The sequence below is a fragment of the Streptomyces sp. NBC_01296 genome (genome assembly GCF_035984415.1).
Lineage (GTDB): Bacteria > Actinomycetota > Actinomycetes > Streptomycetales > Streptomycetaceae > Streptomyces.
In genome coordinates this window covers 228,612-283,898 of the sequence record NZ_CP130720.1, presented here as the reverse complement: position 1 = coordinate 283,898, position 55,287 = coordinate 228,612, and the positions used below count along the sequence as shown (strand labels likewise).

The 55,287-nt window shown below is 70.2% G+C and carries 57 protein-coding genes and 8 pseudogenes (2 of these 65 running past the window's edge); 37 read left to right on the top strand and 28 right to left on the bottom strand.

Features of this window, described 5'->3' with window-relative positions:
* On the bottom strand, window positions 1–711 hold the 5' portion of the coding sequence (locus OG299_RS01380; RefSeq protein WP_327360106.1) for a 3-methyl-L-tyrosine peroxygenase-related protein. The gene continues 39 nt to the left of window position 1, outside the view; the window shows 711 of its 750 coding nt (coding positions 1–711); the start codon lies at window positions 709–711; its stop codon lies beyond the left edge, outside the window.
* Between the two features lie 350 nt (window positions 712–1,061).
* Here OG299_RS01380 and OG299_RS01375 point away from each other — a divergent pair, with 350 nt between their 5' ends.
* The 5 genes from OG299_RS01375 to OG299_RS01355 all read left to right on the top strand — a co-directional run bounded on the left by OG299_RS01375 (window position 1,062) and on the right by OG299_RS01355 (window position 2,895).
* Complete coding sequence (locus OG299_RS01375) at window positions 1,062–1,196, top strand: hypothetical protein (RefSeq protein WP_327360105.1); 135 nt, start codon at window positions 1,062–1,064, stop codon at window positions 1,194–1,196.
* Entirely contained in the window at window positions 1,197–1,400 is a 204-nt protein-coding gene (locus OG299_RS01370; protein ID WP_327360104.1) for a hypothetical protein, read from the top strand.
* 343 nt (window positions 1,401–1,743) lie between these two features.
* Entirely contained in the window at window positions 1,744–2,022 is a 279-nt protein-coding gene (locus OG299_RS01365) for a transglycosylase family protein (protein WP_327364429.1), read from the top strand.
* Between the two features lie 126 nt (window positions 2,023–2,148).
* Complete coding sequence (locus OG299_RS01360; protein ID WP_406513920.1) at window positions 2,149–2,382, top strand: hypothetical protein; 234 nt, start codon at window positions 2,149–2,151, stop codon at window positions 2,380–2,382.
* A 237-nt stretch (window positions 2,383–2,619) separates the two neighbouring features.
* The gene (locus tag OG299_RS01355; protein WP_327360103.1) at window positions 2,620–2,895 is read left to right on the top strand and encodes a DUF5133 domain-containing protein; all 276 of its coding nucleotides are present in this window, start codon (window positions 2,620–2,622) and stop codon (window positions 2,893–2,895) included.
* Between the two features lie 586 nt (window positions 2,896–3,481).
* Here OG299_RS01355 and OG299_RS01350 read toward each other — a convergent pair.
* Genes OG299_RS01350 through OG299_RS01340 form a run of 3 tightly spaced genes read right to left on the bottom strand, consistent with a single transcriptional unit; the run spans window position 3,482 to window position 8,300 of the window.
* Window positions 3,482–4,747, bottom strand: coding sequence for an MFS transporter (locus OG299_RS01350; RefSeq protein WP_327360102.1), 1,266 nt, complete (start codon window positions 4,745–4,747; stop codon window positions 3,482–3,484).
* A gap of 44 nt (window positions 4,748–4,791) precedes the next feature.
* A complete protein-coding gene (locus OG299_RS01345; protein ID WP_266637692.1) occupies window positions 4,792–6,792 on the bottom strand; it encodes a PEP/pyruvate-binding domain-containing protein in 2,001 nt (666 codons plus the stop codon).
* On the bottom strand, window positions 6,789–8,300 hold the full coding sequence (locus tag OG299_RS01340) for an ATP-grasp domain-containing protein (RefSeq protein WP_327360100.1): 1,512 nt from the start codon (window positions 8,298–8,300) through the stop codon (window positions 6,789–6,791). Before OG299_RS01340 ends, OG299_RS01345 begins: the two co-directional genes overlap by 4 nt.
* Window positions 8,301–8,496: 196 nt before the next feature.
* Here OG299_RS01340 and OG299_RS01335 point away from each other — a divergent pair.
* From OG299_RS01335 to OG299_RS01310, 6 genes and pseudogenes are all read left to right on the top strand, one after another.
* Window positions 8,497–8,999, top strand: a pseudogene (locus OG299_RS01335) (transposase); the annotation flags it as partial.
* Window positions 9,000–9,231: 232 nt separating this feature from the next.
* Entirely contained in the window at window positions 9,232–9,531 is a 300-nt protein-coding gene (locus tag OG299_RS01330) for a hypothetical protein (RefSeq protein ID WP_327360099.1), read from the top strand.
* A 36-nt stretch (window positions 9,532–9,567) separates the two neighbouring features.
* Window positions 9,568–9,861, top strand: coding sequence for a hypothetical protein (locus OG299_RS01325; RefSeq protein WP_327360098.1), 294 nt, complete (start codon window positions 9,568–9,570; stop codon window positions 9,859–9,861).
* Window positions 9,858–11,108 carry a M48 family metalloprotease gene (locus OG299_RS01320; protein ID WP_327360097.1) on the top strand — a complete coding sequence of 417 codons (1,251 nt, stop codon included), beginning with the start codon at window positions 9,858–9,860 and terminating at the stop codon, window positions 11,106–11,108. Before OG299_RS01325 ends, OG299_RS01320 begins: the two co-directional genes overlap by 4 nt.
* A 378-nt stretch (window positions 11,109–11,486) precedes the next feature.
* Window positions 11,487–11,867 (top strand): hypothetical protein, encoded by a 381-nt coding sequence (locus OG299_RS01315; RefSeq protein WP_327360096.1) that lies wholly within the window; start codon window positions 11,487–11,489, stop codon window positions 11,865–11,867.
* Window positions 11,854–13,116: a hypothetical protein gene (locus tag OG299_RS01310; RefSeq protein WP_327360095.1), complete on the top strand. Its 1,263-nt coding sequence runs from the start codon at window positions 11,854–11,856 to the stop codon at window positions 13,114–13,116. The genes OG299_RS01315 and OG299_RS01310 overlap by 14 nt, the downstream gene beginning before the upstream one ends.
* 282 nt (window positions 13,117–13,398) lie before the next feature.
* Here OG299_RS01310 and OG299_RS01305 read toward each other — a convergent pair whose 3' ends face one another.
* The gene (locus OG299_RS01305) at window positions 13,399–14,076 is read right to left on the bottom strand and encodes a DUF4232 domain-containing protein (protein ID WP_327360094.1); all 678 of its coding nucleotides are present in this window, start codon (window positions 14,074–14,076) and stop codon (window positions 13,399–13,401) included.
* 231 nt (window positions 14,077–14,307) lie between these two features.
* On the opposite strand from OG299_RS01305, the gene OG299_RS01300 reads away from it, so the two are divergent.
* Together OG299_RS01300 and dmpI are read left to right on the top strand one after the other, a co-directional pair.
* Entirely contained in the window at window positions 14,308–15,198 is an 891-nt protein-coding gene (locus tag OG299_RS01300; RefSeq protein WP_327360093.1) for a LysR family transcriptional regulator, read from the top strand.
* 115 nt (window positions 15,199–15,313) lie between these two features.
* Entirely contained in the window at window positions 15,314–15,496 is a 183-nt protein-coding gene (dmpI, locus tag OG299_RS01295) for a 4-oxalocrotonate tautomerase DmpI (protein WP_053690240.1), read from the top strand.
* Window positions 15,497–15,634: 138 nt separating this feature from the next.
* Here the strand turns inward: dmpI and OG299_RS01290 are convergent, their stop codons facing one another.
* A complete protein-coding gene (locus OG299_RS01290; protein WP_442817574.1) occupies window positions 15,635–16,012 on the bottom strand; it encodes a DJ-1/PfpI family protein in 378 nt (125 codons plus the stop codon).
* A 25-nt stretch (window positions 16,013–16,037) separates the two neighbouring features.
* Here OG299_RS01290 and OG299_RS42590 point away from each other — a divergent pair.
* Window positions 16,038–16,714: pseudogene (locus OG299_RS42590) on the top strand (winged helix-turn-helix domain-containing protein); the annotation flags it as partial.
* Window positions 16,715–17,131: 417 nt separating this feature from the next.
* On the opposite strand, the gene OG299_RS01275 reads toward OG299_RS42590, so the two are convergent.
* The 4 genes from OG299_RS01275 to OG299_RS01260 form a co-directional block, all read right to left on the bottom strand.
* On the bottom strand, window positions 17,132–17,701 hold the full coding sequence (locus tag OG299_RS01275; protein WP_327360090.1) for a hypothetical protein: 570 nt from the start codon (window positions 17,699–17,701) through the stop codon (window positions 17,132–17,134).
* Window positions 17,702–18,038: 337 nt separating this feature from the next.
* Entirely contained in the window at window positions 18,039–18,371 is a 333-nt protein-coding gene (locus tag OG299_RS01270) for a hypothetical protein (RefSeq protein WP_327360089.1), read from the bottom strand.
* Window positions 18,368–19,177 (bottom strand): DNA/RNA non-specific endonuclease, encoded by an 810-nt coding sequence (locus tag OG299_RS01265; protein ID WP_327360088.1) that lies wholly within the window; start codon window positions 19,175–19,177, stop codon window positions 18,368–18,370. The genes OG299_RS01270 and OG299_RS01265 overlap by 4 nt, the downstream gene beginning before the upstream one ends.
* Window positions 19,178–19,461: 284 nt before the next feature.
* Window positions 19,462–19,746 carry a hypothetical protein gene (locus tag OG299_RS01260; protein WP_327360087.1) on the bottom strand — a complete coding sequence of 95 codons (285 nt, stop codon included), beginning with the start codon at window positions 19,744–19,746 and terminating at the stop codon, window positions 19,462–19,464.
* A 1-nt stretch (window position 19,747) separates the two neighbouring features.
* Here OG299_RS01260 and OG299_RS01255 point away from each other — a divergent pair, with 1 nt between their 5' ends.
* The 7 genes and pseudogenes from OG299_RS01255 (at window position 19,748) to OG299_RS01225 (ending at window position 26,972) form a co-directional block, all read left to right on the top strand.
* On the top strand, window positions 19,748–20,125 hold the full coding sequence (locus OG299_RS01255; protein ID WP_327360086.1) for a hypothetical protein: 378 nt from the start codon (window positions 19,748–19,750) through the stop codon (window positions 20,123–20,125).
* Window positions 20,126–20,509: 384 nt separating this feature from the next.
* Complete coding sequence (locus tag OG299_RS01250; RefSeq protein ID WP_327360085.1) at window positions 20,510–22,048, top strand: flavin-containing monooxygenase; 1,539 nt, start codon at window positions 20,510–20,512, stop codon at window positions 22,046–22,048.
* Window positions 22,049–22,633: 585 nt separating this feature from the next.
* On the top strand, window positions 22,634–23,767 hold the full coding sequence (locus OG299_RS01245; protein ID WP_327360084.1) for an LCP family protein: 1,134 nt from the start codon (window positions 22,634–22,636) through the stop codon (window positions 23,765–23,767).
* 66 nt (window positions 23,768–23,833) lie between these two features.
* A pseudogene (locus tag OG299_RS01240) lies at window positions 23,834–24,376 on the top strand (FAD-dependent oxidoreductase); the annotation flags it as partial.
* A gap of 307 nt (window positions 24,377–24,683) precedes the next feature.
* Window positions 24,684–25,172 (top strand): flavin reductase family protein, encoded by a 489-nt coding sequence (locus OG299_RS01235; protein WP_327360083.1) that lies wholly within the window; start codon window positions 24,684–24,686, stop codon window positions 25,170–25,172.
* A 76-nt stretch (window positions 25,173–25,248) separates the two neighbouring features.
* Complete coding sequence (locus OG299_RS01230) at window positions 25,249–26,214, top strand: LLM class F420-dependent oxidoreductase (protein ID WP_327360082.1); 966 nt, start codon at window positions 25,249–25,251, stop codon at window positions 26,212–26,214.
* A gap of 71 nt (window positions 26,215–26,285) precedes the next feature.
* Window positions 26,286–26,972 (top strand): HAD family hydrolase, encoded by a 687-nt coding sequence (locus OG299_RS01225; RefSeq protein ID WP_327360081.1) that lies wholly within the window; start codon window positions 26,286–26,288, stop codon window positions 26,970–26,972.
* A gap of 773 nt (window positions 26,973–27,745) precedes the next feature.
* Here the strand turns inward: OG299_RS01225 and OG299_RS01220 are convergent.
* The 3 genes from OG299_RS01220 to OG299_RS01210 all read right to left on the bottom strand — a co-directional run bounded on the left by OG299_RS01220 (window position 27,746) and on the right by OG299_RS01210 (window position 30,168).
* Complete coding sequence (locus tag OG299_RS01220) at window positions 27,746–28,573, bottom strand: YhjD/YihY/BrkB family envelope integrity protein (protein WP_442817469.1); 828 nt, start codon at window positions 28,571–28,573, stop codon at window positions 27,746–27,748.
* 184 nt (window positions 28,574–28,757) lie between these two features.
* Window positions 28,758–29,879, bottom strand: a complete 1,122-nt coding sequence (locus tag OG299_RS01215; protein ID WP_327360080.1) for a glutamate--cysteine ligase — start codon at window positions 29,877–29,879, stop codon at window positions 28,758–28,760.
* A gap of 115 nt (window positions 29,880–29,994) precedes the next feature.
* The gene (locus OG299_RS01210; protein ID WP_327360079.1) at window positions 29,995–30,168 is read right to left on the bottom strand and encodes a CsbD family protein; all 174 of its coding nucleotides are present in this window, start codon (window positions 30,166–30,168) and stop codon (window positions 29,995–29,997) included.
* A 275-nt stretch (window positions 30,169–30,443) separates the two neighbouring features.
* Here OG299_RS01210 and OG299_RS01205 point away from each other — a divergent pair, with 275 nt between their 5' ends.
* Both OG299_RS01205 and OG299_RS01200 read left to right on the top strand, forming a co-directional pair.
* Window positions 30,444–30,872, top strand: coding sequence for a CBS domain-containing protein (locus tag OG299_RS01205; protein ID WP_327360078.1), 429 nt, complete (start codon window positions 30,444–30,446; stop codon window positions 30,870–30,872).
* Between the two features lie 502 nt (window positions 30,873–31,374).
* Entirely contained in the window at window positions 31,375–31,785 is a 411-nt protein-coding gene (locus tag OG299_RS01200) for a DUF5133 domain-containing protein (protein WP_327360077.1), read from the top strand.
* A 36-nt stretch (window positions 31,786–31,821) separates the two neighbouring features.
* Here the strand turns inward: OG299_RS01200 and OG299_RS01195 are convergent, their stop codons facing one another.
* The 6 genes and pseudogenes from OG299_RS01195 to OG299_RS01170 form a co-directional block, all read right to left on the bottom strand.
* The gene (locus OG299_RS01195) at window positions 31,822–32,397 is read right to left on the bottom strand and encodes a hypothetical protein (protein WP_327360076.1); all 576 of its coding nucleotides are present in this window, start codon (window positions 32,395–32,397) and stop codon (window positions 31,822–31,824) included.
* Window positions 32,398–32,634: 237 nt separating this feature from the next.
* Window positions 32,635–33,881, bottom strand: a pseudogene (locus OG299_RS01190) (cytochrome P450).
* A 335-nt stretch (window positions 33,882–34,216) separates the two neighbouring features.
* Complete coding sequence (locus OG299_RS01185; protein ID WP_327360075.1) at window positions 34,217–34,585, bottom strand: PRC-barrel domain-containing protein; 369 nt, start codon at window positions 34,583–34,585, stop codon at window positions 34,217–34,219.
* 289 nt (window positions 34,586–34,874) lie between these two features.
* Window positions 34,875–35,060 carry a hydrophobic protein gene (locus OG299_RS01180; protein ID WP_327360074.1) on the bottom strand — a complete coding sequence of 62 codons (186 nt, stop codon included), beginning with the start codon at window positions 35,058–35,060 and terminating at the stop codon, window positions 34,875–34,877.
* A gap of 268 nt (window positions 35,061–35,328) precedes the next feature.
* Window positions 35,329–37,563, bottom strand: coding sequence for a catalase (locus tag OG299_RS01175; protein ID WP_327360073.1), 2,235 nt, complete (start codon window positions 37,561–37,563; stop codon window positions 35,329–35,331).
* Between the two features lie 196 nt (window positions 37,564–37,759).
* On the bottom strand, window positions 37,760–38,383 hold the full coding sequence (locus OG299_RS01170; RefSeq protein WP_327360072.1) for a flavodoxin family protein: 624 nt from the start codon (window positions 38,381–38,383) through the stop codon (window positions 37,760–37,762).
* Between the two features lie 240 nt (window positions 38,384–38,623).
* Here OG299_RS01170 and OG299_RS01165 point away from each other — a divergent pair.
* The 8 genes and pseudogenes from OG299_RS01165 to OG299_RS01130 all read left to right on the top strand — a co-directional run.
* Window positions 38,624–39,271: pseudogene (locus OG299_RS01165) on the top strand (CorA family divalent cation transporter); the annotation flags it as partial.
* A gap of 97 nt (window positions 39,272–39,368) precedes the next feature.
* A pseudogene (locus OG299_RS01160) lies at window positions 39,369–39,434 on the top strand (CorA family divalent cation transporter); the annotation flags it as partial.
* Window positions 39,435–39,602: 168 nt separating this feature from the next.
* Complete coding sequence (locus OG299_RS01155; RefSeq protein WP_327364426.1) at window positions 39,603–40,649, top strand: YihY/virulence factor BrkB family protein; 1,047 nt, start codon at window positions 39,603–39,605, stop codon at window positions 40,647–40,649.
* Window positions 40,650–40,818: 169 nt separating this feature from the next.
* Window positions 40,819–41,232 (top strand): phage holin family protein, encoded by a 414-nt coding sequence (locus tag OG299_RS01150; RefSeq protein WP_327360071.1) that lies wholly within the window; start codon window positions 40,819–40,821, stop codon window positions 41,230–41,232.
* The gene (locus tag OG299_RS01145) at window positions 41,229–41,591 is read left to right on the top strand and encodes a DUF3618 domain-containing protein (RefSeq protein WP_327360070.1); all 363 of its coding nucleotides are present in this window, start codon (window positions 41,229–41,231) and stop codon (window positions 41,589–41,591) included. Before OG299_RS01150 ends, OG299_RS01145 begins: the two co-directional genes overlap by 4 nt.
* Before the next feature lie 248 nt (window positions 41,592–41,839).
* A pseudogene (locus tag OG299_RS01140) lies at window positions 41,840–42,999 on the top strand (carboxylate-amine ligase).
* Window positions 43,000–43,095: 96 nt separating this feature from the next.
* A pseudogene (locus OG299_RS01135) lies at window positions 43,096–43,620 on the top strand (hypothetical protein); the annotation flags it as partial.
* Window positions 43,621–43,947: 327 nt separating this feature from the next.
* Window positions 43,948–44,304: an SsgA family sporulation/cell division regulator gene (locus OG299_RS01130; RefSeq protein ID WP_327360069.1), complete on the top strand. Its 357-nt coding sequence runs from the start codon at window positions 43,948–43,950 to the stop codon at window positions 44,302–44,304.
* A 382-nt stretch (window positions 44,305–44,686) separates the two neighbouring features.
* Here the strand turns inward: OG299_RS01130 and OG299_RS01125 are convergent, their stop codons facing one another.
* The 4 genes from OG299_RS01125 to OG299_RS01110 all read right to left on the bottom strand — a co-directional run bounded on the left by OG299_RS01125 (window position 44,687) and on the right by OG299_RS01110 (window position 46,662).
* Window positions 44,687–44,860 carry a CsbD family protein gene (locus OG299_RS01125; protein WP_327360068.1) on the bottom strand — a complete coding sequence of 58 codons (174 nt, stop codon included), beginning with the start codon at window positions 44,858–44,860 and terminating at the stop codon, window positions 44,687–44,689.
* A 101-nt stretch (window positions 44,861–44,961) separates the two neighbouring features.
* Window positions 44,962–45,327, bottom strand: a complete 366-nt coding sequence (locus OG299_RS01120; protein ID WP_327360067.1) for a PRC-barrel domain containing protein — start codon at window positions 45,325–45,327, stop codon at window positions 44,962–44,964.
* A 392-nt stretch (window positions 45,328–45,719) separates the two neighbouring features.
* Entirely contained in the window at window positions 45,720–46,469 is a 750-nt protein-coding gene (locus tag OG299_RS01115) for a restriction endonuclease (RefSeq protein ID WP_327360066.1), read from the bottom strand.
* Window positions 46,470–46,473: 4 nt separating this feature from the next.
* Complete coding sequence (locus OG299_RS01110; RefSeq protein ID WP_327360065.1) at window positions 46,474–46,662, bottom strand: hypothetical protein; 189 nt, start codon at window positions 46,660–46,662, stop codon at window positions 46,474–46,476.
* Between the two features lie 182 nt (window positions 46,663–46,844).
* Between OG299_RS01110 and OG299_RS01105 the strand changes: the two genes are divergently transcribed.
* The 5 genes from OG299_RS01105 to OG299_RS01085 all read left to right on the top strand — a co-directional run bounded on the left by OG299_RS01105 (window position 46,845) and on the right by OG299_RS01085 (window position 52,729).
* On the top strand, window positions 46,845–47,939 hold the full coding sequence (locus tag OG299_RS01105) for a mechanosensitive ion channel family protein (RefSeq protein WP_327360064.1): 1,095 nt from the start codon (window positions 46,845–46,847) through the stop codon (window positions 47,937–47,939).
* Between the two features lie 91 nt (window positions 47,940–48,030).
* On the top strand, window positions 48,031–49,623 hold the full coding sequence (locus tag OG299_RS01100) for an FMN-binding glutamate synthase family protein (RefSeq protein ID WP_327360063.1): 1,593 nt from the start codon (window positions 48,031–48,033) through the stop codon (window positions 49,621–49,623).
* A 35-nt stretch (window positions 49,624–49,658) separates the two neighbouring features.
* Window positions 49,659–51,386 (top strand): thiamine pyrophosphate-dependent enzyme, encoded by a 1,728-nt coding sequence (locus OG299_RS01095; protein ID WP_327360062.1) that lies wholly within the window; start codon window positions 49,659–49,661, stop codon window positions 51,384–51,386.
* 156 nt (window positions 51,387–51,542) lie between these two features.
* On the top strand, window positions 51,543–51,911 hold the full coding sequence (locus OG299_RS01090) for a PRC-barrel domain-containing protein (RefSeq protein ID WP_327360061.1): 369 nt from the start codon (window positions 51,543–51,545) through the stop codon (window positions 51,909–51,911).
* 368 nt (window positions 51,912–52,279) lie between these two features.
* Complete coding sequence (locus OG299_RS01085; RefSeq protein ID WP_327360060.1) at window positions 52,280–52,729, top strand: SRPBCC family protein; 450 nt, start codon at window positions 52,280–52,282, stop codon at window positions 52,727–52,729.
* 128 nt (window positions 52,730–52,857) lie between these two features.
* Here the strand turns inward: OG299_RS01085 and OG299_RS01080 are convergent, their stop codons facing one another.
* From OG299_RS01080 to OG299_RS01070, 4 genes are all read right to left on the bottom strand, one after another.
* Window positions 52,858–53,259, bottom strand: coding sequence for a cofilin family protein (locus OG299_RS01080; RefSeq protein ID WP_327360059.1), 402 nt, complete (start codon window positions 53,257–53,259; stop codon window positions 52,858–52,860).
* A gap of 580 nt (window positions 53,260–53,839) precedes the next feature.
* Window positions 53,840–53,953 (bottom strand): STAS domain-containing protein, encoded by a 114-nt coding sequence (locus OG299_RS42585; protein WP_442817573.1) that lies wholly within the window; start codon window positions 53,951–53,953, stop codon window positions 53,840–53,842.
* Window positions 53,950–54,147, bottom strand: a complete 198-nt coding sequence (locus OG299_RS01075; protein WP_327360058.1) for an STAS domain-containing protein — start codon at window positions 54,145–54,147, stop codon at window positions 53,950–53,952. Before OG299_RS01075 ends, OG299_RS42585 begins: the two co-directional genes overlap by 4 nt.
* A gap of 172 nt (window positions 54,148–54,319) precedes the next feature.
* Window positions 54,320–54,514 (bottom strand): hypothetical protein, encoded by a 195-nt coding sequence (locus OG299_RS01070; RefSeq protein WP_327360057.1) that lies wholly within the window; start codon window positions 54,512–54,514, stop codon window positions 54,320–54,322.
* A gap of 202 nt (window positions 54,515–54,716) precedes the next feature.
* Between OG299_RS01070 and OG299_RS01065 the strand changes: the two genes are divergently transcribed.
* Window positions 54,717–54,992, top strand: coding sequence for an isoamylase early set domain-containing protein (locus OG299_RS01065; protein ID WP_327360056.1), 276 nt, complete (start codon window positions 54,717–54,719; stop codon window positions 54,990–54,992).
* Between the two features lie 203 nt (window positions 54,993–55,195).
* Here OG299_RS01065 and OG299_RS01060 read toward each other — a convergent pair whose 3' ends face one another.
* On the bottom strand, window positions 55,196–55,287 hold the final stretch of the coding sequence (locus tag OG299_RS01060; protein WP_327360055.1) for an STAS domain-containing protein. Its footprint extends 322 nt past the window's final position; the window shows 92 of its 414 coding nt (coding positions 323–414); the start codon falls outside the window, past its right edge — the gene reads right to left on this strand; its stop codon occupies window positions 55,196–55,198.

The window sequence follows — 55,287 nt, the reverse complement described above, 5'->3', positions numbered from 1 at the left end:
TGGGACCGTACTGGCGTGGGTCATGGCCGCCGGGAAACCACGTACGTACACCGTCGCGTCCGCCAACCGCAGCATCGAGGCATCGCGGTCGCCGTCCCGCAGATGGCGGGTGGCGTCGGCCATGGCGACCGCGGCGCAGACGTTGAACAGGACATGGACCTGGTGGCCGATGAGCCAACGAGCACTCCACACACTCTCCGACGGCGCCCCCGCACCAGGCTCGGGGACGGCCACCGGCGGTACGTCGTCAGGGTCGGCGTCCGCCGCTGCGCCGATGAGGTCGAGCACTGACTGCCGCATCCCGGCCACTTCCAGGGCGAGGTCGGGACCCGACAGGGGAGCGTCACACAGGTCTTCCAATCCGCGGTGGATGACCAGGGCACCGTGCAGGGCGGCCTGTTGATCTGACAGTTCCCCCTCGCGGACCCGGAAGTAGGACTGACTGGTCGAATCCGCCGGCAGTTCCTCACCGGCCACGGCCGGGGCCAGATCCGACAACGCGGCCACCAACTCGTCGGCAACCGCAGTAGCCTGCCGCAGCGCGAGGGTCTGCTCGACAGGTCCGGTATGGGTCGCCACCCCGGCCAGCACGCGCGTGGTGCGCTTCGCCTCGTCATCGACCCGGGGGCCCAGCACCGGGACGGGCCGCCCGCCTCGGGGTTCACGGAAAACGGCGACAGCAGGATGACCGGCAACCGGTGATAAGCCCATGGTTGAAGTTCTTCGCCAAGAACACTCGATCCGAAACCCTGATCCGCAAGACGATTTCCGGTGCGGCGGTGCGGCGGTGCGGCGGTGCGGCGGTGCGGCGGTGCGGCGGTGCGGCGGTGCGGCGGTGCGGCGGTGCGGCGGTGCGGCGGTGCGGCGGTGCGGCGGAGTCGGCCGGCGAGGTCGAGCCGCTCTCGGATCCGCGACAATCGCGGGTTCAGATCTGTCCTGCCGACTCCACTCCTCGCAGGTCGGAGGCGGCAGGCATTCCACGCCCTCGGGGAGCGGGCCGGCTCCCAGCAGCGGATGTACCGGAAGGGTGATGAGGGGCGGATGTCGCCAGGAGGTGCGTCATGGGCGTGGCCGAGGGGTTCGTGCCGTTCCGGGGGTTCCGCACTTGGTACCGGGCCGTGGGCGAGCTGCCCGGGCCCGCCGGGAAGCTGCCTCTGCTGGTGATCAACGGCGGACTGGGCTGCCCCCATGACTAAATGGAGGACGTGGCGGCGCTCGCCGATGAGAGCGGGCGTCCGGTCGTCTTCTACGACCAGCTAGGGTGCGGGCGGTCCGAACATCCGGACGATCCGGCCCTGTGGCGTATGGAGACCTTCGTCGACGAGGTCGGTGCCAACGCGCTCCGCCTTGGCCACAAGGCCCGTCGATATGGCGATCTTGGTCGACGACGGCGATGGTAGTGCCGGGGCGGCGTGGAGGGTGCACTGGTTGAAGCCGGTCACCTCGTCGTGTCACGGCCGGGACAGGTTCTTTCTGCGCAGGGGTGACCTGACGAGGGACCGTAGAGCGTCCGTTCGGGGGGCGTTACTCCTTCGCCGACGGCAAGTGCCGCTGAAGGTACGCCGACCCGTGCTGTGCTGTGGCAACGGCCCGAACGTGGTCGTACACGGGCCGACCCGCTGGTCGTGGCAGGCCCGCCCCAACAGCGAAGGAGGACTGATGCCGCGCCAACGCAAGGACCGGCGAAGCCGGAGCGTGATCGGCCAACTGCTGGCCTCTGCAGTCTTGTTGACTGTGACCCTGATGAACGCCTCCGGGGCTAACGCCGCTGCGGTCCACTCCGAACCGAACCGTGACTGGGACGCCATCGCACGGTGTGAATCCGGCGGAAACTGGCGGGCGAACACCGGCAACGGCCACTACGGCGGATTGCAGTTCACCCAGTCGAGCTGGAACGCGGCAGGAGGCCGCAAGTACGCACCACGCGCGGACCTCGCCACAAAGGCGGAGCAGATCGCGACGGCGAGGAGACTCGCCGAGATCCAGGGCATGGGGGCTTGGACCTGCGCACACCGCCGCTGAAACGCACGCTGCGACGGGGGAGTGGGGCCGCCCTGCCGGGGGAGCTCCCGACCGGACGCGCCGACGGTCAGCAGTTGTTGCCGATCGCGTCCATTCTCTCGCCGAACCGTCTCTGGTGGTCGGAGCATGTTCACCGACCTGGGCCGGATGTCGGTCTTTGTCGGGCGCCCAGTTGGTGAAGGCCCGGACCTGTTGGTCTGGAACAACTGGATTGGGCGCAGCGATGAGGAGACCGTACAGGCCCGCCAGGACTGGATGGAGGGCACCCGCGACGGCGAAGTGAAGGGCTACGACGGCCCTCCGATCCCCGCTCCGCAACTTCCGCCGGTGCCGCTGAAAGCACTTGGACGGGTGCGCTGAACTACGTGTTTCCGGAGGAGGTAGATCGCTCTGAGTCAGCCGAAGAAGGACCGACACCCCGGACGCGGGAGGCGGGGCGGGAACGAGTCATGCCCATGGAACGGTCCTTCACACCCGACTCGAGACGATCTGGCGACAGCGGCGCGAAGCCCGGTGTGGCGGGGACCACCTGTTGGTGACGGTGGTTGTGAGGTGCCGCCGACCAGCAGGCCCGGGTTCGAAGGTGATCGACGGGGTATGCGACGGCCATCTGATCGATCCCCTGGCGAAAGGCAACCACCCATGTTGATGGCTCACCCGGCCGTGCTCCCCGGCCTCGTCGACCGATACTGGGCACTGTCCGTACTTGATGCCGCAGAAGGCGACTCGCCCGTGCGTAAGGAGATCGAAGATGTCGAGCGAGCCCTGTGTGTGGCCACCGGTACGACGGACGTGCACGCTGCCCTGATCGCCGCTCGTCACCACCTGCCTGGCACGGGCACCCTCGACGACTCCGTACTCGCCTCCAGCTGATCGGTTCATCCGTTGGCCGGCACTCCCGGACCTCACGGAGGCAGAGGCGGGACGATTTCCGGGTGCTTCTTGGGTGCGCAGCAGAGTCACGGCGGACGCTTTGCCGTGGGCCTACCGCAGACGGGCGCCACTCTTGGGCGATCGGCGCGCGGGCGAGGTCACCCGTTCGGATGCCAAGGGATGCCGACGCGGTGGGTGCGACAGAGGCTGGGCCCCATGTCCGCCAAGCTGGTCCTCCACCCGCCTGACCAGCAGGGCTGGCGTCGCGTCCGCTATGACGACGTCGCCATCGGAGTGGCGCACCGCCCGGCCGATATCCGCGCCTTCCTCGCCCAGCGTCGAGTTCGGCGCCACAGTCCAGGTCAGCCCCGTGCAACTGCGGGTCCTCTCCCTCATGGAGGGCGGCCGGTCCAACGGAGCCATCGCCACCGACCTGGGTCTGTCGCGCCAGGCCCTGGACTACCACGGGTGCCAGCTGCGCGTCGCACTCGACGCGGACTCGCGCCCCGGCTCTGGTGGCGCGCGCCTACACCCTCGGCATCCTCGACACCAGGGTCTGGCCGCCGCGCGCGGCCGTCCCGCCGTATCAGGGCTGACCTGCGGCCGGCCGCACCCCGCCCCGACGCAGCCGCCCCAGGACGACGCCCACGACGAGCAGCAGCAGACAGGTGCCCGCCGCCGCGTGCACGAGGAGCGCGTCGAGGCGGTCCGCCGCCAGGTAGGCACCGACGGCCAGCGCCACCAGCGCGCACACGCCGCGGTCGATGATGGACTCCACCGAGAGCAGGGTCGCCCGGTAGGGGGTCGGCGGGATGGCCGCGTTGATCAGGTTGCGTTGCACCGGGTACGCAAGGCCCACCGCGGCGGCGAACACGCACAGCCACAGGATCGTGCCCAGGCCTCCCGACAGCGTGGTGGCCGCCAGCGTGAGTGCCATGACCACGCTGAGGACGCTCACCACGGTGGTGTCGGACAGTCTGCTGCGCAACCACCCGGTTCTGGCCGCACCAACGGCCTCGGCGACCGTCATCGCCGACAGAACCGCTCCGTGGTCGGCGACGGGGAGGTCCTTTTCGAGGAGCAGCGGTTGGAAGAGGTTGACCTGGCAGATGCGGGCGAGCGTGAACACGGCCACGCCCTGCACCATCAAAGGCCCGAGGGACCGTGACGTTCCGAGCACCTTCGCGGCCTGGCGGGCCGAATCGAGGAGCCCGACGCGCTCCGCGGGCGGGTGACCGCCCCCGCGGGGCGCCGCGATCGCCGGGAGGGCCGCGGCGCAGGCCAGCGAACCGAGCGTGGAGAGCGCGGTCAGTACGTAGGGGGCCTCGTGCCGGACGTGCATCAGGACGCCGACCAGTGGCCAGCAGGCGATCTTCGCCCAGAGGCCGAGCGCGCGGGCGGTGCCCTCGGCCTGTACGTAGTGATCGTCCGCGGCGTGCTCGTGCAGGTACTCGTACAGGTAGGCGCTGGAGGCCCCGGATACCAGCGAGCGGGCGGCGGCGATGGCCAGGAAGTGCGCCATGAAGCCCACGAAGGACGGCGAGAAGACCGGGAGCAGGTTCGCCGCGGTCATCGCGGCCGCCCCGAGCTGCATGCAGCGGCGCTGTCCGATGCGGTCGGCGATGAAGCCGGTGGGTATCTCCAGCAGGCAGAACGCCACGTAGTAGACGCTCTGGATGCCGAAGATCTGGCTGTCCGACAGGCCCGCCTGCTTCTGGTACTGGTAGAAGACCGGCATCCACCACAGCAGGTTGAACAACAGCTGGAACCCGTTGTTGAGTCGGATCACGCGGAGCACCGCGGCGGGCGGACGGACGCGGCGTTTCACGCGCGTGCGCAGGGAGATGGGCATGGGCGACCTTCGGGTGGGACAGTACGCGGGGAAGTGCCGACGGGTCAGGCGCTGTACGGGCGTAGCTGGAGGATGTGGAGCGCGCCTCCCGGCCCGAGCAGCCATTCGATGTCGAGCGGCCCCGCAAAGGTGTAGTCCGTGGCGAAATGGGACTGGAGCAGGCGGCCCGCCAGCGCCAGCCGACCCAGGTGGGCTCGCGTGTCCTGCGCCAGGTCCTCGGTGGCCGCGCCGAGCGAGATCGTGCGGCCGCCGCCCTCGACCGTGTTGTACAGGTACTGCAGGGGCATCGTCCGGCCGTCGACGACATCAGCCGTGGACCCGTGCGCGCAGTTGAGGTACACGTTGCGGAAGTCGGCCCGGTTGGTGGGATTGCAGGTGACCATGACGCCTCCGAGCGGGGACGGCTCGAAGCGCTGGACGATTACTCCCATGTAGGTGTCGTCCAGAGAGATTCCGGCTTGATGGCGCAGCCGCACGCTGCGCGGGGAGAGCAACGAGGCCCACACTTGGCGGATGGCGTCCAGCAGCCCCGGCAGATCGGTGACCTTGGTGTGGGACTCGTAGATCCCGGCCGCGGAGAAGCCCGGCAGGTCCTCGGCGTTCGAGGAGGACCGCACGGCGAAGCGGCCCGTGCCCGCCAGATGCTCGACCAGCTGCGTGTCCAGGGCGCGCACCAGGTCCTCGGGCACCGGGAGGGTGCGCACCAAGTGCTGCAATTGGAGGCAGACCGTGTCCACGGCGTCCATGGAGTCCAGCTCCAGGGCCATCTTCAGCTTGCCGATGCTCTGTTGCACGGCCGACGAGGAGTCCAAAAAGCGCTGTTGGACGGAGAAGGGGACGGCTATGCCTGTCGGCGCCTGGACGTGCCGGGTCAGGAACTCGCCCGCGTGCTGGGCGAGATCGCCGTCGTCGGGCATCCCCAGCCGGGCGGCCAGGTGACCGAGCAGGTCGGCCCGGGGCGGGCGGGGCACGGAGTAGTAGCCGGTCAGCCGGCCCGATCCGTGGCGCAGTACGTGGTGGAGTTCCCCGAGGTTGGCCGCTTTGGTGCCGTAGCGGTTCCGGTCGCCGGTCCGTAAGGCGGACAGCGGCACGAGCGGTACGTCCGTCACATGCGGCGCGTCGAGGCGGACCCGCTGCGTGTGCCACGTCGGTTCGGCGAGGTCCGACGGCTCCTCGGCGCGCTCGATGACGAACCCGTCGACGGTGACCTCGTAACGGACCCAGGCACCGTCCAGCTTCTCGTCGGCGATCGTGTCGAGGACTCCGCGGACGATGGCGTTGGGGATGTCCCAACCGGCCGCCAGCATGTTGGTGTGCGACAGCGGAGTGGTGGGCTGGGCGTTGATCAAACCGGCGAGCCGCGGGATGTCGTCGGGGACCACCGGCATGGCGACGATGTCATACCAGGTCAGGTCCGCGCGGGCGGCCATGTACTCCTCGCCTGAGGCGAAGGCGCGGAGCCGGCCGGTGGCCGAGGCGAGCGTCAACGGCACGAAGGGCGCGGTCGCCAGGAGCGCGTGACCCCGTGCACGGGGCACCACGGTCTCGGGCACCGCCGCGAGGGCGTTCTCCTGCCCGTGGTTGGCCGGCTTCACCAGCAGCTCGAGCGCGGGATCGAGGTGGGCCCGTACGAAGGCGTGGAACTCGATCAACAGGTCCGCGCCCATGGTGTCGGCCTCGGTGGTCTCCAGGACCATGAACGGCTCGTCCCGCTCCGGGCCGCCCCGGGAGTGCAGCGACAGGACGCCGAGCAGGAAGCGCCGCGCCGGGTCCTGGTAGACGTCATGGTTGAAGCGGTCGAGTTCGGTGTCGAGCTGCTCGAGGGTCAGCCCCTGGATCTCGGTGGCTATGTAGTTGACGTGGAAGGAGTGCACGGCGCTGTCGAGGACGTGCCAGAGGCCCTGGTCGCGGTCCACGACCACCTTCACGTACGGGTGCCCGCCGAGCATCCCGGCCAACTGCTCGAACAGGGGGAGCGTGAGCAGGGTGTCCACGGCGGCGCCCCGGGGGGACGGCGCGGCAGTGATGGTTCCGGCGTTCGTCATGCGGTGCTCCCGGGCGTCGAGCGGTCGGCGGGAAGGGCGGAGGACTCGGTGGCGGTGGGGGCGGCCGTCAGGGCGACTGAAGGGGCGGTGAGGGCGTTCGGCATGGCCGCGAGGATGCGGCCGCAGTCGGCCAGCAGCTCCGGCCCGGACGCGGCGGTGAGGTAGCACAGCGCGGCCATGGAATTGGCCCCTCCCGCCTCCTCGTACGGCGGGACCGGACTGCCCGGCGCGAGACTGCATTCGCGCACCAGCTCCACGCGCGATCCTGGCGCGACCAGGGCGGGCCAGTCGACCGCCTCGAAGTCCCAGGCCGGGAGTTCGGTCCAGGGCCGGCCCTCGGGGTCGACGGCGAGGACGACGAGCGATCCGGCGGCGCCCTCGCCCTCGGTCAGCATCCGCTCCGGGTAGGCGACCTCCCGGCCGAGCAACTGGCGCACCAGCATGCCGATCATGTCGAGCCCGAAGACGGTCTCCACCTGCCGGGTGGTCATCACGCCACCGAAGCGGGCGGCGGTCTCGATCAGCCACATGGCCCCGTCCGCGCCGAGTTTGATCTCGGTGTGGGTGGCGCAGGTGTCGAGTCCGAGCGCGTCGACGGCGGCGCGCGACACCTCCTCGATCCGGTGCTGCAACGCGTTCGGGAGGGCGGCCGGCGCCAGGCTCGCCCGCTCGGTGAAGGGCGCGATGGTCGGCATCCGCCCGGTGATGCACAGCGGGTGGTAGCGGCCGTCGGCGACGATCCCCTCCACGCTGACGTAGTCGCCCCACCCGTCCCCGTCGAACCAATCGGAGGCCTCTCCGGTCACGATCTCCTCCAGCAGGAAATCGCTGACGCCCTCGTCCGCGGCGTGCAGTTCCGCGTAACCCAGCGTGGAGGAGGCTTCCATGACGGAACGTCCGGTCTTCCAGGCCGCCTCGGCCTGCTGCTCGTTCCACACGGTGAGGTGGGCCGTGGAACCCGCGCTCCAGGCGGCCTTCAGGAGGAGTGGCGGCCTCAGGGTTTCGAAGGCGGCCGTGATGTCCTCCGGGGCGTGGACCTCCGCGAACCCCGGTACGGGCACCCCGGCGTCACGCCAGATCCGGCGCATCAGACGCTTATCCCGCGCCCCCGCGACCCGCTCGCCAGCACCGCGCAGAGCGAGCCGCAGGCTCGCGTGGGCGACGGCCACCACCGCGTACTCCGACAGGGTCAGCACCGCCTCGGCGCCGACGCGGCGGGCGTGGGAACAGATCAGATCGACCAGTTCCACCCCCTCGCCCGGCGGGGCCGTGGTGACCGACGCGCACCCGGGCAGCCACACCGACTCGGTGGTTCGGGGCAACGGCGCGAGCGCCAGGACATGCACCTCGGCGTGGGCGGCGAGGCGCGGGACCGTGTACTCCAGAGGAGGGCCGCCCTTGGCATAGACGAAGAGGATCGGGGTCATGGTGCTCCTGGGGTCGAGGGGGACGCCGCGTGGCGCGGCGGCGTCGTCGGCGGACGATCCGTACGGGGTGTCACCACGCACGGACCAGGGGTGACTGGAACACGATGGAAAACGGCGGACGCACAGATGTACGCCTACTCGATTAGGTGTTCGCCAAACAATCGAGCTCGCCAAGTGGGGCCGGTATGAGGGTGTTTCAGCCATCCGCGCGGGGCCCGCGGGGACCACGCGTCCACGGGGCGATCCGGGAGGTCGTCACCAGCCGACCAGGAACCCTTTGTGCGTGGACCGGACCGGAGCCCAGTGGCGCTGCCTGCCGCATGACTTCCCGCACTGGAACACGGCCTACGGATACTTCGCCAAATGGGCGGAGGAAGGCGTGTTCGTCCAGCTGGGCGGCCTGCTCAGGCAACTGCTGCGGCAGAAGGGGGGACGGGACGCCGAGCCGTCGGCGTGTGTGATCGACGCCCAGAGCGTCAAGACCTCCACCAGCGTTCACGCCCACAGCCGGGGCATCGGCGCGGGCGAAGGATCGTAAGCCGGAAGCGGAGCATCGTAACGGACACCATCGGTCTCCTGCTCGCCGTGCTGGTCACCGCGGCGAGCGCTCAGGACGCCGCCGGCCGGCACCCCGCTCCTGGACCAGGTCGCTGCCGGGCACCCCCGGTATCCGCAAGGTCTGGGGTCGACGGCGGCTACCGCCAGCACGTCGTCGAACACGCCGCCACACTCGGCATCGACACGGAAGTCACCGCCCGCACCCCCGGGACCAGGGGCTTCGCCCGAGGGGCCTCCCCTGGTCGAACTCCTGTGGCACTGGTGGTCGAAATCCTGTAGCACTGGCCGAAGCGCTGAGGCCCGGACGACCCCACCAGCCCCATCAGCCCCACTGACCCTGCCCGGCACACCAGCCCCGGTTTTCGGCGAAACGACGGCAACCGGCCGACTCCTCACTACGCTGACGGAATCGCGCCGTACGGGGCACCCCGGCCCGCGGCTCCATGGGGGGACCATGTCCGTACTCTTCGGGCGCGGCCGGGCCGCGTTCGCCGTTCCCGTGCCGCGGCCCGACGCCCCGGAACCCTTCCGCCGGCAGAGCCTGGAGCGCACCGCACGGGCGGTGTTCGCCACCCTGCCCGCGCAGGTGAGCGGCGGCCGCGAATTCGACGACCTGCTCGCGGAGTTCGAGGCGGACCCGCAGAAGCGGGCAGCCCGCCGGCGCGGGGCCGCGGTCGGCACCGGGGTGGGCGTCGCCGACCTGCCCTTGTACGTGCTGCCCGCCGTGGCGTGGGTGCTCGGCGTGGTGGGCTAGCGGGTCGTCGGCCACGCGGTGGACGGACTCGGCGAGGTGTCCCGCCGCAAGGCCGCCGTCCTGCTGGGCCGCCTGCGACAGCGGAGGGCGGAGCCGGGGGAGGAGCCGGGAGAGGAGCCGGGGGAGGAGCCGGCCCCGGTGGTGGAGCAATCGCGTCTGGCGGTGGAGCGGCGGACGTCTTGGTCCGAGGACGAGCGGACGGCGTTCGTCACGGCGTTCCTGATCCTCTTCGTCCAGCGGCTCGGCCTTGGGGCGGATCCGGCGGAGGCCCTCGCACAGGCCATAGCCGCGGCCCTGGAGGACCCGCCCGAACCCGGGGCGGGAGTGTGACGCGGCTCGACGGCCCGGCCCCGGCGGCAGCGGCCGGGACCGGACGGACCGCCGCGCCCCGGCCGACCGGCCGGACGGCGCAGGCCCTGCGCCTCCTGCGTTCCCCGTCCGGCAGCCGTTACGTCCTGCTCGTCGGTGTCCTGCTCCTGGCCGGGACGTTCGCGGGGCAGCTCGTCCACAACCAGTTGTTCGGCATCGCGTGGGCCAAGACCCAGTCGCGCTGCATCAGCGAGGCCCAGCACCGGTACCCCGCCCCGAAGACGGAGGAGCAGCCGGACACGGACGCGGAGGTGCGCCAGCAGTGGCGCATGCGCTGTGGACGGCCCGTCGCGGAGCGTCTGGCCGCGGTATCGCTGACCGGCTCGGCCGCGGTCCTTGTCCTCGGCGGCGCCGGCCTGTGGCTGCTGCCCCGATGGGCGTTACGGCGGGCCGGGCCCCTGGCGCCCGCCCCGGCAGGGGCGCAGGAGCGGGCGGACCAGGCCTCCGAGGACCTGCGGGGCCGGATCCGGCCGCGGGTCGCCCAGGCGGCCGACGGCTGGGAGGAGCCGTTCACCGTCGGCGCACCGGGCGCCCCCATCGTCGTGCTGCCCGCCGGCTTCGCCGCCCTGGCGCCCGAAAGGGCGGAGGCGATCATCCGGCACGAGGTCGCCCACGTGGCCGCCGGAGACGTACGCCTGGTGTGGCTGACCCGCAGCGCGCTGGGGGCGGCCGTGGCCGTCCTCGCCGCGCCCCCGGTCAACCTGGCGGTACAGGCTCGGCGGGAAGGCCGGGCGCTGCGGCACGTCCTCGCCGACCCGTTCTGGGGGGAATACGCGGGGCGGTCCCTGCTGCTCCTCGCCCTCGTCCTCACGGCCTCCCAACTCGTGCTGCGGTCCCGCGAGCACGAGGCAGACATCCTCTCCGTCACCGGCCGGTCCCGCACCGGTCTCACCGCCCTACTGTCCGCCGCCGAGCGCACCGAGCGGATCGCGGCCGCCGCACAGGGGTGGTGGAGCGCGCCGGGCGGGCCGCGGTCCCTCCTGTCCAACCATCCGCGCCCCGGCCGGCGATTGGCGGTGCTCCAGCTCGCCCAGGCAGGCTTCCCGGGGACTCCGCTGGAGCCGTACGTCACGCTGGCACCGGCCCTCGTGGCCGGCCTCCTGATCGCACTCGCCTGGGGCGTCCACGTGCCTGGGGGGCTACTCGGCCGCCTCCTGACAGCCGCGCTCGTGCGCACCGACGCCTTCCTGTTCCACCTCCACCTCTGACGGCCCTCCCGTACGCGTCGCCGTCGGCCCGGAGCTCGCGGGACGAGTTCCGGCGGCGGGGGCGCGGGGGTGCTACCCCTTCCCGCCCCGGGCCGCCGGTTCCCCCTCCCGTGTGCCGTGGTGCCTCGGCCTCCGCCCTGGTGGGCGGCCTCGTGGATGCGGCCCTCCACTCCCTGATGGTGCCGCCGTCGGCGCCCGCCTCGCGGGTCCGGGTCTCCCCGGGCGCCGCCCGCTCCCGCTCCACCACCACACCCGCCGGGGCGGCCCCCGGAGGGCTGGCGCCGGCCGAAGAGGAAGGCGGCGGCTTCCCCGAATCGCCCGCGCCCGCGACCCGGCGAACGGCACACTGGGGGAAAACGCGTACCTCCGGGGGGAAACATGCGGAACGGGCTGGCAGAGCTCCTGGAACTGCCCGAACGCGAGATCGATCTGTTGATCGCCCAGCACCTGGTCGGCGAGGACTTCGGCAGCCGGGAGGACGACGACGAGGAGCGACTTTTCATCGCACGCCGGTGGTTCGCCTCCATCCAGGGACGGCTGCGCGAAGCCGTCTGCGGGAATCCCGCGGTGATGCGGGCCGCGGAAAGCCCCGGTGAGGGCAACCGGCTCCTGGCCGCCGCCGTCGTCGATGCCGTCCTGCACGCACAGCTCGGGCTGGACGTGCCGGCCACCGTCTTGGCCGTGAAGGTCGTGCACGCGGGACTCCACCAGCTGTGCGGTACCGGAACGCGGGGGGATGGCCCGAGTGGAAGCGACTGAGTTCGTCGAGGCCATGGGCGGGCCGGTGCAGCCGGCCGGCTTCCCCGCGTTCATGTCCGAGGACGCAGTGGAGGCGTGCCGGTTCTCGCTCATGATCATGCGGGCGCATCTGTCGGACTTCGACCGCGCCATCGGGGTCCGCACCACGGTGGAACTGGTAGATTCCCCGTTCTTCACCTGCCGGGCCAAGGAGACTGCCCGAGACCACCACGTGATCACGATTCCCCTCGGGCTCGTCTGCCGGTTCTACGTCCTCGCAGACCTCCTGTGCGGATACCTCCAGGGCAGCAAGGTCATGCTGAACCTCGATGTGGACGCGGAGTGGGAGTCCCTCTGGCGACTACCCCGGGGACTGCATCCGCTGTTCGGCGCACCGGACGCGCGTACGGACTGGCGGAAGGAACTGGAGGTGCTGCATTCCGGCGTCTGCACGCCGGAGGCTGCCTACGACGTCGCCTCCATGACGTCCCTGGCCCTGATGTTCATCATCGGCCACGAAGCTGCGCACGTATACCGTCGGCACGGCCCGCAGCTGCGCGCCATGAAGCATCTCGACGTGGTGCGTACCCCCGAGGACGAGCGGTACTTCAGGCGGTTCGCCGAGACGGACGCGGATGTCATGGCGACGCACTGGGTGATGCTCGCCCAGGACGTCGGACGGCTCACGGCACGGGAGAAGGGGCGGGAATTCAGTACGGTCACGGCGTACTTCAGGTTGTCCTGCGCCGTGACCGCGTTGTACGCCCTGTTCGACGTCCACCGCAAGCACATGGGGTCGTACCTGGAAGGGATCTACACGCACCCCATGGTGCGGCGCCACGTGTTCGCCGTCGCCGGCGCGATGGCCTCCGCCAACGAGCCGGACGCGTACGGCATCTGGCCGCGCACGGAGGTAAACGGGTGGGTGCACTGCGCGTTCGGCCTGAACGGGTTGAACATCGACACCCTCATGGGGAAGTTCGGGAAGGTCCCCAAGGGGTACAACGCCGTCCCCGTGTCGTCCCTCCACTACGACTCGCAGAGCATGCCCGCCGTGCAGGCCGCCTACGACCGTGAGATGCGCTTCTACGCCGTGATGGCGGCGTGCCACGAGAGCCTCGGGGTCCTGCGCATGGGGACGACGCCCGAGGCGGTCAGGTTCGAGGTCCCCGACGGCCGGACCATGGCCGAGCTGCTGGAGGCCGGTGATCCGGCCGTGCGGGCGGCGCACGCCATGTCCGTGCGCGCCGAAGCCGTCCGGGCGCGGTGACGCATGCGGGAGGGGGCGCCGCGTCCCGCGGCGTGGTCGCGGCGCCCTCCCGGCAGGCTGGCCGGCGCGTCAGAGCATTTCGGCGTCGTCCGCGGCCTGGGTCCGGCCGCGCCCTGCGGCTCGGTGCCGGTGGAGGTCGCGGACTTCGCGGCCCTATCCGCGGCGGCGGCCCTGTCAGCCTTCGCGCCGTTCTTGACCGCGGTCTTCGCCTCCGTCCCGGCCTTGGCCCCGCTCGTGGTGCAGTGTGAACAGGTCACCGAAACACCGGGGCACCCAAGCGCATCACGAAGGTTTCGTCGCCGAATAGGCCGTGACCGTGGCCTTGTTGTCGCACAGGGCGAGGATTCCGTCGTCTAGGGCGGTCTGGTGCGCGCCCGCGCCCGGGACCCCGACGACGAGCGTGGGGAACGAGGCGGGCGTCGCGCCGGACTCACAGTAACCATCGGCCTCGCCCTGCACGTTGACGAAAGTGAGCTTGGTCCAGGCACGGGCACCCGGGGCCAGGGACACCGTGGCCGCCGAGCCGCTGTGGGTCGTGGCGAGCGGTACGTTCTTGTCGGGGGACCCGTTGCCCGCGCCCGCGACGGTGGGGAATCCCTGCAGCGTGCAGGCGCTCTTCGAGACGTTGGCGACGGCGACGACGGCGGCGCCGGTTCCCGTGCCCGGCGGCCGGACGGCGGCCTGGCGGGCCTCCGTGACCTTCACGTCGTCGATCGTGCAGGGCTTTGCCTTACCACCGGACACGGTAGGGGAGACCGAGACGGCAGGTTTCGCCTGCCCCGTACCGCTGGAGCTGCTGCCGCCCGCGGCGGCCCCGGGAGCCGGTGACTGCACGGACTGCGAAGGCCTGCCGGCCGCGCCAGCCTCGCCGGACGGCGTGCAGCCCGTCATCAGGGCGGCGGTCGCGGCCACGACCACCAGTGCGGCCGCGCTCCGTTGGACACCTGCTGTGTACTGCATTGGGAACCTCCGGAGGATCGCCACCGGCCCATCGCCGGCCCGCACGCCGACGGACACGGCGGAGCGCCCCGCAGGAGTTCCCGCGGGCACAGCGCTGTGCCGCTCCGGTGACACAACCATGACGTACCGGCCCCGCCGCCGCCCGGTGCCGCGCCCTCCCGCAGGCCGCGGCCGTACGGATCACCGCACTCGGCTGGACGGTCGTCCGACCTCGACGGTTACAGTCGGCAGATGGAACTGCGGCAGCTGAGCTACTTCGTCACCGTCGCCGAGGAACTGCACTTCGGTCGGGCCGCCGAGCGGCTGCACATCGTGCAGTCGGCGGTCAGCCAGCAGGTGCAGTGGCTGGAAAGGGAGCTGGGGGCCGATCTCTTCGACCGCTCGCCGCGCCACGTTCGGCTCACCGGCGCGGGGGAGCGGCTGCTGCCCGAGGCGCGGGCCGTGCTCGCCGCCGCCGAACGGGCCAGGGCCGCCGTCCGCGAACGGGCCAGCCTGCGCCTCGGCACCAGCACCGGTCTCGGTGAATACCTGGACAGGGTGCTCGGCGCCCTGGCCGTCCTCGCCCCCGACACCGCGGTGCAGCTGATTTCGGCCTCGACTCACGACCGCCTCGAGCAGGTCGCGGACGGCCGCCTCGACGCCGCGTTCGTACGTTCCCTGGAGCCCGCCCCGGGCGTGCGGATCCTGCCTCTGTGGAAGGACTCCCTGGTAGCGGCCCTCCCGGCGACCCATCCACTCGCCCGAGAGGCGGAACTGGCCATCGCCGAACTGGCCGGCCTGCGACTCTGTATCACCGCCCGCCGAAACAACCCGGCCCTGGTCGACCTGGTCGTCGGAGCCTGCCACTCAGTCGGCTTTGAACCGCTGCCCGGACCGGTCAGCGGCTCGCTGCAGGACACCCTCGCCACCATCGGTGCCGGCTCCATACCGATGTGGACCGTGGTGTACGCGGCCCAGGCACGCGTGCTGGCCAGCCCCCGGGTCGCCTTCCGCCCGTTCCGTGCCCCCGGCCTGGCCCTGCCCATCGGCCTGGCCGTCCGCCGCGCGACCCCGCCCGCTGCTCTCGAGGTACTCCTGAAGGCGCTTCCGGCACTCCCGACCAGCAACGATCACGAGAGCTGATCGTTGCGGTCGCGGTCTGCTTCTTGGTCGGGCCGCGCGCATCCGATGGACTGGGGTCACGCCGGTGAGCGACCCGGAAAGGCCGGGAAGCCGCCGCTGGCAAGGGAGTTCGGTCATGCCCATCGTCACCATTCAGCAGGGTCCCCGCGATGTCGAGCTGAAGCGCGAGCTCGTCAAGCGGGTCACGGACGCCTTCGTCGACGCGTACAAGATCCCGGCCGAGACCGTCCAGGTGTGGATCCACGAGGTCCCGGCGGACAGCTGGGGTGCGGCCGGCACGCTCATCGCCGACAAGTAGGACCTCCCGCGTCGGTGACCCCGACGGTCCGGTCGATGTCCAGCGGCCCGGAGTGGTTTTCTGCAGGACGCCTCCGGCATGGTGCGCCACGCAGCGTGCCGGAGGTGCCCTGCCCGGGACCGACCGTCGGCGGACGCTTCAGATTCCGGCCTCGGCGGTGTGTTCGCCTGTCCAGTCGTATTCCATCTGGAGGGCCGTGCGGCGGGCAAGCTGCCAGCCGAAGAGCCGGCCCACGATGTGCAAGCTAGCGCTGATCCCCGCAGAGGTGACGATGTCGCCGTCGTCGACCCACCGGACATCGGTGCGCACCTGGATGTCCGGCCAACGCTGGGCCAGCTCTTCCTGGTCCTCCCAGTGGGTCGTGGCCGGGCGGCCGTCCAGAGCCCCGGTGGCGGCCAGCAGGAAGGCACCGGTGCAGATGCTGAACGTCAGGGCGGAGGTCTGTCGGCGCCGGGCCGGCCAGTCGATGACGTCCGTATCCGTCTCGACCGCCGTGGTGACGCCGCCGGGGATCACCAGCACGTCGAAGGGCGGATCCTCTTCCCGCGGTCCGAGCGGGTCACGGTGCTGCCGTCTGTCCCCGCGGTGTCTGGAGAAGCTGGCCGTGTATCTGGAGGAGGGGCCGGCCGCGCACGGCTGGGTCGAGGACCAGGTGTGGACCGCATCGAGGGTGGTCACGCTGATCGGCAGGAAGTTCCACATCTCCTACAGCGTCTCGGGTGCCACCCGGTTGATGCACCGGCTCGGGTTCTCCCCGCAGGTGCCCGCGCGGCGGGTGGCCGAACGCGACGAGCAGGCCGTGAGCACGTGGCGGGAGGCGACCTGGGCGGAGGTAAAGGGGCCCGGGCGGCCTGCGGGGGCTACGTCTGCTTCGAGGACGAAGCGGGTTTCACCCGACGGCCGCCCCGGGGACGGACCTGGGGCCGGCGCGGCATCACGCCGGTCGTGACGGTCAGCGGTCGCCGCTCGGGACGGCTGTCGGTGGCCGGGCTGATCGCGATGCGGCCGGGTTCCCGAACCCGGCTGTGTTACCGCCTTCGGACCCACCCTGCAGGCAGGGGAACACGTCGCAGCATGAGCGAGCGGGACTTCATCGAACTCATCGACGGAACCCATCACCTGGTCAGAGCGCCGATCGTGCTGGTCTGGGACCGCCTGAACACCCACGTCTCCCGCAGAATGCGGGAACTCGTCGCCGAGCGGGAGTGGCTGACAGTCTTCGCCGCTGTCACTACCTGCGGTGCTGGCGCACGATCGAGGGGCGGCCCGCCGAAGACTATCCCTGACCACTCCACAGCCCGCTACACTCCAGCCGCCCAACCAAACCTGCAGGTCAGACAGTAAATTCCTGCTGGAGTACTGAGAAGGACACGATCGAGGTCGCCCGAGACGGCGGATGGGTCGAAGGGTCCAAGGCGTTCGCCGACTGTCACGACCGCGCCGCCGTCGGCGAAGGTCTCAACCCGCTGTACGGCATCGGACTCTGACAAGCTTTCGCCCGGGCATCCCGCGTCCGGCGGCTTGGCATCCGGGTATCCGACATGACCCTGGCCTGGGGTGGCAGGAGCTGCCTGCCACCCCAGTACTACGACGGGACGGGCGGTGCGGGGCCGCCCTGGCGATGATCGCCTGTGTTCAGCTGGCGATCTGGTCCCCGTCAGGTACGTCCTCGACCGTGACAAGGCGGCGGGGCAGTTCGAGTCCCTGCGACACGGCAGTGGCGAGCCCTTCGGGCTCCGGGCGTGCCGGGTACGGCGGCTGTTCCTCCTCGCCGTAACTCTCGATCGCCTTCACGAAGTAGCTCGGATGCCAGGCGCCGACGGCCCCCTTGACCTGGATCGCGGTCACGGGGCGGTTGCCGACGAGGTGCTTGAGCGCGGCCAGAATCTCATCGGATCGCAGTTCACCCGGTACCTGGAACAGGCTGGCGTGAGCACCGACGAGGCCACCGTCCCGCAATCGTACGGTCACAGTCAGGCAGCTGGTGACGCTCGGATAGGTGATCACGCCCCCGGGTGCGACCTCCTTGACCTGGCCTTCTGTGACCGTCGCTCTGTCGGGTGCCGTCACGCTGCTCGCCGCGCGCGATCGTGCGTGCGTGGGCCTGTTCGGGGCGTTGTCAGCAGCTGCACTGGGTGAGGTGAGGGCCACGGCGCCCACCAGGGCAACGGCGAGGGTGGCGATGCTGCGCTTGAAGTCGATCACAACCTGACATTCTCCGTCACGAGCTTCCTGGCCGGTACGTCTGGCGCGGCGCCGGCACGGAGACCCACAATGACAAGACGTCCTAGCCGGGAGCGAGTACGTCGACGTACTTTCCCCAACTGGAGGAAGCGGCCATCGTGTCCTCTTTCACCGCGGCCCCGACAGTCACCGCGTTCGGCGCGCCCGGCGGAGAGGTGCGACAGGCCCCCCGGTGTCGCTACCGGCCGTCACGACATCCGCGCAATTGCTCTTGCAGGCGCCCTCAACGGCGCAATTGATCCCTGCCGAGTGTCTTCACCGCCTACGGGAACGCGGTCGACCCTACGGTCCTCGGCCTCTACGTCCTGTTCCCGGCGTCCGTGAGCGCCTCGCGCAACGTCCGCTCGACGAACGCCTTCGGGGTCTGCGGCACGTCGGCACCGGAGAGCACCCTGACTGACGCCTCCACGGACAGCGGGCTGCCGCAGGCCGACAGGTTGGGGCCGCTCTGGTCGGGCAGGGGCGCCCAGTACGCCATCCGCGAAGCCGACCCCGTGTCCCTGCCGAACAGCGCCTGGGTCCACCGGGACTTCAGCAGGCCGTAGCGAACCTTGTTCCCGCTGCTGTGGACGTAGCCGACCGTCGGGCCGGCCGTCTCAGCTCCGCAGGACCATGTCGTCGTACGACTCAAGCCGCTTCCAGCGCTCCGCGGGCGCCCGGGTGACGGGCATGAGGTCCGCAGCCGGGAACGGGCCGAAGGCCAGACCGGTGAGCTGCACGATGTCGCCGACCGGCACCTGGAAAGTGCGGAACGGGCCGAGCGGCGGGTCGCCGGGCTTGGCGCCCGCTATCGCCCGCTCGAAGGCGCGGGTGAGGTCGGGGCTCTGGTCCAGGATGTACGGTCGAGGCGAGCTGTCCGCTCTGGATGAAGGCGGCCACCTTCCAGAAGCGCAGCGGCACCTGGACGCCCCGGTAGGGCGGGTCGGAGTCGTGCAGCACCGGGCCGGTCATGATGGTGAGCTTGCGGTCGAACTCGGCCGCATGGTCGAGCAGATGGTTCTCCAGCCCATGCCACAGCTGTTTGCCCTGATTGAAGGTGTCCTGCTGCGGGGCTGCGTTGGTGAAGTGGAAGGTGTCGGTGTTCGCGCGGTTGGCCTCGGCCGTTGAGCCCCAGACCGGGTCGAGCCGACGCACCAGGTGACCCCGGTACAGGGGATTGTTGCGGTAGATGTCGTTGCCGGCCTGCTGGGACTCGGGCAACTGGGGGGCGAACTCCCAGGCGTCGTCTCGGGGCACGTCCTCCAGGAGCTTCGCGCCGTCGATACAGACGGCGGTGGAGGCGGCCAGCCGTCTGTCGGGGCGGTGGACGACGGTGAAGTGCGTGTACGGCAGAACGACCGTCTCGAAGCGGTACCACCGGGCCGAGGAACGATTCGGCGTACCCGGCGCGGTCGGACAGGGAGCCAGCGCGCGCCGCCAGGTCCGGCGGCGTCTCAATTGCTGTTCATGTGACGGAAGTACCGCGCAGGGGAGATCCCTCACGGTGTGATGCCTGCACCACAGCGTGTACCACCTGCCGTAGCAAGCGATGGGTTCTTGGGGGAGAGGTAGTCGGGGAGGACGCCGTCCATGCATCCGCCCACGAGGGCGCCCGCTAACTCCTTCACCACCGCCTTGATCTACCTGGTCAGACGTGCAGCAACGGACCGCTGGACGTGGAGCGTCAGCGGGGGCGAGGAGGATGCACTGAAGGCCGCCAGGTGCCCGCCCAGGCCCGCCTCTCACAGCAGCGCCCGCCCCCAGTGGACCTTGACGGGCACGGCACAGGGTGATCCTGCGTGAGCTCTTGATGGGCAGTCGGCCGGCGGAGGAGACCTGATGAAAACGCGGACGATGGTGAGCGTGGCGGTATCGGCATGCGTGGCGCTGGTGGCGTGCGGGTGCGGTCCGCAGAAAGCGAAGAAGAGCACTGACGCGAAGCCTTCGCAGCCGTCCGCGTCCACACCGGCGAAAGTGCCGTCGGGCACGCCTTCCGCGCCCGCCGGAACCGAGACGCCGTCGGCCACCGTGACCGGTAACCAGCCCGCGCCCAGGACGAAGGAGCGCGCGATCCAGCGGTACGAGCAGTACCTCCACGGGCTCGGGCGTGAGGACATCGACACGGTCTGCGAAGTGGCCGGGCCCGGCGCGAAGAAGGCAGAGGACCAAGGATTCGGTCCGTGCACGTCGACGTATGTGACTGTGTTCCAGATGATCTCACCCGAGCAGAAGAAGGCCCTGCAGACCGCGACGGTCGATCCGCAGCGCGTCCCCGTGCGCACCCTCGACGAGATCGAGATGCCGCTCGAAGCGGTCAGGTCCTCCGCCACCTTCTCCGAGGAAGAGCTGGGCAGCTACACCCTGGAGTACCTCGAGAACGACTACTACATCACCGACGGAAAGTGACCCTCCGTACGCGGAGACCTGGCGGCAGAATTCGCGTGCCACAAGTGCCCTCGTGGGGCACCAGGTTGAGCCCCGGGCGCTACTCGATGTCGAGTGGCTGCCGTGAGTCGCCTTTCACGGTGAGGCCGACGGACGGGGTGCCGCCTATCGCACTGTGCGAGCCGCATTGTGTGGAGGGTCCGGAAATGGCGGGACCGGGGAGAGCGCCCGTTCTGCTACGCCCGCCCCCCTGCGGCCCAGGCCTGCAAGATCACTCATATGAGCCATGCGCACGCCGCACATCCCCGCACGATGACGCGAACGCCTACGATCGGTCGCTCTGGGTGACTGTGTAGAGGGGTCCGGCACTGGCCGGGATGCTCCCGACGCAGGGAGGGAGCAAGCGTGACCCGTGAAAGTTCCGGCAGCAGCCGTCTCGCGGAGGTCGTCGTCATCGGGGCCGGCCTCTCGGGTGTGGCCGCCGTGATCGCACTGCGCCGGGCCGGGATCGACGACGTCGTGGTGCTGGAGAAGTCCGACCGTCTCGGCGGGACCTGGCGCGACAACACCTACCCCGGCTGCGGGTGCGACGTGCCCGCGATGCTGTACGAGTACTCCTTCGCCCCCCATCCTTGGAGCCGGTGCTTCGCCGACCGGTCCGAAATCCTCGACTACCTCCGGACGACCGCGTCAACCCACCGGGTGGACGAGGCGATCCGCTACGACACGGAGGTGCTGGACGCGCGCTGGCAGCCGGACGCCAGCCGCTGGAACCTGCAGACCACGGCGGGCGCCTACACGGCCCGCGCCGTCATCGTCGCCACCGGCCCATGGCACCGCCCCCGCCACCCCGACATCCCCGGCCTCGACACCTTCCCCGGCCCGGCCTTCCACTCCGCCCGCTGGAACCACGACGCCGACCTCACCGGTCGCCGCATCGCGGTAGTGGGCACCGGAGCGTCCGCCGTGCAGTTCCTGCCCGAGATCCAGCCCCAGGCCGCGCACGTCGACGTCTTCCAGAGCACTCCGCACTGGGTGCTCCCGAAACCCGACTACCCGCTCCCCGCCCGCCTGCACCGCTTCCTCGGACTCCACCCGACAGTCCGCCGCGCACTGCGCGGCCTGCACCACTGGACCCAGGAAGCCGTCGGCCTGCCCCTGCGCCACCCCCGCCTGCTGCGGCCCCTGGAAGCCGTGGCCCGGTTCCATCTGCGCACTTCCGTACCGGACCGGGTCCTGCGCCAGGCACTCACCCCCGACTACCGCCTCGGGGCCCGCCGTCTGATCACGTCCGACACCTACTACCCCGCCCTCGTCCGGCCCAACGTCCGGCTTCACCCCACCAGGGCAGCTGCCGTGGAGGGCTCCCACGTCATCGGCGCCGACGGCACCCGTACCCGGGCCGACGTCATCATCCTGGCCACCGGCTACCACGTGGGCGACGTCCCCCTGGCCAGCCGGCTGTACGGCACCGGCGGCACCACGCTCGCCAGGACCTGGGCCGACAACCGCCGTGCCTATCTGGGCACCAGCGTCAGCGGCTACCCCAACCTCTTCCTCCTCGTCGGCCCGAACCTGCTCACCGGCACCACCGCAGTACCCACCGTCCTCGAAGCCCAGCTCTGCTACATCGCGGCTGCCCTCACCCACTTGCGCACCAACGGGTACGCCGCGCTCGACGTCATCCCCGAAGCCGAGGAAGCCCATCAGCAGGCCCTGCACGAGGCGCTGCGCACCACCGTCTACGGCCCCGCGAACGGATCCGGGTACTACTTCGGCCTTCCGGGCGTCAACACCTTCTGCTGGCCCTGGTCGACCGCCAGGCTCGTCAAGCGTCTGCGCGCCTTCTCCCCGGACGTCTACACCTGGATGCTGCCGGGGGTGCTGCCGCCACCCCGCGCCGCGCAGGACGGCCTGCCGACGGCCCCGTTGGGCAGGCCGTAGTACCGCGCAGGTCGGCTCAGGGCCGTGGATCAGCGCGCCTTGGGGAGGTCTTGGCGAAGGCGGCGCGCACTGATGGAGACCGACCCCGACCGGGCCAGAGCGCTGATGCGGGACGCACGGACCGGCGCCACCGTCTCGCCGTCTTCGGCGGCACCCTGGAGATCACCAGCCTGCAGGTGGCCGGCCGGCCGCTTCGAAGCGTCAACGCGGGGCGGGCAAGTATGCCTGCTGCGGGGGAGAAGCGTGAGTGGATGGGCGTGTCCGCTCATGAAGGAGGGCCCTGTCCTGCTACACAGTCTCCACTCTGGTCTACGCCAGGGTGTAGGAGGGACATGACCAGTACGCATCCCGGTTCGCCTGCTCCGGGCGGGGCCCGGCGGAGCCAGCCGAGCCCGTGCGCCGCCGTTCATCACCCGCATGACGTACTGGTGGCCTCGCTCCCCGAGCGCCTGCCGTGATCCGGATGGATGATCGACGCAGGCCGCAGCCGGTACCCGGCGGCGGCCGTCGGCGCAGTAAAGGGGTGACGCAGCCGTGTCGGACAGGGCGGGCAGACGGGGCGCTGACGGCCCGGCAGGGGAGGACGTGGCAAAGCCTCCTGCCCTGGGGCGGAGGCGTCGGCTGCTGCGCTGGATCGGTCTCGGCATGGCGCTGCTGTTGCTGGTCGGGGTCGGGGTGGGTTGGTGGATCTACCGCAAGCTCGACGGCAACATCACAGCCGACGTTCCCGCGGCCTCCGAGCTGGGACGGCACGAGGCGGAGCGCCCGGCACCGGTCGTGCGCACGGCGCTGAACATCCTGCTCATCGGATCGGACTCGCGCGCGGGCCAGGGGAACGGCAGGTACGGACAGCGTCGGGAAACGGGGCGTTCGGACACCGCGATCCTGCTGCACGTGGCGGCGGACCGGAAGAGTGCGACGGCCGTCTCACTCCCCAGGGATCTGATGGTCGAGATCCCCTCCTGCCTGACGACTGACGGAAGCCGCACCGAGGCACAGTTCGCGCAGTTCAACTGGGCCTTCCAGTTCGGGGGCGCGGCCTGCTCGATCCGTACCGTCGAGAAGATGACCGGGATCCGGATCGACCACCACGTGGTGGTGGACTTCCAGGGCTTCAAGAAGGTGGTCGACGCGGTCGGCGGGGTGGAGGTTTGCCTCGACGAGCCGGTGAACGATGCCAAGGCGAAGCTTCGGCTGCAGGCCGGACGCCAGACCCTCAATGGTGAGCAGGCGCTCGGGTACGTGCGGGCCCGCTACAGCCTGGGCAATGGCAGCGATACCGAACGGATGACCCGCCAGCAGCAGTTCCTCGCCGCACTCGTGAAGAAGGTGCAGAGCAACAGGGTGCTGTTCAACCCCGCCCGCCTGTACGCGGTACTGGACGCGGCCACGTCCGCCGTGACGACCGACCCGCAGCTCGCTTCCCTGCGCAGCCTGTACGAACTGGTCTTCACCATGCGAGACATTCCCGTGGCCGGGGTGCAGTTCCTGACCGTGCCCCGGCAGCCCTACCGCGCCGACCCGAACCGGGACGAACTGATCGACGTGGATGCTGCCCGGCTGTTCCAGCGGCTGCGCACGGACGAGCCGGTGGACGTGGTCCAAGCCGAGGCGGACCACGGCCGGCCGGTCGCAAAGCCGACCGGGGCCCCCACATCGGACCCCACACCGGCCCCCGCTTTCACGGGCACCACGGCGGCTGCGCCGCCCTGCCGGTGAGCGGCGCCGGGCAGAGGCCGACGTGACCAGCGCGCAGGCTTGGCAAGCGCCTCGTAGGCTGGCCGGATGCGTCACCACGATCTTGTCGTCATCGGTGCGGGATCCGGCAACGCCGTCGTCGACGACTCGTTCGGCGATCTGGACGTGGCCGTCGTCGAGGAGCGCTGGTTCGGCGGAACCTGCCTGAACGCCGGATGCATCCCGAGCAAGATGCTCGCCTACACCGCGCACGTCGCCCGGACCGCCCGAGAAGCCGGGGCGTACGACGTGGACGCCGAGCTGCGAGCGGTGCGCTGGCGCGCGGCGCGCGACCGGATCTTCGCCCGGCTGGACGCCGAACGGGACGAGGGTCGTACGGGCCGTGAGCAGCAGGATTCGGTCACCGTGTACGACGGCAGGGCACGCTTCACCGGACCGAGGACCCTCCGCATCGACCGGGAGCACGGGGCCGTCGACGTCAGCGCCGCGCAGGTCGTCGTCGCGGCGGGCGGTCGGCCCCTGGTCCCCGGGCCCGTCACGGACGCGGGCCTGCCGTACGAGACGTCCGACACCGTCATGCGCATCGACGCGCCGCCCCGGCACCTGGCGATTCTCGGCGGCGGCTACATCGCCGCGGAACTGCCTCATGGGCCCGCAGGCCCCACCCTCATCCAGCCCCTCGTCTTGGCGGCGACCCTCGGCATCGACGCCACGACCCTCGCCAGGTCCCCGTACTGGATCCACCCGCGCTCACGGAGGTCGTGGAGAACGCCCTCCTCGACCTCGGTCTGTGAGCCCCGCCAACGAGAGACGTCAGGGCCGGCCGGGCTCGGTCCGGCCGGCCCGGCCGGGGTCGAGCAGCGCCGATGGGTCACCGATCACCGCCCCGGGCAGCCGCCTGAGGGCCACTGGAGCATTCGGAAAACTAGGAGGCGCCGTGACGGAGCTGGACCCCTTCACCGACGGGCTCGACGGCCCGATGTACGTGGTCACGGCCGCGTCCGGCGGCGAGCGGGCCGGCTGCCTGGTGGGTTTCGCCTCGCAGTGCTCCATCGACCCGCCGAGGTTCGCCGTCTGGCTGTCGGACGCCAACCACACCTACCGCGTCGCGTGTGAGGCCGAGTACCTCACCGTGCACCTGCTCCACCGGGACGGGCGGGCGCTGGCCGAACTCTTCGGAGGGGAGACGGGCGACCGGGTGGACAAGTTCGCGCGGGTCGCCTGGCGGCCGGGAGAAGCAGGCACTCCGGTCCTGGAGCAGGTGCCCGTCTGGTTCACCGGCCGGATCGAAGGGAGGATCGAGGGCGGTGACCACGTGGGCTTTCTCCTGGCTCCCGTGGCAGTGTGCCCGCCGACCGAAGGCTCGCCGCCCCCACTGCTCCGGTACCGGGAGCTGCGCGACCTGGATCCCGGCCACCCCGCCTGAGGCCAAGAGCCGCGGCTCTCCTCGCTCGCGCGGGCCGGGCGCGTTTCAACGGGCCCGAAGCGGTAAGGCGCCGGTCATGGTGCGAATCGGGTACACGATGATGACCGAGCAGGCCGGGCCCCTGGAGCTGGTCGGCCACGTGGTGGGAGCGGAGCGGGCAGGATTCGACTTCTCCGTCATCTCGGACCATTCCTTTCCCTGGCTGGAGGCCCAAGGGCACGCACCCTACGCATGGAGCGTCCTGGGCGCCGCCGCGCAGGCCACCTCCCGGATCCCGCTCATGACGTACGTGACCTGCCCTACGTTCCGCTACCACCCTGCCGTGATCGCTCAGAAGGCGGCCACGATGCAACTCCTGTCCCAGGGGCGCTTCCGGCTGGGGCTGGGCTCAGGAGAGAACCTCAACGAGCACATCGTCGGCGCGGGCTGGCCCGCCGCCCATGTCCGCCTGGACATGCTCGAGGAAGCCGTGGGGATCATCCGCTCCTTGTTCACCGGCGGGTACGTCAGCCACCATGGCACCCACTTCGACGTCGAGAACGCCAGACTCTGGGACCGCCCCGACGATCCACCCCCGATCGGGATCGCCGTCTCCGGAGACCGTTCCTGCGAGATCGCGGGCCGTTACGGCGATCTGCTCATCGCCACCGAGCCGAAGCAGGAGCTGCTGACCGCATTCGGCGCGTACGGGGGCTCCGGCAAGCCGTGTGTGGCCCAGCTCCCGGTCTCCTACGACCCCGACCGCGACGCGGCGGTGGCCCGAGCGCACGACCAATTCCGCTGGGCGCTCGGCGGCTGGAAGGTCAACGCGGAACTCCCCGGCCCCGCCGGCTTCGCACAGGCCTCGCAGCACACCAGGCCCGAGGACGTCGCGGATTCCATACCCTGCGGCGGCGAAGTGGACGCCTTCGTCGATGCAGTACGCCCCTACGTCGACGCAGGATTCACCGAGATCGCCCTGATCCAGATCGGCGGCGACCAGCAGGAGTCCTTCCTGGACTGGTCCGAGACGGAGCTGCTGCCGGCTCTGGGGGAGCTGTGACAACGGCCCCCTCCGTGAACGAGGCCGGGTTCGGGCACGAGCTCGGTTGCTGAGCCTTGCGGGAGGCGGACATGAACCGCGCTGCGTTGTTCGATGTCGACGGCACCCTCGCCGATACCAATCACCTGCACGTGGTCTGCTGGTGGGAGGCCTTGCGGCAGGCGGGCCACGACGTTGCGATGCACGACATCCACCGCTCGATCGGACTGCCCGGTGAGGACCTCCTCGGGTATCTGCTGGGCGAGGACCGGGATACGAGCAAGGACGACACGCTCAGCGCCGCGCACAGCACCCTCTACGGCACGTACTTCGACCGGCTGCCCCCGTTGGACGCGGCAGCGGATCTCCTGCGCGAGCTGGACCGACGGGGTTGGCGGGTCGTGCTCGTGACCTCCGCAAAGGACGCCGAGCTCGACGCACTCAGACGGGCCGTCGACGCAGACGACGCCATCACCGCGGCGGCGAGCTCCGACGACGTGAGCGAGGGCAAGCCCGCACCGGATCCGGTGCATCACGCCCTCGGCCTCGCCGACGCAGCCGCGCACGGCGCCGTACTCGTCGGCGACACCGTCTGGGACATGCAGGCAGGTTCCCGGGCCGGCGTCGCGTGCGTGGGCCTGCTCTGCGGCGGTATCCCGCGGCGTGACCTCGAAGAGGCTGGAGCTCGAGCCGTCTACCAGCACCCCGCCGACCTGCTCGCGCACATCGACAACAGTCCGTTCGCGGACGGGCACAGATCACCGAACCACACCGCTTGAGCGATGACCTGACGGGTAGGCGCAGAGCGTACGAGAACGACCCGCACCGCGAGGTGAGCCAGATGAAACGATCGACCGAGCCGGAACCCGAGGGCCCCGGGCCCACTCCGGATGGACCGGATCCGGTTCCCCGCGACCCGCACCCCGCCGACCCCGGAGACGAGCCGCCCCCGGCCGACCCCCCTGAGCAGCCTTCCACCACAGAACGGCCAACGCCGCCGGAACCTCCCGACTGAGCCCGTATGCGGTCCTGACCGAGGAGATGAAACCGGGGCGCATCACCCGCCGTGCGGTGCCCACCGACCTACGGCGGCTGGATCACCCCCCACAGCCATGTGGCCTTCCACGGCGGGCTTTGGCGCCATCCGCACCACCGGTCCCCGGCGCCGCCCGATTCCCGGCCCCGACGGCTCGCCCGACTGTGACGCACCCGGCTTGCCCGACACCGGTGCGATCACGGTGATCAAGGAGGACCGGGACACGGGCAATCCGCTGGCCGGTGCCGTCTTCCAGCTGTGGGAGGAGACCAACGGCATCCCGGGTCTCCAGACCGGCGGCGCCGACCCGGACAACGAGATCGACGACCCCTGCACCATCGGGGCCAACGGTGTGTGGCGGCATGGTTCGGGAGCGGCCGCGACCTGGGCGCCCTCCCTGACGGGCCGTGCCCACGATGTCGGCGGAGGTGTTGCCGGTGCGGCCACAGGGCCAGTCCGACGGTGGGGGCGCTGCGCCGTCCTGCCCTCCGTCCCGGGGTTACGGCCGAGGGTTCCTCAGCGGCCACCGTCCGCGGGGTTTGCCCGGCGCAGCAGCTCGTCGTGGAGCAATCGGCCGGTGAGCGCGCCGCCGAACACGACGACGCCGATGCCGACGAGCCACGACTGGATGACGAGGACGGTTCCGAAGGGCCCGTACGTGACGGCGCTGGAGGCGATCGGCGGTGAGAAGACGAGCCGGGAGAAGATCCGGAGCCCGAGCAGCCCGATCATGGTGGCTGCCGCCCCTGGGAACAGGGCGGTCCAAGGGATCCGGCCGGCGAGCAGCAGTCGCTGGGACCACCAGAAGAACAGCATGCCGATCCCGAACGTCACGTAGCCGCGGGCCGGGGAGTCGCGCCACGGCGGGGAGAACGCCGACAGGTAGAGGACGCCGATGAGTACGGCGAGCCACAGCACGTGCGGCCATCGGGCCGACCAGCGGGCCGGAGGCAGGTCCCAGATCTGTTCGTAGCCGTTCTGCAGCAGCGTGCCGAACGACAGGCCGAACACGGCGAGCAGGGCCAGGCCGAACGCCGTCGTGGTCCGCCACGCTTGTCCGGGCAGGGCGAAGAGCCGCTCGATCTCCACCCGGGCGGCCGCCGACAATCCGAGTCCGTCCCCGAGCCATTGGGCGAACCCCCGCCCGCCCGCGGCGTCCGCCGCGGTGATGACGATCAGCAGCGGTACCAGCGTCAGGAACCCGAGCGCGGCGAACCCCAGGGCGCGGTGCCACAGGTCCACTTCCCGCACGCGCCCCCAGCGGCGCCCGGCCCGGGCACGGCGGATCGCGCTGCCTATCCGCCCGAAGGGCGACATCCGTCCGGGCCGCGAAGACGCGGCCATCGCGACAGGGCCCCCGCGGGCGCCGACGCCCCGGTCGGCACTGCAGGGTTCTCGTTGTGGGGCATGGCGATCCGGATGCGGGGTCCGGGAGTGACGTGCCGAGCATGGCCGCTCCGGCTGCTGCTGTTCCCACGGTAGGACGCCCCGGGCGGGGCTCCACCGTTTGGGGCGATCTGGTCCGGGCTCAGGAGAGGGAATCGGTCGTGATGCGCGCGCAGTGGGTGACCACGGCGGCGAGGCCGCCCTGTGTGCGCAACAACTCGCGCTGGATGCGAGCCCCGTTGCCCCGCTCCAGCAGACCGGCGATCCCTTCTCGAACCCGTTCGTCGTCGCCGTGCTCGACCAGGGCCTCCTGGACATGGGCGTGCAGCGCCCGCACGGCTTCCGCTGCCGGTGTCTCCTTCATGGTTTCGGGGTGGAGAAGGGGTCCGTCCAGACCTGACCGGCCGGCCCGCCATGCCGCCAACCTGAGGAGGTTCGTGCCGAGGCGGGCGGGCGGCTCCCCGTCGTCCCAGGCCCGGGCAGCGGTCTCGACGAGGGCGCGGACCACGGCGGCGAGGAGCACGGGCGTCGATGCTTCGAGGCATACGTCCGCCACTCTGATCTCCACGGTGGGGTAGGAGGCCGACAGCCGGGCGTCGAAGTAGATCATTCCCTCGTCGTGCAGCACCCCGGTGTCGATCATGGCGCGGACCTGCTCGTGGTAGCGGTCGGCGGACCCGAAGACATCCGTGGGGCCTGCCGAAGGCAGGCGGTTCCACACCCGGCTGCGGTAACTCGCGTAGTCGCTGTCCTCTCCCTGCCAGAAAGGGGAGTTCGCGCTCATCGCGGTCAGCACGGGCAGCCAGGGCCGGATCCTGTCCAGTACCGCGACGCCTTCCTCGTCCGACTCGACCGATACGTGGACGTGGCAGCCGCAGGTCAGCTGTTCCTGCGCGGTCAGGCCGAGCTGCCGCCCCAGCCACTGGTACCGCTTCCCCGTATTCAACGAGGGCCGGGCGGGCAGGGGCGAGGTGGCGATGGCCGCCACGAGCGCGCTGGCGGATGCGGCGTGCCGGCGTGCCTCGTCGCGGCAACGGGTGATCTCATCCTGGAGTTCACCCATGTCTGTCACCGGCTTGGTGGCGAACTCCACCTGCTCCTTTTGCAGTTCTTTCTCGAAGGGGTGCCCCGGCGCGCCGCCACCCCGTGGCTGCTGCCCGACTGACCGGTCTGCGGCCGCCAGTACGGCACCGGACACGGCCAGGGGCTCACCGCTGCGGGCGTCCACCAGCAACAGCTCTTCTTCCACACCCACGCTTCGCATCCGCCGCAGTCCATCGCTTCCACGTTCAGGTATCGGTCTGGGCGCGCCTGCTGTCCATGCCGGGGCCCGCGCCCGTCGTGAGCCCGGACGGGAACACGACGGACACCTCGGCGGGTCAGCCCTTGAAGACGTCCTTGATCTTCTCCTTGGCCTGGCGGGCGTTGCCCTTCGCCTTCTCGGCGCGGCCCTCAGCGGTCAGGCTTTCGTTGCCCACCGCACGGCCGGCCGTCTCCTTGAGCCTGCCCTTGGCCTGCTCGGCCTTGCCCCGGCTCTTCTCCTTCTTCGACACAGCTGATCACTTCCTGGGGAGATGGGGGACAAACCGTACGTGCTGCTTCTGACCGCGATTCCGGTTGCCAAACCAACGGGACGTCCAGGCCGAGGGGAGATGGACGGTGAGTCGTCGTCCGGACACGCAGGGCCCCGGCTAGGGTGCGCAGCCGCCTGGCCACCGGATACGTCCGGGCCCGGCCGGAGGACCTGTGGGCTCCGGGGTCCCGCGCTTACCTCGCACGAGGGCGGGTAGGCGCCCGCCGAAGACCCGTTCCAGCAGCGGGAGGACCGATGACCCGACGAGTGCACGAGGTGATGACCGACCATCCGGTGACGGTCGAGCCCCTGACCTCACTGGCGGAGGCCGCGCGGGTGATGCGGGACGCCGGCATCGGGGGCGTCTTGGTGGTGGACCAGGGCCGACTCCGCGGCATCCTCACGGACCGGGACCTCGTCGTCCGCGCGGTGGCGGAGGGTCGGGATCCCGCCGAAACGACCGTGCGGGCCATATGCAGCACCGATCCGCTCACGGTCAGGCCCGACGACCCCGTCGACCGGGCCGTGGACCTGATGCGTCGGCACGCGCTGCGGCGTCTCCCGGTGGAGACCGAGAACGGGGAACTCGTCGGCATCGTCACCCTGGGCGATCTGGAGGTCGAACGCGACCCGGGGTCGCCGCTCGCCTCCATCGCGGCGGCGGAAGGCAGCGCCGAGCGATAGGCATGGGCTGCCTGCCCGCGGAACGGGTCATGACGGTTCCTCGGTGACCTGTGCCGCGGTGTCCCAGCCGGTCTCCGTGTGAACCCACCGGTCGACACGCACGACGCCGTGATGCGATCGGCAGCCGGCCGGGATTGCTTCGCCACGGCCTGCGCCAGCCCCCTTCCCGTACGCACATGCCCGCGGAGGCGGGGCGTGGTCGGTCCGGTCAACGCGCCCGTCACGGCGCGCTCTTCCGTCGTTCGGCGTGCATGACCTGCCCGCCCGTGCCGCACCGGGCACATGCCGGTACGAAGGGGCGGCGCGCCATGCTTACGATCAGTGGAACCGTGGGAATACCTTCCATGCGTGCGTCTGCGCGTTCTCCTGCCTTGGATTGAAGGGGTTTCGTATGCCTCCAGTGGGAAGTCAGCCCCCGCCCCCGCCCCCGCCCGCCGTAGTCGATTCCTCCGGCGGACCTCGTTTCGGTGCTCCGGCGATCGCACGGGCGGTAGGGATGCTGGTGGCCGCGACGCCGTGCACGGCCCGTGACGCGCGGCGGATCCTCGAGGTCGCCGCCGACCTCGCCGACACCACTCCCGATGCACTGGCCGCCGCCATGGTGGCCGGGACCCGCGGCACACCCGTTCCCGTGCACATCGAGCGGGCGTTGCACCGTGCGATGGATGCGGGGCGTAGCCCCGCACCGAGTGTGGGGCGGGGGAGCGTTCTCACTCCGGCCAGGGCCAGGACCGAGGAGGTCCTGACGCGGTTGCGCGGCTGCCAGGCCCGCCTCGCTGCCGCGCCCGAAGACCCGGTGGCCCTGCGGGCCATGGACGACGCCGGCTACACCCTGTGCGTCCTCATGGGCAGAGCCACTGTGCACGAGGCCGTCCTGGCAGCGGAGGCGCGCCTGTTCTCGTCGACCCCGTAGCGGCGGCCGGTGCGGCTCACCCCGCGTGCACGAGCCCTATCGGTGCCCGGCCGCCGGACGGAGGGGTCCACCGGGCGCACGCGCCGGGGCCGTCACCTCGAGTTCCGCCGCGAAGACCTCGGCCGCGCGGCGTCGGCGCAGGTCGTCCAAGGTGCGGACCTGTGCGTCCGCGCGGGCGAGGAGGCGGTCGAGGTCGGGGGCGTCGAGGCGGTCGTCGGCCGCGGTGAGTTCGCGTAGTGCCCGCCAGCACGCGGCCTTGCCCTCGACGCCCAAGAGCATCATCTCGAGTTCGACGACATCGCTGAGCGGGGAGCGGCGCACGAGGCTCCCGTTCGGCTTGAGCCGCCCCGCTGTCTCGCCGATCCTCCCCACGACCTCGCGTGCGCGTCGTACCGGGACGTCGAGGTCGCGCATGACGCGGCGCAGGCTCTGCTGGTCCTCATCGATCTGCTCCGCCAGCTTCGCAAGCTCCGGGCCTCCGTCCGTGCGGTGGTGCCGCTTGGCGAGTCGCCGGGCGAGGCGTACACCGGCACCCGAGCCGGTGAGGTGATCGTTCAGGTACACGGTGAGGAAGGACGGCCCCGGCGCTGCCGGGAACTTGATGTCGCGCATGGTGAAACCTCCGATCGGGGACATCCAGTGACTGCCAGGCGGGTGAAGCCGGTGTCCTCGGCCGGGCAGGCTTGGTCCAGCAGCCGGCGCGGGGTGGGTGAATTCCTCGCAGGACAGGAAGTAGCCGAACGATGTCATGGATCTCGTGCCTCGGTGGGGACGGGGCGGCGGACCCCCGGTCGGCGCGTGCCCTTGGCGCGGCGGGACAAACATCGCAGCGGTCCGGACCTGCGCTGCCTACGGACGCAGGATCAGCTCGAAGCCGCTGCGGGGCAGGGTCGGAATGCGCGACAGGGGGATCGCCAGGTCCTGCTCGGGGACGTCGAAGTCGAGGCGGCGCGTCGCGATGACCGCGAGGGCGGTCACGGTGATGTCCTCCCCGGGGCACCGGTGGCCGTGGGCGGGGGTCGCCGCCACCCTGGGCGACCAGGAGGTCGAGCGGGCTGTGCGGTCCGGTGAAGCGGTGCGGGTCGAACCGGTACGGGTTGGTCCACAGGGCGGGATCGTGGTTCTGGCCGTAGAGGTCGAGCAGGACCAGGGTGCCCTTCGCGATGTCCTCGCCCCGCCAGGTCAGGTCGCGGGCCGCGAGGCCTCCCACGAAGGGGGCGAACGGGTAGAAGCGCCGCACCTCGTGGGCGAACGCGACGGCGTAGCCGCCGTCGGTGCCGGAGCGCAGCAGTTCGCAGTGGTGGGGCCAGCGGTGCAGGGCGTGGGCGGCGAAGGTGGCGAGCCAGGCGATCGCGATCGTGGGCCGCATGACGTTCAGCAGTTCGACGGCGGCGATCCGAGGGTCGAGGAGATCGCCGTCGGCGTCACGGTGCCGGGCCACGGCGCCGAGTGCGGATCCCTCGGTTACCGCGTCGGCCCGCGTTGCGCGGACGTCGGTGACCAGTTTCGCGAGGGCCTGCTCCTGCCGGGCCCGGGCCCGGTGGGCGCGGACGTGGCGAGGCCCGGGGGACGCGAAGCCGTCCACCATGGCCGTGCAGTCACGGGACAGGTCCGCGACCGCTGTGTCGGCTAGGGGGAGGCCCGCCCAGTCGCACACGGCCAGGGCGAGGGACTCGGCGGCAGTGTCGAAGAGGACTTGGCGCTCCCACGGCCGACCGGTCACGGCCGCCAGGAAACGCCACTGGACGAGCGCGCCCAGTGCTGCCACACCGTCCGCGTCCTTGAGGAGCGAGAGGAACATGGCCTTGCGGACCCGGTGTGCCCGGCCGTCGAGGGTATGGACGGCGCCGTGCCCGAACAGGGTGTCCAGTACGGGGCCCGGCAGGGCAGCGGCCCCGTACGACATGGTCCTCGTCGTAGAAGAAGGCGACCGCTTCCGGACCGCGCAGCGCGATCTTCGGCCGGCCCAGCAGGTGGGTTCTGACCGTCCCGTCTGCGGCGACCCGCATCCGGTCGGGAAGCCACGCGTAGCCCTGCGTCATCAGGGCGAGCGTACTGTCGTGCCAGGGGGCTACGGAATGTCCCAAAAGGGTCATGTCCTGCGTCTGCCCGATGGGGCGTGCCGCACACAACGATCACAGGGCCGTCGATCGGATGGGTCGGTCGTTTGCCGGTGGCCTGCGGGGTGGGCGATGCGAGGGGAAGACGTCATCAGGTAGGGCAAGCTCTGGCTCAAAGCGCAGACGATCGGCACCGGCCAGGCCCCGGTCAGAAGTCAGGTGGAGGCGAGGCATCCGTCGTTGATGTCGCTCCGGTAGTGGATCTGACGGTGCGCGTCGATGAGGGGCGCAGATTTGCGGCGGTGGCCGCCATGACGCCGGTCCCGGCACCCAGGAGGTGTCGGGACCGGCGTCATGGTGCGGGAATGCGCTCAGGCGGGGCGGCCGCCGAAGGGGGCGCCGGTGCCGTAGTACGTGCCCAGCTCCTCCCGGTACCTGGTGTCGCCGAGGTGCTTGTCCCGGTGGAACTCGGGGGCGTTCTTGATTTGTTCCTTGGTCTGGTTGACGAAGATCTTCCGCTCCTCCGGGTCGATCCTGACTACGGTGCTAGCCGGCAGCAGGACCTCCTTGCCGAAGATCCATACGCCGGTGTCCACGACCAGGTAGGCGTCACCGACCTCGTCGGAGTGCTTGTCGACCTTGCCGATGCTCCCGTCGGTCGCCTCGACCTTGTATCCGGTCAGGTCCGTACCGGCCAGGTGGCCCGCGGTCGGCTGGTAACTCCACACATGTTCAGTCACGCGAGAACAACTCCTCGGTCAATGGAAGATGGCGGGGAAATGCATCTCCGTAGGTCCTCTTTGTTCTGTACGTGATGCACGGCGGGTCCTCTGTTCCGCCTAACCTCACCGGCCCCGCTTCTTCTGCTTCACGCTCCCTGAGGGCTTTCTGAATTCACCTGATGCCCGCCTTCGGTAGCCAGGGGAAACCGAGCCGGTACACGACGGCATGGCGGTGGCCTGCCGCCCCCTTCCCAAGGGGGCGGCAGGCCACCGCCATGAAGTCTTGAGCTGCGCGTTTGTCGAGCGGCTACCAGCGATACCAGCGGCCGCTACCGGCCTTCGGGCGGGCGACAAATCCGATCAGCCACAGGACCAGGACTGCGATAGCCACCCACCAGAGAATCTTCACGGCGAAACCCGCGCCGAACAGGACCAGTACCAGCAGGAGAACGAGAAGCAGGGGAACCATAGTTATCAACCTCCGAAGTGCCATCTGCCCGACCGTGCCGAGGATATGTGTTCACTTCTTATTTGTTTCTTATCCCGGGGGCTGGGCAAGAGAGCCGGCCCACTTTTCCAAAAATTTCGTGATGGTACTTCAGGCGCCTCGGCGGGGCTGACGTCCCCTGACCGGGACCGTGGACTTCGGGCTCGGCGACGCTGTCCGGCTCCTGCGCGAGGCGGGCCACGAGGAGCAGGTCGCACGGGTTGAGCACGACATCGTGCGCCGGAACGCCACCCCGGGTCGGTTTCTGCACGGATCAGAGGGCGGCTGGGAACCGGTCCCAGGCTCGGTGCTCGGCCAGGGCCCTCACGAGTGCGTCCACGACCGTGGTACCGCTGTCGGCGGCGGCAATGCCCGGTTCGCCTGCCGTGATGCCGGCGGATTCGAGGAGCCGCTCGGCGCCGTTCCAGCCGCCGATGGCCTTGCCGTGTCGGTACGCCTCGGTGATGAGCAGCAGTACGCGCGGGTCGGGGGCTTCGGGGGGCCGGGCAGTACCGGCCTTGACGTCGCGCGCACCGTATGCGTCCGCGCCGGCCTGGGGCACTCCGGCCAGCAGGACGGCATCGAACTCGACAGAACGGGCGGTGGCGAAGGTCCGCTGAACGGCGATCGGGTCACCCTTGGAGTCGAGGGTGCCGCCGGTCGGGGCGACGATGAGGGGCACCATGCCGGCGTCCAGGATGGCCCGCCGGGCGGTCCGTACGCCGTCCAGGTCGGCCGTGGCGTCGGCGACGATGCCGATTACGCGCCCGTCCGTGGGCCAGGTACCGCCCATTTGGGAGAGCGCGGGGCTGGGGTCGGCTGCGACGAGTGGCACGGTGGCCGCGGGAATTGGCAGCCCGAGGCCGTTGGCGACCTGTTCGCACAGCTGCGGATCGATGTTCGCCAGCACCTTCAGGGTGCGTTCCTTGATGGCCTGCTCGTAGCACTTGTTCAGTTCGAAGCTGTAGGCGGCGATGATGTGTTCGCGCTCGGGCGGGGTCATGCTGAGCCAGAAGAGGCGTGGTTGGGCAAAGTGGTCCGAGAACGAGGCCGGTGCCTCACGGACCTTGCTCGACTTGGGGACCTTCACGGGCGTTTCGATGAAGGCGGCCGCAGCGGGTCCGGCCAGGAAGGGGCAGCCTCCGTCGAGGCTGTTGGGCCGGTAGGGGGCGATGCCGGTGTGGACGGCGCTCTGGTGCATGCCGTCGCGGAGCATGTCGTTGACGGGGGCGTGCGGCCGGTTGATGGGGATCTGGCCGAAGTTCGGGCCGCCGAGTCGGCTGATCTGTGTGTCGAGGTAGGAGAAGAGCCGTCCGGCGAGCAGTGGGTCGTCGGTGACGTCGATGCCGGGAACCAGGTGGCCGGGGTGGAAGGCGACCTGTTCGGTCTCGGCGAAAAAGTTCTTGGTGTTGGCGTTCAGGGTCATCAGCCCGATGGGCTGAACGGGTGAGAGCTCCTCCGGCACGATCTTGGTGGGGTCGAGGAGGTCGATGCCCTCGAAGGCCTGCTCCGGTGTGTCGGGGAAGACCTGGATGCCGAGTTCCCACTGGGGGAAGGCGCCAGACTCGATGGCGTCGAAGAGGTCGCGGCGGTGGAAGTCGGGGTCCATCCCGCTGATCATCTGTGCTTCCTCCCAGACCAGGGAGTGCACGCCCAGCTTCGGCTTCCAGTGGAACTTGACCAGCACGCTCTCGTCGGCGGCGTTGACCAGCCGGAAGGTGTGGACTCCGAAGCCCTCCATCATCCTGAACGACCTCGGGATGCCGCGGTCGGACATGTTCCAGATGGTGTGGTGGGTGGCTTCGGTGTGCAGGGACACGAAGTCCCAGAACGTGTCGTGCGCGCTCTGCGCCTGCGGGATCTCCCGGTCCGGATGGGGCTTGCCGGCGTGGATGACGTCGGGGAACTTGACCGCGTCCTGGATGAAGAACACCGGGATGTTGTTCCCGACCAGGTCGAAGGTGCCCTCGTCGGTGTAGAACTTCGTCGCGAAGCCACGCGTGTCGCGCACGGTGTCGGCCGAACCGCGCGAGCCGAGGACGGTGGAGAACCGCACGAACACGGGCGTCTCCACGTCCTTGGCGAGGAACGCGGCCTTGGACACCTCGCCGGCGGTTCCGTAGCCCTGGAAGACGCCGTGAGCGGCGGCACCACGCGCGTGGACGACCCGCTCGGGGATCCGCTCGTGGTCGAAGTGAGTGATCTTCTCGCGCAGGTGATGGTCCTGGAGCAGCACAGGGCCGCGTGCTCCGGCCTTCAAGGAGTGATCGGTGTCGGGCAGACGTGTTCCTTGGGCCGTCGTCAGGTAGGCGCCGCTCTGCCCCAGGCGTGCCTGGTCCGCCCCCGTCGCCTGCCCGGTGGGACCGACCGTCTCGGGGCCGTCCTGGTCGGGCTTCGGGGGAAGCGGCCCCGTGGGCTCCGTCGGTTCGATCAGAGGCGGAGACTCCTGGCCGGGCTTACCCGGCAGCTCGTTCTTGGCGGTGTCGGTGGATGAATGCTGCTTCTGCATGATCGTTCTCCTTGGGGCCGCCGAGGTGGGGGATGGCTGAGACGGTGCCTCGATGAGGGCCGTTGACCTCTCTCCTGCCCGGTGCGAACGGCGGATGAGGGCAGCGGGTGGCTGGGTCGGGAACGCGGGATGGTTCCTGGGGTGACATTCACTTCTCCGGTCCGGGATTCGCTGTGCGCAGGGGCGAAGCCGCGGGTCAGCTCGCCGGGTACGGCGCGGCCTTGAGGCGGCGGGCGAGGTGGGCGGTGTTCGCGGCGAGCGTGGCCGTTGTGCCGGCAGTCTTCTCGGGGGTCTTGTCGAGGTCCTGGTATTCGGTGCCCTGCATGGCCTCGCCGACCCAGTAGGTGACGGCGTTCGGGGCGAGGGAGAATCCGACGTCGTTGAGGCCCTGGAAGAGGTCGGAGCTGACCTTGTGTGCGCCGTCCTCGTTGCCGACGACACAGACTGAGGCGACCTTGCCGCAGGTGAGCATGCGGCCCTCGTCGTCGGTCTCGGAGATCTCCGCGTCCAGCCGCTCCAGGACCCGCTGGGCGACGCTGGACGGGTGCCCGAGCCAGATCGGCGTCGACAGGATCAGGATGTCGCAGCCCAGCATGGTGTCCCGGATCTCCGGCCAGGCGTCCCCGTCGCCCATGTCGGTCTTCACGCCGGGCTTCACGTCGTGGTCGGCGATCCGGATGGTCTTCCCGGTGACACCGTGCTCGGCGAGGGCGGCCATGGTCTGTTCGGCCAGCAGCTGGGAACTCGACGGAGCGGGGGAGGGGGACAGAGTGCAGACCAGTGCGACAGCGCGGAGCGGAGTGTGATCGTTGGAGTCCATGGTGTCCGGCTACCCGCACACCCCTCTTTGATGTCGCAAGCGATGCGATTCATCCCCTTTGGCCGCCGAGGAGGTGCGAGGCGATTCAGGTGCGCGCACGATCGGGGGAGAGCAGAACGGCCAGTCGCAGCTCCACCCAGGGGAAGTCCGCCAACGCCCTGCGCTTTTGCTTCTTGACGTAGTTCCGCCAGGGCCTGACGGGAGGAGCCGGTGCCGACCCGCTGGCCCTTGAACCAGTGCATGGCGAAGTCCAGCGGTCAGGGTTGCGTCTTCCTTGCCCTGGCCTCGGCGCCTCCCGGATCGGGATCGCGCCTACCCGGAGCCGGTCGGGCTGGTGGTCGGGGACCCGGACGCGGCTGGCGCCTGCACCGCAGATTCGGACAGTGGCCCCCTGACAGTGTCATCCGGTCCGCGCACCCGTCTGTAGCCGTTACGCGGGCGACCGTCGCCCGGGGAGCAGACGCAGCCGAGGGCGAGCTCGTGCAGCTGGCCGGCCAACTGGGCCTGCACCGCCTGGCAGTCGAGGCGGTGCAGGCGCACCAGCGGCCGAAGCGGGAGCGCTTCGGCGACGTACTGGCCGTCGCACTGAAAACCCTCTGGTACGTAGAGGAGGAAACGGCCTTGGAGACGGGAGAGTTGATGCTCTTCGTCGGCCCCGGCTACGTGCTCACCGTCCGGCACGACGCGCTGGATCAGGCAGCCGACGCAGCCCGCCGGCTGGATGCCGACCCGTCGATGCTGCGCTTCGGCCCTCTGTCGGTTTTGCACACTGTCCTGGACGTCATCGTCGATACCTACGGCGAGGCCGCCGAGACGGTGCGTGCCGCGCTCAACCGGCTGGAGGACCAGGTGTTTTCGTTCTCTCGCGTCGACCACATCGAGGACATCTACTCCCCGAACCGAGAGGTACGCGAGTTCCGGGACACCACAGAACCACGACATGCGGCGCATCTCCGCCTAGGCCGCGATCTTCGCGGTCCCCACCATGGTCGCCGGTGTGTACGGAATGAACTTCGAGCACATGCCGGAGCTCGGCTGGAGCTTCGGCTACCCACTTGCCGTCGGCCTCATGGCGATGGCGTCAGGCAGCCTGTGTCGCGCCTTCCGCCGCAACGCCTGGCTCTTGAAGGCCGGATCCGGGAGCTTCGTCCGGCGCGAGGGAATGTGTTTGGGATTGCCGTACGGGCATGAGTGGCGCTGGGATGGAAAGCCGCTGGGTATGACACCCCTACCGGACCGAGGCCATGGCAGCGGCCGTGAGCGTGCCGACACCGAGCGTGATGCCGTCGCGGGTCCGAGCGAGCTGGTCGAGGAGCGGGCCCCGGATCAGCCCTCGGACCTGCCCGCACGCTCCTGGAAAGCAGTGCTGCGCGGCACGGCGAAGGAGTTCCGGAACGACGAGCTGGCAGACCGTGCCGCGGCGCTGACCTACTACGGGGTACTTGCGCTCTTCCCCGCCCTGCTGGTCCTCGTGTCCCTGCTGGGTTTGGCCGGGGAGTCGACGACCGCGCGGCTGTTGGACAACCTGCAGCAGCTGACGCCCGGCTCCGCCCAGGACGTGATCAGAGACGCGGTCGAGCAGCTGCAGGGCCGTGGCGGCGTCGGGTCGCTGATGGCGGTCGTAGGCCTCGTCGTGGCGCTGTGGTCTGCCTCGGGCTACGTGGCCGCGTTCATCCGCTCCGCGAACGCCGTCTACGACGTGCCCGAGGGCCGCCCGGTGTGGAAGGTGCTGCCGCTGCGCCTGGCGCTCACCGTCACGCTGATGGTCCTCGCCTGCGCAGGCGCGCTGATCGTGGTCTTCACCGGCAGCCTGGCGCGGCGGGCGGGCACCGCCCTGGGGATCGGTGACAGCGTCCTGACGGTGTGGTCGATCGCGAAATGGCCCGTGCTGGTGCTCCTCGTCACCATCATGATCGCGCTCTTGTACTGGGCGGCCCCGAACGCAACGGGCCGCGGATTCAGGTGGGTGACACCGGGCAGCTTCCTGGCCCTGGCGATCTGGATGGTCGCCTCGGCCGGCTTCGCGTTCTACGTCGCGGACTTCGCCTCGTACAACAAGACGTACGGCACGGTCGCGGGCGTGATCGTCTTCCTGGTCTGGCTGTGGATCACCAACCTTGCGACTCTCCTCGGGCTCGAGTTCGACGCGGAACTGGCCCGCCAGCGGGCGATCGCCGGAGGGCTGCCCGAAGACGAGGAACCCTATGTCCGGCCCCGGGAAACCCGCGCCTGGAGCGGCCAGGACCGCCGCCGCATGGAGAAGTGATCGCGTATGGACGCTCGGCCGGCAGGTGCGAACGGCTGGAAGATCCCGGCCGTTCTGCTCCTGCGCCGCTGCGTGCGCAGAAGCACCTGCTCGTGGCGTGGGTGCTCGTTCATTTACCGGGTAGGCGCGCCACGACAACAGCGTGCGCGTCTTAAAGGGGAGACTCCGCATGAGCACGATAGAGAGGCAGACGCACAGCACCGATGAGTCCGTGAGCGTGCTGGTCTCGCGGGCCTCCCGGCAAATTTCGGAACTGGTCCGTGAGGAAATGCAGCTGGCCCGGGCCGAAGTGACTCGTAAGGGGAAACGCTTCGGGAGGGGCGGCGGCCTCTTCGGCGCGGCGGGCCTGATCGGAATCCTGGCAGCCCAGGCCCTGGTAGCAGCCTGCATCGCAGCCCTTGCGTTGATACTCCCGGTGTGGGCGTCGGCCCTGATCCTCGCGGCGGTGCTCGCGGTGGTTGCCGCAGTGACCGCAATGGCAGGGAAGAAGCAGATCGCCGAGGCCGGCGCCCCCGTCCCGGAGCAGACCATCGACAGCGTCAAGGCCGACCTGGCCGAGATCAAGGAGAAAGCGCACCGATGACCAACGAACCCGGAACCAATATCGGCACACCCACACCCGACGAGCTGCGCGAGCAAGTCGAGCACACCCGCGACGAGCTCGGGCATACGATCGAGGCACTGGCCGCCAAGGCCGACATCAAGGCACAGGCGAAGGAGAAGACGGCCGCCGTCAAGGAACAGGCCGCCGAGAAGACCGCCCTGGTGGCCGACCAGATCCAGCATGCCGCGCAGCTGGTGAAGGACACGACACCCGATCCGATCCTCCACAAGGCCGGCCAGGTCGCGACGGTGGCACGTGCCAACCGCAAGCCGCTGCTCGTAGCCGGCGTTGCTCTGCTCATCCTCCTGATGGTGCGGCGCAGCCGCCGAAGCCGATGAAAGCGTCAAAGGTCGCCTACAAACCGGTCGGGCTGGCCCTCGGCGCCGTCAGCGGCATGGCCCCTTCCCGCGCGTAGACCGGCGGGGGGCCGCTTCGCAGGTCGTAACGGTGACAGGGGCGATGGACGCCCGAGGAGGCGGCTCCCGCAGCGAGCAGCGACTGGAGGCCGAGCAGCGGGGTAGGCGTGAGGTGCCGCGGGACAGCCGGCTCCGGCTCACTCCGGCCCGTTCGACGAAGGGCTCCTAACATGTCTTCCGCAGTGATCGCCCCGGTTTGCGGCGTAGATCGTGCACGAACGACTCTGCCGCAGGGCAGACGCAGTCTGACGGTCGGGGTTGAGGAGGAGTTCCTGCTCGTGGACCGGCGAACGGGACTGCCTGTGGCCCGCGGTCCACGCGTGGTGAAGGTCGCGACCGCGGTCCTGGGCGAGCAGGTTCAGGCGGAGTTCTTCGGCGCGCAGGTTGAGGTATGCACCCGCCCCACGGCGGATCTGGCGGAGCTGAGGTCCGAACTGGCTTTGCTGCGCAAGGTGATGGGGGAGGTGGCAGCCAGCGCGGGATGCCTTCTGGTGGCCATCGGAACTCCTGTGATCCCGCCGGGGAGCCTGCTGACCGTTACGCCGGGAGAGCGTTATGGGCGGATGGCTGCGCGGTGGCCCTCCCTCGTCGGTTCGTACGACGGGATGGTGTGCGGCTGCCACATCCACGTTGGGGTGACCGGACGCGGTCAAGCCCTCGAGCTGGCCAACCACATGCGCCCCTGGCTACCGACACTTCAGGCCCTCGCTGCCAACTCGCCCTTCTCCCTCGGGCGGAACATGGGGTGGGCAAGCCGGCGGTCCGTGGAGCACGCGCGCTGGCCCGGGGTGCCGCGCCCCTTCTCGATGAAGTCGGGTACGAGCGCGTCGCAGACCACCTGGTGAAGACCGGCGTCCTCCTGGACCGCCGGATGATCTACTGGTACGCGCGCCCCTCCGAGCACGTACCGATGCTGGAGATCCGGGTCTGCGACGTGAACGCCGACCTCGACGTGGTGCAGCTGCTCACAGCCTTGGTGCGGGGGCTGGCCACCACACTGCTGCTCGACATCGGGGACGGGCGGCCACCGCCCGACGTGCCCGCCCAGGGCCTGCACACCGCCCACCGGCTGGCCGCCCGCTACGGGTCGGCCGGTGAAGGCCTGGATTCGCTGCGCGGAGAGTACGTGCCGGCCCTGACGCTGGCAGAGCGGCTCCCTTCCCGAACCGCGCCCGGGCTGGCCGCCGTGGGAGACCTCGGGCTTGCGGAGGAGCTCCTCCACCGGGTGCGGAGCTCCGGGGGCGGGTCTGCCCGTCAGCGCGCTGCGTATCTGCGGCGGGGGCGCCTGGGTGACGTTGTGGGCGATCTGGTCCGCGCCGCCGCCGGCTGACGCGACTCGCACCTCGATCCGGACCGGAGGAGATCTTTCGTGGGCCTGGTCTGCATGGGGTCCATGGTTCCGCTGCCCCTGCCGTACTCCTGCTCCGTACGCAGTGGCACGGCGGTCGGGGTCAGGACGGCGGTCGGGGAGAACGTCAGCGCGCGACGGGCCGTACTGGCCGACACGTCAGCACCGCCCCTGTACCGGGACCTCATCGGCGAGGAACATCTTCCGTCCCGCCTCCTGCGGGACCTCGACCGCTTCCAGTGGGACTTCGCGACGTTCAAGGTCGACTGGGCGCTGACCGGTCCGGTGCCGTGGACGGCGCCGCAGGCCGCCGGGGCGGGGACGGTCCCCGTGGCCGACGGCGTCGACGGCCTGACCCGGTTCGCCTCGCAGATCGCCATGGGACAGGTCCCCGATGAACCGTTCGCCCTGCACCAGCAGGCGATCTTCCGCCCCACCCCCGGCACCGGCCGGCCCGAGACCCCCGTCAGGGGTCTCTACCTCGCCTCCGCGGCCGCTCACCCCGGTGGCGGCGTCCACGGAGCCCCGGGCGCGAATGCTGCCCGGGCCGCCCTGCGACCTCACGGACTCCACAGCCTCCTCCACCGCGCCCAACGGATCTGAACCGTCCCGCCCGGGCCGCTTCCACACCGGGCCCGCGGCACATCCGTCGTACATGTCGTTTCTGCGGATGCGAGCTTGGACGTGCTCGGCGGCCGCCGTGCGGGGAAGCAAGGGACGGGAGCCCGGCACACGGCCGGATGGACGGACCGGGCCGCGTACCAAAGGCCTTCAGACCGTGCGGCCTTCCCGGCCGATCCCCCGATCGAGCCGTGTGGCAGGTGTGAAGCGGGGCAGACGAGTGCCACCGTGCAGCCCAATCCCGGAGGCCTGTCGATGTCCTGTGTGTCTGCTTTGATCGCTGTCCGCCTCGACGCGGCGAGGGGCCGTGTGCCGCTCCTTGCCCGGTTCTCGTATGACGCCGAGGATCCGTACGTGGTTCAGGCCACGTTCTTCGACGGCCCCATAGTCCTGGCCCGTTGGCACTTCGACCGGCAGATGCTCGCCGAGGGGCTCCACCGCCCGGTGGGCGAGGGAGACGTCACGTTCAGCCCCCACAGGGCAGCCGGCCGCGACGACCTCCGCGTCGCTTTGCGGGGTCCCGGCGTGAAGATGCAAGAAAGTGCCGTCCTCTTCCTGGAAGCCCATGCGCTCACAGGCTTCCTGGAGCAGACGTACGCAGTCATCGGCGTGGGGGAGGAGTTCCTCGACTTCGACAAGCTCCTCGACCGGTTACTGGCCCGCTGACATGCAGCTGGTGAGGGCTTCCTCGGGTAGGTGGGTGCGCCAGGCAGGGTGAGCTGATTACGGTCCAGGGCTCGGGACGTGATGCCCCCGGGCAAGCCGGGGTTCTCGCACCCACAGCGAAGGACGACGCCACGTCGCCGCATGTCTACTGCGCTTCGGCCCTGCCCCAGCCGGGGGAACGAGGGGATCCTTCGCCGTAGGCCGGGTGCAGGATGGCAGATGAGGGCGGGCGATCTAGTCGCGAACGGTGCTCGCCGGCGGGATCTGAGTGCGACGGACCGGCCGGTCTCCCGTCGGTGCCGGTCGGTGGGTGCGGACGTGCCTCGGTCCCGAACCCTCGACGGGTTCGGGACCGAGGCACGCTCTCTGCGGAGCGGTCAGGTCACCGCTTGAACATGTTCTTGATCTTTTCCTTGGCCTGGCGGGCATCGCCCTTCGCCGCTTCGGCGCGGCCTTCAGCAGTCAGTCGCTCGATGCCCACCGCACGGCCGGCAGTCTCCTTGACCTTGCCCTTGGCCTGCTCGGCCTTGGCCCGGCCCTGCTCGTTCGTCGACACAGCTGATCACTCCCTGAGGATGCGGGAAATGCCTTGCTCTCCGCGTCTGACCCCGATCGCGCCCCGCAAACGTGGGCCGCGAGGGCAGCTCGGGAATCCGGTCAGGCGGGCGGGACGCCGAACGGCATGCCGGAGAGGTAGTGCGTGCCCACGGCCTCGCGATGGTCCGCGTTCCCGAGGTGCCCGTCGCGACGGAACTCCGGGGCGGTCTCGATCTGTTCCTTCGCACGGTCCACGTAGACCTTCTCCGCTGCGTGGTCGATGCGGGTCACCAGGCCGGCCGGCAGCAGTACGTCCTTGCCGAGGAGCCACATGCCGGCGTGGACGACCAGATAGGCGTCGGTGACCTCGTCGGAGTGCTTGTCGACCTTGCCGATGCTGCCGTCGAGCGCCTCGACCGCGTAGCCGGTGAGGTCGGCCGCGAGGTAGTCGACGCCGGCGCGGTAGGCCCAGACGTTCTCCGTCATGCGAAACAACTCCTTCGATTCCTTCGATCGGAACTGTGGGCCCTCCGGCCCCGTGGTCCCGGGTGCGGAGGGATCTGCGTCGACGGTGCGCCTGCCCGGAGACCCGTGCTTCCACGCCCCTGTGTGCGGGACCGTCGACCCACTCCGAGAAAGAAGTCCGCTCCGACCGTTTGGGTCGACGGAAACCGGCCATAAGGCTGGTCACGGGAGTCTGCGACGGTGAGCGGCGCGGGTTCCCCAGCGGACCCGGGCCGCGTGGTGGCATCCCCCCGCCATCACGCGGCCGGGCTCCTGCGTACCCCGGGCCCGTGCCACGGCTCTTCACGACCAGGCCTCTGCTTATAGCCCCGCCCGATCCCCCCTCAGTGCCCGGTGACCGGGCCGGCCCCCGCTCAGTGGCCGGCCCGGACGCCGTCGGTGGAGTCGTCGGAGTGGACGGTGTCCGATTCCCAGGGCGGCGGCCGTACGCCCGGCTCGGTCCAGGCCGCCAGGGCCTCGCCGTCGACACAGACGATGCCGCACGTGGCGGCGTACTCAAGGGCAGGCGCAGTGAAGTGGCCGGTGGTGACGATGATCGCGACGTCGGCGTCGTGGACGGCGAAGCACGTCCCGCCGAAACGCTGCAGGTCCTGCGAGCCGACCCGGTTGTCCTCGGCGTAGTGCTTGCACTGCACGATGACGCGTAGCCCGTCCGGGGTCGTGGCGATCACGTCGGCGCCCAGGTCGCCCGCGCCGCCCACCACTTCCACCGGGGTGCAGCCGTCGCGTACGCAGAGAGCGGCGATGGTGTGCTCGAAGCCGTCGGCATCGACCGCGGCATGGTCCAGCGCGTCGGCTCCCACATCCGGCAGATCCGTCCCGGGCCGCACGCCCGTAGCGGGGCGCACGCCCGGGTCGGGTGGTGCTGTGGGGCGAGGCCTGACGGGGGACACGCTCCATCCGGCGAACGCCACGCCGAGCAGCAGCACCACAGCTGCGGCCACGGGCAGGACCGGCATCCGCGTCCCGGCCGCCGAGGTGGCTTTGACGAAGACGGCCAGCCCGCCCACGGCCGTACCGGCGAGTCCCACGGCGAGCACCAGATCTCGCCCGAGCGTCGCGCGGCGCCGCGGGACTCCGCTCCTGCTTTCCCTCGACGCCATGGGGTCAGCGCCTACGGCCCCGGCCCCGTCCGCGGGCCGCCCACCCGTGGCCGGTGTCGGCGACGTGGAGCGCGAGCGCGGCGAGACCGATCAGCATGAAGTTGGTGGAGCTGAACACTTCGTTGGTGCTGATGGCGGCGGCGTTGATCAGGAACGCGATGAAGAACAGCACTGCGGCGGTGATGCCGAGCATGTCCATGCCCCTTTCGGTGGATGACGGCCGTGTTCCCCGGGCGGGCCGGATCATGAGTCGCTGCTCCAGCAGGACTTCGCTGTGCCGCGGAGAAACGGAAGCGAAACCAGACCTCCTGTGTCAGCGCCCTCCCAGCGGGCAGGGGCGTGAACGTCCATGTCACCTATATTCGACGAGGGGATATGAACAGCGCTCTTCGTGTGCTGACCGTCCTGGGCGGCTCTCTCCTGCTCACCCTCGCGGCCGGTTGGGTCGTCGACCTGCTGCTGCGCCGGGCCGACGCGCGTCACCCCGAGACGCCCCTGTGGAACCTGCTGCGCCGGTGCCGGCGCGCCCTGCTGATCGTGCTGTTCGCCGCACTGCTCAGGGGCGCCTATCGGCAGATCGCGTGGCCACCGCTGCACGACCACGCCGCCGCCCTGGGCCGGGCGCTCTCCCTCACCCTGATCGGCGCGGGGGCCTGGCTGCTCGTAGCCGTGGCCTCCGCCGTCGTCGAGTCGGGGTACGCCCGCTACGCCACCTCCACCCGCGACCCGGCCCGACTGCGCCGCGTCCGCACCCAGGTGACCCTGATCATGCGGGTGGTGACAGTCCTCGTGGCCGTCATCGCCGTCGCCGCGATGCTCGTCACCTTCCCGAGCTTCCGCGCGCTCGGCACCTCCGTGCTGGCCTCCGCCGGAATCATCGGAATCGTGGCCGGCGTCGCCGCCCAGTCCACCCTCGGAAACCTCTTCGCGGGCTTCCAGATCGCCTTCGGCGACATGGTACGCATCGGCGACACGGTCGTCGTCGCGGGCGAGTGGGGGGTGGTCGAGGACATCACCCTCACCTTCCTCGCCGTACGCACCTGGGACGAACGCCGCATCACCATGCCCGTTTCGTACTTCACGACCCGCCCCTTCGAGAACTGGTCGCGCGGCGGCATCCAGATGACCGGCACCGTCTTCCTCCACTGCGACCACCGCGCACCCGTGGACCTCATGCGTGACAAGGCCGAAGAGATCCTGCACAACTGCAAGGAGTGGGACGGCCGCGGCTGGGACCTCGTCGTCACCGAGACGACGCCTTCCACCATCGTGGTGAGGGTCATCGTCACGGCCAAGGACCCCGACGACCTGTGGACGGCGCGCTGCGCGGTACGGGAGCAACTGGTCGCCTGGCTCGCGGAGAAGCACCCGGATGCCCTGCCGCGCATCGTGCTGGACCCGGTGTCGGCACCGGTGCCGGGACAGGCGCCCGCGCCGGACGCCGCCGGAGCCGCGCGCGCCCGGCCGTAGGCGGCGGGGTGAACCACGCCTCCCACGTGCCGGCGCGGCCCCGGCACCCCCGGGAAGGCTTGGCACGCGGTCGTCGGGACACAAGCGGAACATGCTGAAGACACTCACCCTGATCCTGCCCGGCGCCGCAGCGGCGCTCGCCGCGGTCGCCGCCGTCCTCCTCTCGCCCTGGTGGTGGGCCGTGGCCGTACCGTTGCTGCTGCTCGTCCTGGTTGCCTCGTACGACCTGCTGCAACGCCGGCATTCCGTGCTGCGGAACTACCCCCTGCTCGGTCACCTCCGGTTCGCTCTGGAGGCACTGAGGCCGGAGATCCAGCAGTACTTCATCGAGCGCAACGTCGAGGGCCGACCCTTCGACCGCGACACCCGCAGCATCGTCTACGAGCGGGCCAAGGGAACCGACGCAGAGGAGCCGTTCGGCACCGAGCTCGACCTCCACCGGCCCGGCAGCGAATACCTCACCCCGTCCATGGCCCCGCACCCGGTACGAGCCGATCCGCCCCGGGTCCGCGTCGGCGGACCCGACTGCACCGCGCCGTACGACATGTCCCTGCTCAACGTCTCGGCGATGAGCTTCGGCTCCCTGTCCGCCAACGCCGTCCTCGCCCTCAACACCGGCGCGCAGCTGGGCGGTTTCGCCCACGACACCGGCGAAGGCGGCGTGTCCGAGTACCACTTGCGCCCCGGCGGGGACCTCGTGTGGGAGATCGGCACCGGGTACTTCGGGTGCCGTACCGACGACGGGGGCTTCGATGAGCGGCAGTTCGCCGAGATGGCCGCACAGCCGCAGGTCAAGTGCGTGTCGCTGAAGATCAGTCAGGGCGCCAAGCCGGGCATCGGCGGTGTCCTGCCCGGTGCCAAGGTGAACGCCGAGATCGCGCAGGTGCGCGGGGTGCCGCAGGGGGAGACCGTCGTCTCGCCGCCGTTCCACCGCGTGTACTCCACCCCGCGCGAGCTGGTGCACTTCCTGGCCCGCATGCGGGAGCTCGCCGGCGGCAAGCCCGTGGGGTTCAAGCTGTGCGTCGGCTCGCGCCGCGAGTTCCTCGCCGTGTGCAAGGCCATGCGGGAGGCGGACGTCACCCCCGACTTCGTCATCGTCGATGGGGCGGAGGGCGGCACGGGCGCGGCGCCCCTGGAATTCGCCGACCATGTCGGCCTGCCGCTCGGCGACGGCCTGATGACCGTCCACAACGCCCTCGTCGGCTCCGGGCTGCGCGACCGCATCCGGATCGGAGCCTCCGGAAAGGTCGCCACCGGCAGCGACCTCGTCAAACGGCTGGTCCAAGGCGCCGACTACACCAACTCGGCCCGCGCCATGATGTTCGCGATCGGCTGCATCCAGGCCCAGCGCTGCCACACCAACACCTGCCCCGTCGGGGTCGCCACCCAGGACGAGCGGCGCGCCCGGGCCCTGGACGTCGATGACAAGGCGCAGCGCGTACGGCGCTACCAGCAGGCGACCGTCAAGAGCGCGCTGCAGATCATGGCGGCCATGGGCGTCGACGACGTGCGCGGGCTGCGCCCCCACATGCTGCTCCAGCGGGTGGACCCGCACACCGTCCGCTCGTACGCCGAACTCCACGCCTGGCTCGCCCCCGGAGAACTGCTCGCATCGCCGCCCGAAAGCTGGGCAGCCGACTGGAAGGCGGCCGACCCCGACCGCTTCGCCCACTTCACCCGCTGAACCGGCCGCTGAACCGGCAAACGAAGGGCAGTCCCGTGGCACGCACCGTCGCCCACGTCATCGTCGACGCACTCGAAGAACTCGGCGTCCAGCACGTCTTCGGCGTCGTCGGAGACGCCTTGAACCCGCTGACCGAAGCCATCCGCACATCCATCGGCCTGAACTGGGTCGGCTGCCGGCACGAGGAGGCCGCGGCCTTCGCCGCCTCGGCGCAGTCCCAGCTCTCCGGGACCCTCGGGGTGTGCATGGGCACGGTGGGACCCGGATCCGTGCACCTGCTCAACGGCCTCTATGACGCCGCCAAGAGCCGCACGCCCGTCCTGGCCATCTGCGGCCAGGTCCCCCTCGCCGAGATCGGTAGCGACTACTTCCAGGAGGTCGACAACGACCTGCTCTTCCGCGACGTCGCCGTCCACCGGGCCACCGTCACCTCCCCGGACCAGATGCCGCGCCTGCTCGAATCGGCCGTACGCGCCGCCGTGACCCAGGGCGGAGTGGCCGTACTGACCGTCCCCGGCGACCTGGGCGATCAGGAGCTGAGCGACGACAGGCCCACGCGGTTCGCCCTCGACCGCGCCGTCACCCGGCCCGACGACCCGGCCCTCGCCCGGGCCGCCGAGCTGCTGAACGCCGCGTCCCGGGTGACCCTCCTCGTCGGCCAGGGCGCCCGCGAGGCCCGTACCGAGGTCCTGCGGACCGCCGAACTGCTGGCGGCGCCCATGGTGCTCACGCTGAAGGCGAAGGAGGGCTTCGAGGACGACAACGCCTTCCACGTGGGCCAGACCGGCCTCATCGGCAACCCCGCCGCCGCCCACGCGCTCGACAGCGGGGACGTGCTCTTCATGCTGGGGACCGACTTCCCTTACCGGGAGTGGTACCCGAAGGACGGCAAGGTGATCCAGGTCGACTCCCGCGAGGACCACCTGGGGCGCCGCACCCCCGTGGACGTCGGCCTGGCCGGTGACGTCGGCGCCACGCTGCGGGCCCTGCTGCCGCTGTTGAAGGCGGTCCCGGACCGTACGCACCTCGACGACGCCCGGGAGCGTTTCCTCCAGTGGCAGGAGGGACAGCAACGTCTGGCCGACCCCGCCCACGAGCACCGCTGGACCGGGAAGCTACGGGCCGCCCTGGACAACCGCGATCACGCCATCCGCCCGGAGGCGCTGGCCGCGGCGGTGGATGCCTACGCCGACGCCGACGCCGTCTTCACCTCCGACACCGGCATGGCCACCGTCTGGCTCTCCCGCTTCGTCGCCATGCACGGCGACCGGCGCCTGATCGGCTCGTACAACCTCGGCTCGATGGCCAACGCCATGCCCCAGGCCCTCGGTGCCCAGCTGTGGGCGCCCGACCGGCAGATCGTGGCGTTTTGTGGGGACGGCGGGCTGAGCATGCTGCTCGGCGACCTCATGACCATCAAGACCTACCGGCTGCCGGTGAAACTCGTCGTCTTCGACAACCGCCGCCTGGGCATGGTCAAGCTGGAACAGGAGCAGGCGGGCCTGCCCGAATTCGGCACGGAACTCGACAACCCCGATTTCGCCGCGGTTGCCACGGCCCTCGGCCTGACGGGGATCCGGGTCACCGACCCGGCCGAGCTCCACGAGAGCGTACGCCGGGCCTTCGAGACGCCGGGGCCGGTGCTGCTGGACGTGCTCACCAACCCGGAGGAAGTGGCCGTGCCCGGCAAACCGACCGTGGCCCAGGGCTGGGGTTTCGCCGTGGCCAAGGCCAAGGAGCTCCTGCCGGGCCGTGAGGGCTGACGGCCACCGTAGGACGCCGGTCAACCACGAAACGCCCGCGAGTACATCCGCCTTTTCCCGTAATGCAGTTGAAGGGGAAATTCGTACGTGTACAGAGGGAAGGTCGGGGCAGACGCCGTTCAATCCTTTCATTCAAACCGGAGGAGTTGTTTTCACGTGACCGAGCATGTGTGGAGTTACAAGTCGACGTCGGGCCACCTGGCCGGTACCGATCTCACCGGCTACAAGGTCGAGGCGGTCGACGGAAGCATCGGTACGGTCGACAAGCACTCCGACGAGGTCGGTGACGCCTACCTGGTCGTCGATACAGGTGTGTGGATCTTCGGCAAGGAAGTACTCCTGCCAGCCGGCACCGTGATCTCGATCGACCCGGAGCCGCGGACGATCCACGTGGAGCGCACCAAGGAACAGATCAAGGGCTCCCCGGAGTTCCACCGGGAAAAGCACCTCGGCGACGCGGGCTACCGCGAGCAGCTGGCCTTCTACTACGGCCCCGCCGGCCCGTTCGGCGGCCCGTTCGCCTGACCCGCAACCGGCAGTGAGGCGGCGTGATGTGCGGAAATCCGCCGCCGTGCCGGCAGCGGGGCACGACTCCTTGCAGCTCAACGCCATGGCCTTCGACGGCAGCGACCGCAACAGGTGTTGTGCCATCGTTGGGTCGTGCTGTGCCTGCTCGGTCGGGGCTCCCTGTAGCAGCCGTTCAGGGTTTCGCCCGGGCCGCCACTGCTGGGGTCTGCCGGGTCCGGGAAGTGGGCTCGTTCGGTGAGTCACTACCCGGTTGCCGGGGCAGGCGCGCGGTGAGCGGGCACGGATGCGGTGCCCCTTGCGGGCGTCGGGCAGGCCCGAGACCGCCCGGTTCCCGCTTCACCACCCCAGATCAAAGGAGACGCGTCATGTCACAGGTCAAGGAGTCCATCGAGGTCGAGGTTCCGGTCCGTACGGCGTATGACCAGTGGACACAGTTCGAGTCGTTCCCACAGTTCATGGACGGGGTGGAGCGGATCGAGCAGCGCACGGACACGCTCACGCACTGGGTGACGAAGATCAGCGGTGTCGAGCGGGAGTTCGACGCGGAGATCACCGAGCAGATCCCGGACACCAAGGTGGCGTGGGTGACCGTCGGAGGCGAGAGCGAGCAGTCCGGCCTGGTGACCTTCCAGCCCATCGATCCCACCCACACGCAGGTCACACTGATGATGGACTTCGACCCCGAGGGAATGGCGGAGAACATCGGCGACAAGCTCGGCTTCGTCGACCGGCAGGTCAAGGGCGACCTGAAGCGGTTCAAGCACTTCATCGAAGACCGCGGCTCGGCCACCGGACAGTGGCGAGGCCAGGTCTGACCCGGCTCCTAGAGCCGACCGGATGGACGTGTTCCGATTGAGGTGAAGGCTTGGCGGCCGCCGCGCAGTTACACCGCGCGGCGGCCGCGGTGGTGCTGGGCGCCCGGCCCCGGCAGCCGTTCAAGCCTTCAGCCGGCCAGGGCGACGAGCCGTTGATACTCCAGCTGCCCTGTCCGCCTGGCGGTGAGGTGGACCTGAACGTCGATGGGGAACTCCTTCAGCGCGGTGTACCCGGCCGTGTACGCCTCCTCCTGGCCACTGGCATCCGGCGGCATCCAGAAGATCAGCAGGTGCTCGTTCCTTCGCGTGCCCTCCGCACTGGCGAAGGACAGCTCATGGACGACCAGCCGCGGCTCGTCCGCAGGCAAGGCCTGCAACAGCTCGTCATGGGTCAGGTTGCCCGCAACCTCCGGGACCAGGACACCCGGCACGTCCCCGTAACGGAGGATCACGGTGTTGATCTCCCGCGTCTCCCTCAGATGCTGCAGGGCAGCAAGGCTGCCTTCCGAAAGACCGACCGGTCTGCTCACAGGGGTCTCACCTCGGTGGTCAGGGCCTGGCAATCAAGGCCGGCGCCCCGGAAGGCCGACTGCGCCTGGCCCGCGGGCGTTCGGGCGGGTGCCGGTGGGTCGTTGGTCAGGTGTGGATGTGGCTGTTGGTGCCGTCGTGGTGGTCGGCGTGTTCGTCGTTGAACCAGTAGTCGCCGGCGGCGAGGTAGCGGAAGGAGTGGGTGCTGTGGGCGGGGAGGGTGACGGTGGCGGCGCGGGTGCCGTCGCCGCGGGGCTCGAGGGGGTGGGCGGCGGGTTCCAGTGGTTGAAGTCTCCGACGACGCTGACCGGCCCGTCCGGGGTGTCGGCGGGGAGGATGAAGGTGACCTGGGTACGGCCCTTGGCCTGCTTGCGTTCGAGCACAGAAAACTCCAGCGGCGAAGAATTTCGGGGAATGAATCCGTGCATCATGGCGCGTACGCGAGCCGGGTTCCGCGGTACACGGCCGTGGGTAAGGCAGAGGTCACCCGCCCGGTCGCCGGGGCAGCCTGGGTTCACGCCACGTCGTCGGGACGCCATCGGGCGCGAGGCAGTAGGGCCAGGCCGGCCGGGGAGCGGCTGGTCAGGTGTCCGTGACCGGGAACAGCTGGTCGGTGCCGGTGACTTCCAGGAGGCGGGTGACCTGCGGGGACGGGGCGTGCAGGCGGATGGTTCGGCCGTGCCCTTCGGCGGTCAGGCGGGCCTGGAGGAGGGCGTTGAGGCCGGAGGATCGCAGAAGGTGAGCTCGGCCAGGTCGACGACGATCTCGCCCGGGCAGTCAGGCCGCGTGATCACCGATTCAAGGGCTTCATACAGCAGGGGTGCCCAGTCGATGTCCATTTCGCCGCCGACGCGCACGACGACACTGCGCGGTGCGCTTTCCACCTGCACGCGCCGGATTGGGACCGACGGGCTCCCCGGGCCTATACCCGTCCTTCGTGCGCGGGGTTCACGCTCTCGCCGGGACACAGCCAAGGTCTGCCTGCAGGCGTGACAGAGCCGGGCCGGGGTGCCTCGGGGCGCCTGGCCGGGCTCTGCCTGCGTGGGGTTCTGTGCTGTGCTGTCAGAAGTCCTCTTCGCGCAGGTCGCGCTCCTCGCGGAGCGGGTCGTCCTCGCGGCACTTGATCTCATCAGGGCTCTTGCCGCGGGACGGGGCGCCGGGCTCGGGGTGGACCGGGTCCTGGCCGGGCCTGTGAGGACGCTGCTGCTCCTCGCGGCCCTTGCCCGGCTCCTGGCGCTTGTCCTGCATACCGCCCATGACGGCGACTCCCTTGCTGCGCGGGGTACGGATTCCTGCCGCCCACGCTGACACGAAGCGTCACGTTTCGCACCATTTCGGATACGGATCGTGGCGGGAGGGTGATGCGTAGCCGGGAGCGGATGCGCCGGAATGCGGGCTGCGGGTCCGGTGCGCAGGATGGGCGTACTCCATCCGCCCTTCCGTCAGGAGCCGATTCCCCATGCTGGAGCGCTTGCTGCGCAAGGACCGCACCGAGGTCACCTTCATTCTTCCCGCTGACATTCCGCCCGGGCCGGTCAGCGTGGTGGGCGACTTCAACGACTGGCAGCCCGGCGTCCACACCCTGCAGTCACGCAAGGACGGAAAGCGGGCTGTCACGGTCGAGCTGCCACCTGCGAGTACGCACTCCTTCCGGTACCTGGCCGCAGGGGACTACTGGTTCAATGACGAGAGCGCCGGAGACCAGGACGGCCCCAACAGCTGCCTGCACACCTGACAGCAGCGGCCCGCAGACAGGCCGTGCATTTCGGCTGCACCAGGAGCCATGCGCCCGGTGACGGCTGTCAGCCGTCCCCGGCAGGACCGTTTCCAAGGAAGTATCGGGCAATCCCCATGGTCCGGCGCGGTGGTGGATGCCCGGCTCTTGTCCCGGTGGATGGCGGCCCGTCGGGCGGGGCTCTCACGCGTAGGCTGGGGTGTTCAGCATTGGTAGGGTGCGACAGCTGCGACGCGGGCGCCGGCGAGGCTCGAGGGCGAACGCAGTTGCACGGAGACCGGGTGGGGAGCGGCCT

Coding starts and splice junctions, on each gene's coding strand:
- OG299_RS01350 (WP_327360102.1), bottom strand. CDS start 4,747: ATGCCCATCTCCCTGCGCACGCGCGTGAAACGCCGCGTCCGTCCGCCC.
- OG299_RS01230 (WP_327360082.1), top strand. CDS start 25,249: ATGGTGCGAATCGGGTACACGATGATGACCGAGCAGGCCGGGCCCCTG.
- OG299_RS01305 (WP_327360094.1), bottom strand. CDS start 14,076: ATGCAGTACACAGCAGGTGTCCAACGGAGCGCGGCCGCACTGGTGGTC.
- OG299_RS01345 (WP_266637692.1), bottom strand. CDS start 6,792: ATGACGAACGCCGGAACCATCACTGCCGCGCCGTCCCCCCGGGGCGCC.
- OG299_RS01175 (WP_327360073.1), bottom strand. CDS start 37,563: ATGCAGAAGCAGCATTCATCCACCGACACCGCCAAGAACGAGCTGCCG.
- OG299_RS01355 (WP_327360103.1), top strand. CDS start 2,620: ATGCGACGGCCATCTGATCGATCCCCTGGCGAAAGGCAACCACCCATG.
- OG299_RS01105 (WP_327360064.1), top strand. CDS start 46,845: ATGAACAGCGCTCTTCGTGTGCTGACCGTCCTGGGCGGCTCTCTCCTG.
- OG299_RS01145 (WP_327360070.1), top strand. CDS start 41,229: ATGACCAACGAACCCGGAACCAATATCGGCACACCCACACCCGACGAG.
- OG299_RS01375 (WP_327360105.1), top strand. CDS start 1,062: ATGGGCGTGGCCGAGGGGTTCGTGCCGTTCCGGGGGTTCCGCACTTGG.
- OG299_RS01180 (WP_327360074.1), bottom strand. CDS start 35,060: ATGGCACTTCGGAGGTTGATAACTATGGTTCCCCTGCTTCTCGTTCTC.
- OG299_RS01170 (WP_327360072.1), bottom strand. CDS start 38,383: ATGGACTCCAACGATCACACTCCGCTCCGCGCTGTCGCACTGGTCTGC.
- OG299_RS01070 (WP_327360057.1), bottom strand. CDS start 54,514: ATGGGCGGTATGCAGGACAAGCGCCAGGAGCCGGGCAAGGGCCGCGAG.
- OG299_RS01330 (WP_327360099.1), top strand. CDS start 9,232: ATGTCCGTACTCTTCGGGCGCGGCCGGGCCGCGTTCGCCGTTCCCGTG.
- OG299_RS01300 (WP_327360093.1), top strand. CDS start 14,308: ATGGAACTGCGGCAGCTGAGCTACTTCGTCACCGTCGCCGAGGAACTG.
- OG299_RS01100 (WP_327360063.1), top strand. CDS start 48,031: ATGCTGAAGACACTCACCCTGATCCTGCCCGGCGCCGCAGCGGCGCTC.
- OG299_RS01205 (WP_327360078.1), top strand. CDS start 30,444: ATGACCCGACGAGTGCACGAGGTGATGACCGACCATCCGGTGACGGTC.
- OG299_RS01225 (WP_327360081.1), top strand. CDS start 26,286: ATGAACCGCGCTGCGTTGTTCGATGTCGACGGCACCCTCGCCGATACC.
- OG299_RS01220 (WP_442817469.1), bottom strand. CDS start 28,573: ATGGCCGCGTCTTCGCGGCCCGGACGGATGTCGCCCTTCGGGCGGATA.
- OG299_RS01110 (WP_327360065.1), bottom strand. CDS start 46,662: ATGCTCGGCATCACCGCCGCAGTGCTGTTCTTCATCGCGTTCCTGATC.
- OG299_RS01150 (WP_327360071.1), top strand. CDS start 40,819: ATGAGCACGATAGAGAGGCAGACGCACAGCACCGATGAGTCCGTGAGC.
- OG299_RS01370 (WP_327360104.1), top strand. CDS start 1,197: ATGGAGGACGTGGCGGCGCTCGCCGATGAGAGCGGGCGTCCGGTCGTC.
- OG299_RS01365 (WP_327364429.1), top strand. CDS start 1,744: ATGAACGCCTCCGGGGCTAACGCCGCTGCGGTCCACTCCGAACCGAAC.
- dmpI (WP_053690240.1), top strand. CDS start 15,314: ATGCCCATCGTCACCATTCAGCAGGGTCCCCGCGATGTCGAGCTGAAG.
- OG299_RS01155 (WP_327364426.1), top strand. CDS start 39,603: ATGACACCCCTACCGGACCGAGGCCATGGCAGCGGCCGTGAGCGTGCC.
- OG299_RS01115 (WP_327360066.1), bottom strand. CDS start 46,469: ATGGCGTCGAGGGAAAGCAGGAGCGGAGTCCCGCGGCGCCGCGCGACG.
- OG299_RS01215 (WP_327360080.1), bottom strand. CDS start 29,879: ATGCGAAGCGTGGGTGTGGAAGAAGAGCTGTTGCTGGTGGACGCCCGC.
- OG299_RS01085 (WP_327360060.1), top strand. CDS start 52,280: ATGTCACAGGTCAAGGAGTCCATCGAGGTCGAGGTTCCGGTCCGTACG.
- OG299_RS01315 (WP_327360096.1), top strand. CDS start 11,487: ATGCGGAACGGGCTGGCAGAGCTCCTGGAACTGCCCGAACGCGAGATC.
- OG299_RS01065 (WP_327360056.1), top strand. CDS start 54,717: ATGCTGGAGCGCTTGCTGCGCAAGGACCGCACCGAGGTCACCTTCATT.
- OG299_RS01195 (WP_327360076.1), bottom strand. CDS start 32,397: ATGCGCGACATCAAGTTCCCGGCAGCGCCGGGGCCGTCCTTCCTCACC.
- OG299_RS01120 (WP_327360067.1), bottom strand. CDS start 45,327: ATGACGGAGAACGTCTGGGCCTACCGCGCCGGCGTCGACTACCTCGCG.
- OG299_RS01360 (WP_406513920.1), top strand. CDS start 2,149: ATGTTCACCGACCTGGGCCGGATGTCGGTCTTTGTCGGGCGCCCAGTT.